The 56,079-nt window shown below is 72.0% G+C and carries 53 protein-coding genes and 2 pseudogenes (2 of these 55 running past the window's edge); 19 read left to right on the forward strand and 36 right to left on the reverse strand.

The window, feature by feature from the left end; genetic code table 11:
* On the forward strand, positions 1-747 hold the 3' portion of the coding sequence (locus ACQP17_RS07190) for a helix-turn-helix domain-containing protein (RefSeq protein ID WP_433855507.1). 156 nt of this gene lie to the left of the window's left edge; the window shows 747 of its 903 coding nt (coding positions 157-903); its start codon lies beyond the left edge, outside the window; its stop codon occupies positions 745-747.
* Entirely contained in the window at positions 747-959 is a 213-nt protein-coding gene (locus tag ACQP17_RS07195) for a DUF397 domain-containing protein (protein ID WP_433855508.1), read from the forward strand. The genes ACQP17_RS07190 and ACQP17_RS07195 overlap by 1 nt, the downstream gene beginning before the upstream one ends.
* Positions 960-1,091: 132 nt before the next feature.
* Here the strand turns inward: ACQP17_RS07195 and ACQP17_RS07200 are convergent.
* Positions 1,092-1,589 (reverse strand): annotated as a pseudogene (locus tag ACQP17_RS07200) (glycine cleavage system protein H).
* Between the two features lie 1,043 nt (positions 1,590-2,632).
* Between ACQP17_RS07200 and ACQP17_RS07205 the strand changes: the two are divergent.
* From ACQP17_RS07205 to ACQP17_RS07215, 3 genes and pseudogenes are all read left to right on the forward strand, one after another.
* Positions 2,633-2,902 (forward strand): helix-turn-helix transcriptional regulator, encoded by a 270-nt coding sequence (locus ACQP17_RS07205; RefSeq protein ID WP_433855509.1) that lies wholly within the window; start codon positions 2,633-2,635, stop codon positions 2,900-2,902.
* Between the two features lie 110 nt (positions 2,903-3,012).
* Positions 3,013-4,296, forward strand: a complete 1,284-nt coding sequence (locus ACQP17_RS07210; protein WP_433855510.1) for a tyrosine-type recombinase/integrase — start codon at positions 3,013-3,015, stop codon at positions 4,294-4,296.
* A gap of 72 nt (positions 4,297-4,368) precedes the next feature.
* Positions 4,369-4,497 (forward strand): annotated as a pseudogene (locus tag ACQP17_RS07215) (3-hydroxyacyl-CoA dehydrogenase family protein); the annotation flags it as partial.
* Positions 4,498-4,930: 433 nt separating this feature from the next.
* Here ACQP17_RS07215 and ACQP17_RS07220 read toward each other — a convergent pair.
* Entirely contained in the window at positions 4,931-5,836 is a 906-nt protein-coding gene (locus ACQP17_RS07220; protein WP_433855511.1) for a LysR family transcriptional regulator, read from the reverse strand.
* A gap of 131 nt (positions 5,837-5,967) precedes the next feature.
* On the opposite strand from ACQP17_RS07220, the gene ACQP17_RS07225 reads away from it, so the two are divergent.
* Positions 5,968-6,792: an inositol monophosphatase family protein gene (locus ACQP17_RS07225; protein WP_433855512.1), complete on the forward strand. Its 825-nt coding sequence runs from the start codon at positions 5,968-5,970 to the stop codon at positions 6,790-6,792.
* A gap of 35 nt (positions 6,793-6,827) precedes the next feature.
* On the forward strand, positions 6,828-7,424 hold the full coding sequence (locus ACQP17_RS07230) for an NADPH-dependent F420 reductase (RefSeq protein ID WP_433855513.1): 597 nt from the start codon (positions 6,828-6,830) through the stop codon (positions 7,422-7,424).
* A gap of 93 nt (positions 7,425-7,517) precedes the next feature.
* On the opposite strand, the gene ACQP17_RS07235 is transcribed toward ACQP17_RS07230, so the two are convergent.
* On the reverse strand, positions 7,518-8,156 hold the full coding sequence (locus ACQP17_RS07235) for a carbonic anhydrase (RefSeq protein ID WP_433855514.1): 639 nt from the start codon (positions 8,154-8,156) through the stop codon (positions 7,518-7,520).
* Between the two features lie 704 nt (positions 8,157-8,860).
* On the opposite strand from ACQP17_RS07235, the gene ACQP17_RS07240 reads away from it, so the two are divergent.
* The gene (locus ACQP17_RS07240; RefSeq protein WP_364877935.1) at positions 8,861-9,118 is read left to right on the forward strand and encodes a hypothetical protein; all 258 of its coding nucleotides are present in this window, start codon (positions 8,861-8,863) and stop codon (positions 9,116-9,118) included.
* Between the two features lie 30 nt (positions 9,119-9,148).
* Here ACQP17_RS07240 and ACQP17_RS07245 read toward each other — a convergent pair whose 3' ends face one another.
* From ACQP17_RS07245 to ACQP17_RS07255, 3 genes are all read right to left on the reverse strand, one after another.
* Positions 9,149-9,679 carry an NUDIX hydrolase gene (locus ACQP17_RS07245; RefSeq protein ID WP_433855515.1) on the reverse strand — a complete coding sequence of 177 codons (531 nt, stop codon included), beginning with the start codon at positions 9,677-9,679 and terminating at the stop codon, positions 9,149-9,151.
* 59 nt (positions 9,680-9,738) lie between these two features.
* Positions 9,739-11,076: a transcriptional regulator gene (locus tag ACQP17_RS07250; protein ID WP_249637328.1), complete on the reverse strand. Its 1,338-nt coding sequence runs from the start codon at positions 11,074-11,076 to the stop codon at positions 9,739-9,741.
* A gap of 124 nt (positions 11,077-11,200) precedes the next feature.
* A complete protein-coding gene (locus ACQP17_RS07255) occupies positions 11,201-11,794 on the reverse strand; it encodes a TetR/AcrR family transcriptional regulator (protein ID WP_433855516.1) in 594 nt (197 codons plus the stop codon).
* 81 nt (positions 11,795-11,875) lie between these two features.
* Between ACQP17_RS07255 and ACQP17_RS07260 the strand changes: the two genes are divergently transcribed.
* Positions 11,876-12,814, forward strand: coding sequence for an oxidoreductase (locus ACQP17_RS07260; protein ID WP_433855517.1), 939 nt, complete (start codon positions 11,876-11,878; stop codon positions 12,812-12,814).
* On the opposite strand, the gene ACQP17_RS07265 is transcribed toward ACQP17_RS07260, so the two are convergent.
* The 8 genes from ACQP17_RS07265 to infC form a co-directional block, all read right to left on the reverse strand.
* Positions 12,789-14,009 (reverse strand): PP2C family protein-serine/threonine phosphatase, encoded by a 1,221-nt coding sequence (locus ACQP17_RS07265; RefSeq protein ID WP_433855518.1) that lies wholly within the window; start codon positions 14,007-14,009, stop codon positions 12,789-12,791. The genes ACQP17_RS07260 and ACQP17_RS07265 overlap by 26 nt on opposite strands.
* 362 nt (positions 14,010-14,371) lie before the next feature.
* Positions 14,372-16,897: a phenylalanine--tRNA ligase subunit beta gene (pheT, locus tag ACQP17_RS07270; RefSeq protein ID WP_433855519.1), complete on the reverse strand. Its 2,526-nt coding sequence runs from the start codon at positions 16,895-16,897 to the stop codon at positions 14,372-14,374.
* Entirely contained in the window at positions 16,897-18,021 is a 1,125-nt protein-coding gene (pheS, locus tag ACQP17_RS07275) for a phenylalanine--tRNA ligase subunit alpha (RefSeq protein WP_189098399.1), read from the reverse strand. Before pheS ends, pheT begins: the two co-directional genes overlap by 1 nt.
* A gap of 231 nt (positions 18,022-18,252) precedes the next feature.
* Positions 18,253-19,413, reverse strand: coding sequence for an ATP-binding protein (locus ACQP17_RS07280; RefSeq protein WP_433855520.1), 1,161 nt, complete (start codon positions 19,411-19,413; stop codon positions 18,253-18,255).
* Positions 19,414-19,495: 82 nt separating this feature from the next.
* On the reverse strand, positions 19,496-20,350 hold the full coding sequence (locus tag ACQP17_RS07285) for a TrmH family RNA methyltransferase (RefSeq protein WP_364877919.1): 855 nt from the start codon (positions 20,348-20,350) through the stop codon (positions 19,496-19,498).
* A 132-nt stretch (positions 20,351-20,482) separates the two neighbouring features.
* Positions 20,483-20,866, reverse strand: coding sequence for a 50S ribosomal protein L20 (gene rplT / locus ACQP17_RS07290; protein ID WP_006607577.1), 384 nt, complete (start codon positions 20,864-20,866; stop codon positions 20,483-20,485).
* A gap of 104 nt (positions 20,867-20,970) precedes the next feature.
* On the reverse strand, positions 20,971-21,165 hold the full coding sequence (gene rpmI, locus ACQP17_RS07295; protein ID WP_127150013.1) for a 50S ribosomal protein L35: 195 nt from the start codon (positions 21,163-21,165) through the stop codon (positions 20,971-20,973).
* Positions 21,166-21,283: 118 nt separating this feature from the next.
* The gene (gene infC / locus ACQP17_RS07300; protein ID WP_433855521.1) at positions 21,284-21,994 is read right to left on the reverse strand and encodes a translation initiation factor IF-3; all 711 of its coding nucleotides are present in this window, start codon (positions 21,992-21,994) and stop codon (positions 21,284-21,286) included.
* A 334-nt stretch (positions 21,995-22,328) separates the two neighbouring features.
* Here infC and ACQP17_RS07305 point away from each other — a divergent pair, with 334 nt between their 5' ends.
* Complete coding sequence (locus tag ACQP17_RS07305; RefSeq protein WP_433855522.1) at positions 22,329-22,709, forward strand: DUF1844 domain-containing protein; 381 nt, start codon at positions 22,329-22,331, stop codon at positions 22,707-22,709.
* A gap of 80 nt (positions 22,710-22,789) precedes the next feature.
* Here the strand turns inward: ACQP17_RS07305 and ACQP17_RS07310 are convergent, their stop codons facing one another.
* From ACQP17_RS07310 to ACQP17_RS07325, 4 genes are all read right to left on the reverse strand, one after another.
* The gene (locus ACQP17_RS07310) at positions 22,790-23,560 is read right to left on the reverse strand and encodes an MIP family channel protein (protein ID WP_364877912.1); all 771 of its coding nucleotides are present in this window, start codon (positions 23,558-23,560) and stop codon (positions 22,790-22,792) included.
* A 117-nt stretch (positions 23,561-23,677) separates the two neighbouring features.
* Positions 23,678-24,409: an SseB family protein gene (locus ACQP17_RS07315; RefSeq protein WP_433855523.1), complete on the reverse strand. Its 732-nt coding sequence runs from the start codon at positions 24,407-24,409 to the stop codon at positions 23,678-23,680.
* A 78-nt stretch (positions 24,410-24,487) separates the two neighbouring features.
* Positions 24,488-25,657 (reverse strand): type VII secretion-associated serine protease mycosin, encoded by a 1,170-nt coding sequence (gene mycP, locus ACQP17_RS07320; RefSeq protein ID WP_433855524.1) that lies wholly within the window; start codon positions 25,655-25,657, stop codon positions 24,488-24,490.
* A complete protein-coding gene (locus tag ACQP17_RS07325) occupies positions 25,654-26,838 on the reverse strand; it encodes a hypothetical protein (RefSeq protein WP_433855525.1) in 1,185 nt (394 codons plus the stop codon). The genes mycP and ACQP17_RS07325 overlap by 4 nt, the downstream gene beginning before the upstream one ends.
* Before the next feature lie 205 nt (positions 26,839-27,043).
* On the opposite strand from ACQP17_RS07325, the gene ACQP17_RS07330 reads away from it, so the two are divergent.
* Positions 27,044-28,342: an amino acid deaminase/aldolase gene (locus ACQP17_RS07330; protein ID WP_433855526.1), complete on the forward strand. Its 1,299-nt coding sequence runs from the start codon at positions 27,044-27,046 to the stop codon at positions 28,340-28,342.
* Between the two features lie 33 nt (positions 28,343-28,375).
* On the opposite strand, the gene ACQP17_RS07335 is transcribed toward ACQP17_RS07330, so the two are convergent.
* The 4 genes from ACQP17_RS07335 to ACQP17_RS07350 form a co-directional block, all read right to left on the reverse strand.
* Positions 28,376-29,644 carry a haloacid dehalogenase-like hydrolase gene (locus ACQP17_RS07335; RefSeq protein WP_433855527.1) on the reverse strand — a complete coding sequence of 423 codons (1,269 nt, stop codon included), beginning with the start codon at positions 29,642-29,644 and terminating at the stop codon, positions 28,376-28,378.
* 115 nt (positions 29,645-29,759) lie between these two features.
* Positions 29,760-30,545 carry a 3-oxoacyl-ACP reductase gene (locus ACQP17_RS07340; RefSeq protein WP_433855528.1) on the reverse strand — a complete coding sequence of 262 codons (786 nt, stop codon included), beginning with the start codon at positions 30,543-30,545 and terminating at the stop codon, positions 29,760-29,762.
* 84 nt (positions 30,546-30,629) lie between these two features.
* Positions 30,630-32,003 carry an aldehyde dehydrogenase family protein gene (locus ACQP17_RS07345; RefSeq protein ID WP_433855529.1) on the reverse strand — a complete coding sequence of 458 codons (1,374 nt, stop codon included), beginning with the start codon at positions 32,001-32,003 and terminating at the stop codon, positions 30,630-30,632.
* A gap of 11 nt (positions 32,004-32,014) precedes the next feature.
* Positions 32,015-33,382, reverse strand: a complete 1,368-nt coding sequence (locus ACQP17_RS07350; protein WP_433855530.1) for a glutamine synthetase family protein — start codon at positions 33,380-33,382, stop codon at positions 32,015-32,017.
* A 73-nt stretch (positions 33,383-33,455) separates the two neighbouring features.
* Between ACQP17_RS07350 and ACQP17_RS07355 the strand changes: the two genes are divergently transcribed.
* The 3 genes from ACQP17_RS07355 to ACQP17_RS07365 all read left to right on the forward strand — a co-directional run bounded on the left by ACQP17_RS07355 (position 33,456) and on the right by ACQP17_RS07365 (position 36,573).
* Positions 33,456-34,187 carry a FadR/GntR family transcriptional regulator gene (locus tag ACQP17_RS07355; RefSeq protein WP_364877894.1) on the forward strand — a complete coding sequence of 244 codons (732 nt, stop codon included), beginning with the start codon at positions 33,456-33,458 and terminating at the stop codon, positions 34,185-34,187.
* 128 nt (positions 34,188-34,315) lie between these two features.
* Positions 34,316-35,782, forward strand: coding sequence for an ethanolamine permease (gene eat / locus ACQP17_RS07360; RefSeq protein ID WP_433855531.1), 1,467 nt, complete (start codon positions 34,316-34,318; stop codon positions 35,780-35,782).
* A 104-nt stretch (positions 35,783-35,886) separates the two neighbouring features.
* Positions 35,887-36,573, forward strand: a complete 687-nt coding sequence (locus ACQP17_RS07365; RefSeq protein ID WP_433855532.1) for a gamma-glutamyl-gamma-aminobutyrate hydrolase family protein — start codon at positions 35,887-35,889, stop codon at positions 36,571-36,573.
* A gap of 31 nt (positions 36,574-36,604) precedes the next feature.
* Here the strand turns inward: ACQP17_RS07365 and ACQP17_RS07370 are convergent, their stop codons facing one another.
* Entirely contained in the window at positions 36,605-37,570 is a 966-nt protein-coding gene (locus ACQP17_RS07370; protein ID WP_433855533.1) for a LysR family transcriptional regulator, read from the reverse strand.
* Between the two features lie 70 nt (positions 37,571-37,640).
* On the opposite strand from ACQP17_RS07370, the gene ACQP17_RS07375 reads away from it, so the two are divergent.
* Positions 37,641-38,831: a TDT family transporter gene (locus ACQP17_RS07375; protein ID WP_433855534.1), complete on the forward strand. Its 1,191-nt coding sequence runs from the start codon at positions 37,641-37,643 to the stop codon at positions 38,829-38,831.
* An 18-nt stretch (positions 38,832-38,849) separates the two neighbouring features.
* On the opposite strand, the gene ACQP17_RS07380 is transcribed toward ACQP17_RS07375, so the two are convergent.
* The 4 genes from ACQP17_RS07380 to ACQP17_RS07395 form a co-directional block, all read right to left on the reverse strand.
* Positions 38,850-39,587 (reverse strand): helical backbone metal receptor, encoded by a 738-nt coding sequence (locus ACQP17_RS07380; RefSeq protein ID WP_433855535.1) that lies wholly within the window; start codon positions 39,585-39,587, stop codon positions 38,850-38,852.
* Between the two features lie 68 nt (positions 39,588-39,655).
* Positions 39,656-40,087 (reverse strand): hypothetical protein, encoded by a 432-nt coding sequence (locus ACQP17_RS07385; RefSeq protein ID WP_433855536.1) that lies wholly within the window; start codon positions 40,085-40,087, stop codon positions 39,656-39,658.
* 311 nt (positions 40,088-40,398) lie between these two features.
* Positions 40,399-42,999, reverse strand: coding sequence for an ABC transporter permease/substrate binding protein (locus tag ACQP17_RS07390; protein WP_433855537.1), 2,601 nt, complete (start codon positions 42,997-42,999; stop codon positions 40,399-40,401).
* Positions 42,992-44,212, reverse strand: coding sequence for a quaternary amine ABC transporter ATP-binding protein (locus ACQP17_RS07395; protein WP_433855538.1), 1,221 nt, complete (start codon positions 44,210-44,212; stop codon positions 42,992-42,994). Before ACQP17_RS07395 ends, ACQP17_RS07390 begins: the two co-directional genes overlap by 8 nt.
* 228 nt (positions 44,213-44,440) lie before the next feature.
* On the opposite strand from ACQP17_RS07395, the gene ACQP17_RS07400 reads away from it, so the two are divergent.
* From ACQP17_RS07400 to ACQP17_RS07415, 4 genes are all read left to right on the forward strand, one after another.
* Positions 44,441-45,355, forward strand: a complete 915-nt coding sequence (locus ACQP17_RS07400) for a 5'-3' exonuclease (RefSeq protein WP_433859843.1) — start codon at positions 44,441-44,443, stop codon at positions 45,353-45,355.
* 48 nt (positions 45,356-45,403) lie between these two features.
* Positions 45,404-46,261, forward strand: coding sequence for a siderophore-interacting protein (locus ACQP17_RS07405; RefSeq protein WP_433855539.1), 858 nt, complete (start codon positions 45,404-45,406; stop codon positions 46,259-46,261).
* Between the two features lie 226 nt (positions 46,262-46,487).
* Positions 46,488-47,126, forward strand: coding sequence for an ArsR/SmtB family transcription factor (locus ACQP17_RS07410; RefSeq protein WP_433855540.1), 639 nt, complete (start codon positions 46,488-46,490; stop codon positions 47,124-47,126).
* Positions 47,127-47,128: 2 nt separating this feature from the next.
* Entirely contained in the window at positions 47,129-47,863 is a 735-nt protein-coding gene (locus ACQP17_RS07415) for an SRPBCC family protein (RefSeq protein WP_433855541.1), read from the forward strand.
* A 101-nt stretch (positions 47,864-47,964) separates the two neighbouring features.
* On the opposite strand, the gene ACQP17_RS07420 is transcribed toward ACQP17_RS07415, so the two are convergent.
* From ACQP17_RS07420 to ACQP17_RS07460, 9 genes are all read right to left on the reverse strand, one after another.
* The gene (locus ACQP17_RS07420) at positions 47,965-50,781 is read right to left on the reverse strand and encodes a DEAD/DEAH box helicase (protein WP_433855542.1); all 2,817 of its coding nucleotides are present in this window, start codon (positions 50,779-50,781) and stop codon (positions 47,965-47,967) included.
* Between the two features lie 230 nt (positions 50,782-51,011).
* Entirely contained in the window at positions 51,012-51,977 is a 966-nt protein-coding gene (tatC, locus tag ACQP17_RS07425) for a twin-arginine translocase subunit TatC (protein ID WP_433855543.1), read from the reverse strand.
* 63 nt (positions 51,978-52,040) lie between these two features.
* Positions 52,041-52,337: a Sec-independent protein translocase subunit TatA gene (tatA, locus tag ACQP17_RS07430; RefSeq protein WP_189101385.1), complete on the reverse strand. Its 297-nt coding sequence runs from the start codon at positions 52,335-52,337 to the stop codon at positions 52,041-52,043.
* Positions 52,338-52,569: 232 nt separating this feature from the next.
* Positions 52,570-52,773 (reverse strand): hypothetical protein, encoded by a 204-nt coding sequence (locus ACQP17_RS07435; protein WP_364877864.1) that lies wholly within the window; start codon positions 52,771-52,773, stop codon positions 52,570-52,572.
* 16 nt (positions 52,774-52,789) lie between these two features.
* Complete coding sequence (locus ACQP17_RS07440; protein ID WP_433855544.1) at positions 52,790-53,050, reverse strand: hypothetical protein; 261 nt, start codon at positions 53,048-53,050, stop codon at positions 52,790-52,792.
* A 40-nt stretch (positions 53,051-53,090) separates the two neighbouring features.
* Positions 53,091-54,041, reverse strand: coding sequence for a helix-turn-helix transcriptional regulator (locus ACQP17_RS07445; RefSeq protein WP_433855545.1), 951 nt, complete (start codon positions 54,039-54,041; stop codon positions 53,091-53,093).
* Between the two features lie 16 nt (positions 54,042-54,057).
* Positions 54,058-55,026, reverse strand: a complete 969-nt coding sequence (locus ACQP17_RS07450) for a helix-turn-helix transcriptional regulator (RefSeq protein WP_433855546.1) — start codon at positions 55,024-55,026, stop codon at positions 54,058-54,060.
* A gap of 139 nt (positions 55,027-55,165) precedes the next feature.
* On the reverse strand, positions 55,166-55,540 hold the full coding sequence (locus tag ACQP17_RS07455; RefSeq protein WP_018087767.1) for an FKBP-type peptidyl-prolyl cis-trans isomerase: 375 nt from the start codon (positions 55,538-55,540) through the stop codon (positions 55,166-55,168).
* 68 nt (positions 55,541-55,608) lie between these two features.
* Positions 55,609-56,079, reverse strand: partial view of an FKBP-type peptidyl-prolyl cis-trans isomerase gene (locus ACQP17_RS07460; protein ID WP_433855547.1) — the 3' end only. It continues 519 nt past the right edge of the window; only the last 471 of its 990 coding nucleotides appear in the window; its start codon lies off the right edge, out of view; it ends in the stop codon at positions 55,609-55,611.

Genomic DNA, 56,079 nt, shown 5'->3' on the forward strand with positions numbered 1-56,079 from the left:
CTGACCCGCCTGGAGACAGCGGACAACGGGATCGTCGAGCCGGCCGACGTGATCGCTCTCTGTCAAATCTACAAGGCGGCGCCCGAGAAGCAGCGAACCCTTACGGGGTACGCCACCGTCACGAAGACCAAGAAGGACTGGTGGCAGTCACCAGATGTCCGTGACGTCATTCCACCTGGCTTCAAGGCGTATCTCGGACTTGAAGCCACAGCTGAGAAGTTGGAGAACTACGAGAGCGAATATATTCCCGGACTCCTCCAGACCGAGGCGTACATTCGGGCCATCCACCAGCGGGCTCACACGGGGCTGCCTGTCGAGCAGATCGATCGGCTCGTGGCCGTGCGCATGACGCGGCAAGAAGCTCTACATCGAAGGGTCAAGCCGCTGGAGTTCACCGCAATCATCAACGAGGCGGTCCTCCGGCGCGTGATCGGGAGTGCCGAAGTGATGAAGGTGCAGCTCCGCCACATCGCGGACCTCGCTGGCTCCAATCCCCACGTCAAGATCCAGGTCGTGCCCTTCGAGATCGGAGCGCATCCAGGCATGAACGGACCGTTCACGGTCCTCAAGTTCGGGATGCCCTCACTCAAGCCGATCGTGTACCTCGAAAACCTCGGCGGCGCGGGTGTCTCGCGCCGGGAGGACGACGTAAAGAAGTACGAGGAAGCGTTCAGCGACCTCCAAGCACTTGCTCCGGGCTACCAGGAGTCCCTGAGCATGATCAACACGGCAAGCAAGGAGTTTTGATGCAAATCCGAGCCGATGACCTGAACGTCGACTGGTTCTCATCGAGCTACAGCAACGATCAGGGCGGCCAGTGTGTTCAGGGAGGGTTGATGGGCGACGGTTCGATGGCCGTCCGCGACTCCAAGAACCCTCACGGCACCGCCTTCGTGTTCCCTGCTGCCGCCTGGTCCCAGTTCATCGACACAGTCAAGCGCGGGGTGTTCGGCGCCTGATCCACCCATGCCTCGTTGAGTCCCCCTCCTCGGTCGTCACGAGGAGGGGGACTCACCTATTTCTACCCTCGGCCGAATATTTCAACTAGGGCCTGTGCGGCCGATCATTCGCCCATCTGCTGGCACCTCTCGCTACATGTTGCACGCATCGAACCCAAACCGTGTCGCGGCCCGGCCGTGTCCCGACTCGCAGGTTGAGGCTAATCCTCGGAAGGGATGAAGGTGTCGTACTCCTTCGCATTCATCAGGCCGTCGGGGGGGCTGGTGCAGGTTCTTGAGGACGATCTCGATCAGCCATCCGTCGCCATACGGCTCGGAGTTGATCAGCTCGGGATCTTCGCTCAGCTGGTCGTTGCGTGCGGTCACCTGGCCAGCCGCCGGCATGCAGACCTCGGTAACCACCTTGACCGATTCCAGAGAGCCGATCGGTTAGCCGGCGTCGAACCGATCGCCGACGTTGGGTTGCTCCACATAGACGAGGTCGCCCAGTTGCTTCTGGGCGTGGTCAGTGATGCCGTCGCGAACCTTGCCGCCGCTCACGGTTTGGACCCATTCGTGGCCCTCGGGCACCTGAGGGCTTCGGGGATGTTCGCCATGAACCGAGGCTGCTACAGCTCGTGCACGAAACATGACAGTTACGGCATGTCGAGGACGGGTGTCGCGTCAGGAGATCCTCCTCAGCTCGTCGACAAGTGCTGCTGCTGAAAGCGAGAAGCCACGCGGTGGACGTGAACACCCCATCAGCGACGGGGCGGGGTCAGGGGAAACGGGCGCGGGGAGCGGGTTGGCCACCACGCGGCCCCTGCACCAGGTGCGGCAGGCGGCCGACCCCGAGCGGTCAGCCGCCTGCCGCCTGCCGCACCGGTCTTGGCGACTGAGCACGCGATCGTGCAGACGGTCCGGATCCAGCGGCACTCCAGCCTCACCAGCAACGAAATCGGCCAACCGCTGCCAAACTTCTCCGGCACCAACCGTTCCACCAGACCCATCGTTCACGGGTGGACGAACCACCACGCCATCAGAAAGGGCGTCTTACCGGAAGCCGTGACGCGGCGACTGTAATCAGTCAGTATCCGGCATTACCGGCACGTCTAATCTTACGCACCTTCCCTTACGGTCCAGCCCTTTTCTGACGGCAGACCATCTACCTCTCACTGTCATTATCGGGTTCCCTGCCCATTCCCCCTCCGCATGGGACATTCCGCCGCACCTGCAGTATCTGCTGCAGGCGCCGCCGAAGTCCAACCGTCTCTGGAGATTTTCTAGAAGATTCACCTCGTGAATAGGAGCTTCGAGGGTCCTACTGCCATCCAAGGCGGCCACCTCGTGAGGGACCACATCGGGCTCCGGTGCATTCAGGTCCCTTTCCAATGAAATCCCAGAAAAGGGAGGGGTGGTGCGGTGCGGGCCGACCCTGGCGCACGGCAGTTCGCCCACGGCAGACATTCACGACTGGAGAGCCAGCAGACTTCATGCCAACGTACAGGTGCCGGCAAAACCTGAGGTCAGGAAGGGAATGATGCAACACCATGGACTGCCGCGCCCGTGAGCAACCCGCACGGCCTAGCTCCCCAAGCACCCCGCTACGCAATACCAGAAATTCCCGGTTTCGCCAAGCACCGACTTCTCCGGATCGTGAGGTGCATCGATTCCTCGGACCGTGGAGAACGCAGATGCACCACCAGAGCACACCCACTCATGAAGCTGCCTTCTTGAACCTGACTAAGGCAGCGGAGTACCTCGGCATCTCACCAAACACCTTGTATGTCTGGCGTCACCGACGGCAGGGACCTCCGAGCTTCCGCATGGGCGGCCGCGTCATGTACAGGATCTCAGCTCTGAACAAGTGGGTCATGGCGCAGGAACAGGAGGATTCTCGTTCAAACGCTGCCCTCAATCCGCTCAGCAAAAAGCCGGTGAAGCGCGGAGTGCGCACTCCTTGATTTCTGGACACGAGCCCGAAGACGGTGCGTCGACTTTTCGGTGCCCCAGCACGCGGCTTCCCACCAGGCAATTCGAGCACAGGTAATTGAGTTCATAGGAGCAGCTTCCCTTGTCGGGGTACATAGAAGACCGCTGGCTCAAGAAGAAGCCCAATAAAGACACCGGTAAGCGGGAGCGGACTTCCCTGTGGGGCCAGGGCAAGCGCTACCGGGTGAAGGGCATCCCGGACGTGCGGGACCGCTCGTTCGACGCCAGCGAGGACGCGAAGCGGTGGCTCGCGAAGGCGCAAACAGACACCACACGTGGCGAATTCGTCGATCCTCGCGACGGGGCCATCCCCCTAGCCGAGTACGTCGAGAAGTTCTGGTGGCCGAGCCGATCGGACGAACCGTCAACCGCTGGCCCCATGCGTAGCAAGATCTGGAACCACATCATGCCGTTCCTCGGCGCAACGGCGCTCCGGGACATCGATGCTGCTGCGCTTCGTGTATGGACAGCTCAGCTCCTGACGCGGGTCGAGGCATCCACGGCCCAGGTGATCTGGACCCACCTCTCGACGATCCTCGATGCCGCCGTCGATGACGGCCGCCTGATCAAGAACCCCTGCAAGGCCTACCGGACAGTCAAGGCGCCCAAGCCTGCGAAGGGGAAGGCCAAGGCATGGTCCAGGCCGACCGTGGAGGCCGTCCGGGCCGGCCTCCAGGAGCGGTACCGCATCGCGGTGGACCTCGGTGTCGGCCTCGGCCTGCGCCAGGGTGAGGCGTTCGGCCTTGACGAGGATGACTTCGACTTCGAAGCAGGTGTCGTACACGTCCGGCGCCAGTTGCGGTGGAACTCCAAGGGGAAGCCGTACTTCTGCCTGCCGAAGGGTCGCAAAACGCGCGAAGTGCCCATCTCCCCCAACCTCGCCGCGCGTGTCCAGAGCCACCTGCGTCGCTTCCCTCCAGTCGACTGCACCCTCCCGTGGCGCAACCCGGAACCGCCGACGTCTGAGCTGGAAGCGCGACAGCGCAAGCCAATCACCGTACGGCTGGTCCTGAGCACCTCACAGGGCAATCGCATCAATTGCGCGACCTGGAACAAGCGAAGCTGGCGGCCCGCACTCGCGGCGGCCGGCGTCGTGAAGACGCTCGGGGAGAAGATCGAGACGTACGGGGGCCGAACCAAACGGGAAGCCGTCTATGAGCTCTCGCGCAAGGACATGTTCCACGTACTCCGACACACCTACGCGAGCACCCAGCTCGAAGCAGGCGAGTCGCTCATTAGCCTGTCGGAATGGCTCGGGCACGCCTCGCCGCAGACGACGCTGGAGCACTACGCTCACTTCATGCCTGGGGCAGGCAGGCGGGGCCTCGCCGTCATGGACGAGTGGTTCGATCAAGATCCACAATAGGTTGTCCCTGAGAAATCCCTGAGTGCCCCAGGCACCCGAAACCGGGCCCGGAAACCGCAGGTCAAGTAGCTAGTCGCCAACATCGCCAACATGTACGAGGAATACAAGGAACCCCTGTACGCCGCTCCCCCACTGCTCGCCCGCATGGTCGACGCGGGCCGCCTGGGGCGGAAGTCGGGGTCGGGGTTCTACGCGTACTAGGGCTTCCGGCGATCCCACCAACTGGCGCTGCCTCGCGGGGAATTCACCTGGGGCAGCGCCAGTGGCAGAACTGCAGGCGGCGGGACTCCCGCAATACCCACCAGCTCCTCAGCCACGCATCACCGCCTTGATGACGTGAGGTCGACCGGACCGACAGGGGGGCCCAACGAGTGGGCCCCACACGCGAGTTCACCGTACGGCCTGGGGAAAAGCGGGCGTTCCGAAGTTCCTCGGGCTTCCCGGCGTCACCCGGTCGTCGTAACGGGAGCGCGGCTACCTGACTCCCGCCCGCCCGCCAGGCTTCGCGACCGAGCCCAGCGCTCGTGTGCGTCCGCCGCCGCGGTCTGGCGAAACCACAGGCCCGCACCACAGTTGCCCGCGGCATGGAGATGGTCGCGTGACTGTACGGGCAGAGACGGCAGGACAGCGTCGGTCACGATGCGCCGCGTAGGGTGAGCGCGCTTCGTGCCAGCCCGCGCAGCCAGGCGTGGGCGTGGTCGCTGTCGTAGCGCTGATGCCACGACAGGTAGACCGGCGCCGAGGGCAGTTCGAGCGGTAGGGGGAGCACGACCAGGCCGAGGTGGGTGACCGCGGAGCGCGTGGTGGCTTCGGGGACGCTGATCAGGAGGTCGGAGCCGCGCGCGAACTCCAGCGCGGCTGCTTCCGTGGGGGCGGTCGCCACCACGCGGCGGGTGAGGCCGAGCCCCGCGAGGGCGTCATCGAGGGCGTTGCTGAGGTTTCCACGGCGCGAGACGGTGAGGTGTTCCGCTCCGGCGTACTGCTGTGCGGTGACGGTTGTGACGCGCGTGAGGGGATGCTCTTTCCTCACCACGGCGACGAGGCGACTCTCGCCCACCTTCTCGGCATGGATGTCCGGTGCGGTCGGACGGTTGGCGTTCGCCTCCAAGTCGACCTCGCCGCGCCGCAGTTCCGGGGTGTCGGTGCTCGACTCCGCGACGAAGCGCAGCCGCACACCCGGTGCCTGTCCGCGCACGGCCGCGAGCAGTGCGGGGCCGCTCAAGGCGATCAGGGAATCGTGCCAGCGGAGGGTGAAGGTGCGCTCCAGTGTCGCCAGATCGAGCTCACGGCTGGGCGCCAGCACCCCCTGGACCTGGTGCAGCAGCTCGTGCACCTGCTTTCGGACCGCGACCGCGTACGGCGTCGGGGTCATCGTGCGGCCGGTGCGCACCAGGATCTGGTCCCCGGTCGTGCGCCGGATCCGGCCCAGGCTCCGGCTCATCGCGGGGGCGGTGACGTGCAGGCGTGCGGCCGCCCCCGCCACGCTGCCCTCCTCCAGCAGCGCGTCGAGCGCGGCGAGCAGGTTCAAATCCAGTTGCATGAGAGTCATGCTACCCGTGTTTTACATGCACTTGAGGTTAATGATGGCGCCTTCTAACCTTCGAGAACGGGCGCAAGAGCGCACGGTTCGCGCCCAGTTGGCCTCATCTGCTGCTCAGACAGGAGACCACCATGTCCCCAACCCTTCAGACCGCTGCCGCCTCCGACTCCGCCTTCGACGCCGCCCTGCTCGCCCAGACCGCGATTGCCGTGCGTACGGCGGGTACGGCACTGCGCGAGCGCTTCGGCGAGGTGGTCCGCCACCGGACCCGCGAAGAGCTGATGCGCGCGCTCGCCGCCAACGACGACACGGTCCTGGACATCCTGCGGCCCCGCCTCATGGACCTGCGCCCGGAGGCCGGCTGGGTGGCGGACGAGCTCGACAGCGGGGCGCTGCCGCCCGGCGAATGGTGGGTCGTGGACCCGGCCGAAGGCAACATCAACCACCTGCACGCCCTGCCGGATTGGGCGGTGACCGCCACCCTCGTGCGCGAGAACCAGCCGGTCCTCACCGTGGTCCACCTGCCGCTGACCGGGGAGACCTATACCGCCCTCACCGGCAAGGGCGCCCACCACGACGGCACGTCGCTGCACGTCTCCCGGACCACGGACCTCGCGCTGAGCATCGTGGCCACCAGCCAGGCCCGGCCGGACGAGGCCGAGAAGGTCGTGCGACGTGTCGGCACCTCGATCACCGCAATGCTCTTCGACGCGCTCACCGTCCGCACGGCCGTGCCCGCAACCCTGCACCTGATGAACGTGGCCGCCGGCCGGATCGACGCCTTCTGGCAGTTCGCCGGCGCCCGGGCGGACCTGCTTCCCGGAGCGCTGGTCGTCACCGAAGCCGGCGGACGGATCTCCGACGCCCAAGGCCGCCCCTGGACCCCGCAGAGCGAGAGCTTCCTGGCCACGGCGCCAGGCATCCACGCCGAGGCCGTCACCACCCTTTCGCGCTGACCGCGCACCACAATTGCACACGGAAGGAACACATCATGACCACCATCGCAGTTCTCGGAAACGGCCGCGTCGGGGGCAACCTTGCCGCAGCCCTCACCCGGGCAGGGCATGAGGTGACGGTGGCGGACCGCACGCCGGGCACCGCCGCCGACGCTGCCCGCAGAGCCAGGATCGTCATCAACGCCACGCCGGGCGCCGGCTCACTGGACCGGCTCGTCGCCCTGCGCCAGGAACTGCGGTCCAAGATCCTCATCGATGTCTCCAACGCCACCGTGGACGGCCCGGACGGACTGCCCGCTGACCTGCTCCACCCCGGCTCCAGCCTCGCCGAGCAGCTCCAAAAGGCTCTCCCCGACACGCGCGTCGTCAAGACGCTCAACACCATGCTCTTCCCGGTGATGACCGCGCCGGCCACGCTCACCCAGCCGCCGACCGCGTTCCTCTCCGGCGAGGACCCGCAGGCCAAGCAGACCGTCCACGAACTCCTCACCGACCTCGGCTGGCGCAAGGAGTGGATCACCGATCTCGGTGGAATCGAGACCGCCCGCGCCACGGAGGCCGCAATACTGTTCGTGCCGCACGTGCTCCGGACCAGCGGGTTCACGCCCTTCGCGATCTCGATCGCCCGCTGAACCGGACACCCGACGCCCCGGACGGGGCTACGCCCAAGACGGGCCCTGCGCGTACCCCGGTGCTCCGCCGCACTGCGCAGCCCACGGTCCTCTCTACCGGCCGGGATCAGTCCTGCTCAAACCGTGCGAGCCGACCAGTTGTGCAGTGCCATCGGCCAAGCGGTAGGACAGGCCGACCACGGCCAGGCGGCCGGCGGCCACTCGGTCGGCCAGGGCGCGGGAGCGTTCCAGCAGCAGGTCCACGGTGTGCCGGACGTGCTCGGTCAGGATCTCTTCGGGCTGCTCGCTTCCGGCGGCGCGGGCCGCCAGCACGCTCGGGGCGACCCGCTCGACGATGTCCCGGACGAACCCGGCCGGCACCCGGCCGCCGTCGATGGCGGTGCGGGCAGCCGCGATGGCCCCGCACTGGTCGTGGCCCAGTACGACGACCAGTGGGCAATCCAGCACGGTCACGCCGTACTCGATGCTTCCCAGCGCCTCGGCACTGGCGACATGGCCGGCGTTGCGCACCACGAACAGATCACCGATCCCCTGATCGAAGATGATCTCGGCGGCCAGGCGGGAGTCGGAGCAACCGAACAGCACTGCGAAGGGATTCTGGGCCGGGGCGGTCTCGGCGCGGCGTGCGGCGTCCTGGTTCGGGTGCTCGGGGGAGCTGACCACGAACCGATGGTTGCCGGCAAGCAGCATCTCGAAGGCGTCATCGGGAGTCGGTGTGGGAGTCTCGCTCATGGTGGGAGGTTACGGTCGACCCACAAGAATCAGCCGGTGCGATCGGCCTCGCGGCGGCACTTTGGTGATTCGGCGTAGTGCGCACCCTGGCGCAGAACTCCCGTGGGTTGCGCTCCCCCGCCCGCGACGCACTGCTGATCGCCCTGGCCGAGGCCGGTGCCGCGGTACCCGGCCGCAGGTGAGACGGAGTGCGCTCGGCGGCCCTCGGCGCCGTTCACGGGGCGGGGCGTGCCGGCGGGCGCGGCCGCCACGGCGGCTAGTCCAACCGCCGGAACCAGGTGCCCGCCCGCCGGGGCGGAGGCCGGGGTCGGGGTCGGGGCCGGGGTCGAGGTCGGGGTCGGGGTCGGGGTCGGGGTTCCAGGCGTACGGAGCCCGTGGGGTGCCCGCCCGCCGCTCGGGGGAAAACCGGCGGGCGGGCCCCGGGCCGGCGGGCGCCCGTCCGCCGGCGTCGGCCCCCGTGGCACCTTGCAGTCAACGCCCCCGCGGGCGCGCAGGGGAGAGTGTGAACGGCCCCGGTAGGGGTGCGCGATTCACACCCCGTACGAACGCTTCGCACCGCCCGTCACCCCGGGTCACTTCACACGGGGTGTGAAGCACGGACCAGCATCTCCTCTCCGCACACGCTCCCGCCCGTCGCCGCAGCGCAGTTGACTGTTCTGTATATGGACAACGAACTCGCGAGACGAAGGAATGAGGAGCGGACCGTGACCGCCCACCCCCGAACCGATCCGGTGATCGCCGACTTAGCCGAGTTGAGACGTCTGCACGACGTCGGCAACGCCCGGGTCGACGGTCAACTCGCGCTGCTGGCGCAGCGCTCGGCGCAGCAGGCGCGGGACGCGGAGGAACTCCAGCTGCGCATCACGCAGCTGGAGAGCACCCGCTGGCCACTGCCCTCCCTCGCCGCACTCACGGGGCTCGCGGCGCTGGCGGTGGCGGTGTGGCAGGCCACGGGCCGGTGACCGCCGGCCACGGTCACCGGCCGGCGGCGGTCAGCCGAGCCGGATGTGATGCAGCATCAGCAGGGCCGCGGCCATGTTGGCGGCCGGCACCTCCCCTCGCGCCACCATGTCGGGCACCAGCTTCAACGACACCCACTCCCGCCGCTCGGACTCGAAACCGTCCTGCGGCGGACCGGTGTACTCGGCGTGGTCGGACCAGTAGATGTGATGCCGCGCATCGGTGAGGCCGTTGGACGGCTCGACGGTGAGGAGGTGGTGGAGGGGTCCCGGGCGCCACCCGGTCTCCTCCTCCATCTCCCGGGCGGCCGCCACCGCGGTGTCCTCGCCGTCCTCGACGACACCGGCGGCCAGCTCCCAGCCCCAGGTGTCGGTGATGAACCGGTGCCGCCACAGCAGCAGCACCTCGTTGGCCTCGTTGACCACCGTGGCGATGGCGACGGGCCGCATCCGGATCAGATAGTGATCCAGGTGACGGCCGTCCGGCAGTTCCACATCGGCCAGATTGACCCGGAACCAGGGGTTCGCATAGACGGGCTTTTCGCTGAGATTGTTCCAACGCACGTAACTGCCACCTTCCGCTGTAGTGCCGGCAAGGTGACACGAGCCCGGGCGGACAATCCCTACAGCGGAACGCGCAGCACCTCGTCGATGAGATCGGCAGCCTCGTCCGTCGCGGAGCTCCCGGTCCTGGCCAGATGCTCGCGCACCGCCCGCAGCCGGTCCCGCAGCCGGTGCGACTCCATGCCCCGAGCCTGCTCCGTCATCTGCGCGGCATCGGCCACGGCCCGGTCCGCGTCGCCTTGGCGCAGCTCGATATGGGTGAGCATGGCCAGCCGGTGGACCCGGCCGCGGTCGTGTGCGGGGGTGTCGACGGCGGCGTCCGCCTGTTCCCGGGCGGCCCGCAGGTCACCCAGGCTCAGCAGCGCCTCCGCCACCTGTACGTTCACCAGGCCGGGCTGGACATAGCCCGTCTCGGCCGGCTCCTGCCCGGGCCGGATGCGCTCCGCGGCCGCCTCCGCACGCCGGATGCACGACAGCGCGCTGGCGCCGTCGCCGAGCCGGGCGTAGGACTTGGCCTGCATCGCGTAGAGGTCCGCGGCGAGCGCCGGGGTGATCTGCGGGCCCGCGGCCCGCAGCGCCGCCTCCGCGAAGGCGACCGCCTGGCGGTATTCCCGTACGAAGAGGGACTGGTTGACCAGCAGCGCGATCACATACGCGCCGAGGCCGCGGTCCCCGCTGGCCTTGGCCAGCCGCAGCGCCTGATGGAAGTAGCGCTGGGCCAGCCCGAGAGCGTCCGAGTCGTACGCGCAGATGCCGGCGACCGCGACCAGTCCGCCGGTCGCCCGGTGGAGCTGACGCCCCGTCGCATCGCTGTAGCTGCCCCGCAGCAGCGGCGCCGCCTCGGAGTTGAGGAATCCCACGATGCGTGCTCTGGTAGCGATACCACCCGCCTTCCGGTACATCGTCTCGTAGTGCGTCCGGGCGGCGCGCAGCATCTCGATGTCGGCCATGCCGACGCGCGTCAGCCCGTCGCGGGACACATCGGAGTCCTCGGGCGGGTTCTCCCACTCCCATACGGGGATGACCGCCGAGGTACCGGTCAGCGCGGGCGCGTCGAGGATGTGCGGCCGCTGCTGTTCGTCGGAGCGCCACAGCGCGGTGGCCCGCTCGACGAAGCCGGAGAGCGGGGTGTCGGCGCTGCGCCGGGCGCCCGGGCCGCTCAGCCCGATGTCGTCCAGCCCGACCGGCCGGTGCAGTCGTTCACCGAGGATCTCGCAGATCAGATCCGGTACCTGCCCGCGCGGCCGCTGGCCCTTCAGCCACCGGGCCACCGCGGTGTGTTCGTACCGCAGCGCCAGTCCGCGGCGGCGGCCGAGCTGGTTGATCCGTGCGGCCAGTCCCGCGTGCGAGATGCCGGCCTCGTCGAGAACCGCGTCGAGCAGGGTGTTGGGCTCCATACCGGCCTCCCGGTGAGCCGGGCCCGCCCACGGACCATCAGCTCATGGCCTTGTCGACTTCACCACTCCGTCAGTCGAGCGTAGTGAAGCGCCCCTCACACGGGGTGTGAAGGGGGCCGGCGCCTCAACTCGGGGCGCTGCCGCGCACCATGTACGCGATGACGGCGTCGAGGCCGGACTCGACCTCGGCGGGGGAGAGCACACTGCTCACCGCGAAGCTGGCGTAGCCGTGCAGGGTGGTGAACACCGGCATCGCGATGCTGTCGACGGGCCCCTGGCGTACCTCACCGCTGCGCTGCCCCGCCGCGACCATCTCCTCTGCCATCGCGCCCAGTTGGTGCGCGGCCGTGATCAGCGCCTCGGACGCCGCCGGGTCGTGCTTGACGGTGTACATGAGGTCGAGCAGCTCGGCGTTGCCGGTGGCGAAGCCCACGTACGCGCGGACCAGCGCGGCGAGCCGGTCGGCGAACGCCTCGCCCGCCGCCTGCCGGGATCCGGTCAGGGCCGCCTCCAGCCGCTCGAAGCCGGCCAGCGCCAGCGCGTCGAGCAGGGCCTGCTTGTCCTTGAAGTGGCGGCTCGGCGCGGCGTGGCTGACGCCGAGGTCGCGGGCGAGTTCCCGCAGGGACAGTGCGCCGGGCCCCTTCTCGCGGAGCGTCTGCTCGGCGCGGGTGAGCAGCGCGGCGCGCAGGTCTCCGTGGTGGTAACGACGAGTGTGCATGTCCGCCATCCTATCCCCCATGTATTCACTGGCTACATTGTTGACATTGACATCATTGTTGGCGTTGCCTACATTGAATCCATGGCTCACACCCCGCGATGGAACGCAACCCACCTCCCCGACCAGACCGGCCGCACCGCCGTGGTGACCGGCGCCAACAGTGGTCTCGGCCTCGCCACCGTCGACGCCCTCGCCCGGGCCGGCGCCCATGTCGTGCTCGCCGTACGGGACCCCCGGCGCGGCGAGACCGCGGCCGACACCGTGCGGGGCGCCCGCGGCAGCGTCGAGGTCCGCCGGCTCGACCTGGCCGACCTGGCCTCCGTGCGCGCCTTCGCCGCCGGCTGGAAGGGCCCGCTCGATCTGCTGATCAACAACGCCGGCGTCATGAACATCCCGGAGTCGCGCACCAAGGACGGCTTCGAGAGGCAGTTCGGCACCAACCACCTCGGCCACTTCGCCCTGACCAACCTGCTGCTGCCGCACGTCACCGACCGCGTGGTGACCGTGTCGTCCGGCGCCCACCGACTGCCGGGCAACCACATCCACTTCGACAACCTGAACCTCACCGGCGCCTACCGCCCCATCACCGCCTACAGCCAGTCCAAGCTGGCCAATCTGCTGTTCACCCTGGAGCTGCAACGGCGCCTCGCCGCTGCGGGCTCCACCGTGCGTGCCCTGGCCGCCCACCCGGGCTGGGCCGCCACCAACCTCCAGGGCGCCGACGCCAGCGCGCTGCGGCGGCTGGTGATGCGGGTGGGCAACCGCGTGGTCGCCCAGGACAACCGGGCCGGCGCGCTGCCCACGCTCTACGCCGCCACCCAGGACCTGCCCGGCGCCTCCTACCTCGGCCCCGACGGGCTCGGCGAGATGCGCGGCGCGCCGACCATGGTCGGCAGGACGGCCGCGGCCAGCGACGCCGTCACCGCCGGCCGCCTGTGGCAGGCGTCCGAGGAGCTGACCGGCGTCGCCTTCCCGTCGCTGGAGGGCCTGGAGGTCAGCGCGGAAGCCGCCCGTCCGTAGGGGTGGTGGTGCCGGTCGCCCCGGCCGGCACCCGCACCCGGTCGTTGCTCAGCATCACCAGTGCCACGTCGTCGGTCAGGCGCCCGCCCGCATGCCGCAGCAGCGCCGCCCGCACCTCCCCGACGACCCCCGCCGGCGAGAGCCCGCACGGTGTCGCGGCCGCCTCGACGCCGCGGCGCAGCGCCTGCGCCAGCGGGAAGAACTCCCCGGCCGTATCCCGTGCGTCGGCCGCCCCGTCGGTGTGCAGGAACAGCCCCTCGCCGGGCCGCAGCCGCCCGCACCGCACCGCGGTCAGCTCCTCGGGCAGCGGAAACAGCCCCAGCGGCGGCATCGGCTCGGTCCGCGCGAGCGGGGCGACCTCCTGGCAGCCGACGCGATAGGGCCACGGATGCCCGCAGTTCAGCGCCGTGACCGAGCCGTCCCGGGCCACCTCCACCAGCAGCAGCGTCACGAACTCCTCGGCGAGCCACCCGGCCGGCTCCCCGCCGCCCGCCTGCCGCCCGTCCCCCGCCCGCTCCCGCAGATGCCGCTGGTGCGACCGCTCCAACCGCCGCAGCACCCCGTCGAGTTCGGGCTCGTCGTGCGCCCCTTCGCGGAAGCCGCCGAGCATCGCGGCGACCGTGCTGATCGCCTCCAGTCCGTGTCCGCGCACATCCCCGATCACCGCGCGCACGCCGTGCCGGGTCCCCACGACCTCGTAGAGATCACCGCCGACCTCGGCGCCCTCGCTCGCCGAGAGGTGGTGGGCCGCCAGCAGCAGCCCGTCGATCCGGCGCGGCAGCGGCCGCAGCACCACCCGCTGGGCGGCGACGGCGACCTCCCGGGCGCGCGCCAGGTCCCGTAACAGCCGCAGCCGCCGGCCGGCCGTCAGATAGCTGGCACCGATCACCGCGAGGATCGCCCCGCAGGTCGTCACGCGGGTGGCCGGCCCGGCCCCGGACGCCACCGGGCCGAACGGCACCAGCGCGAGCAGTGCGCACACCCCGCCCATCAGGACGCACTTGCGGCGGCCGGTGCCCGCGCAGGCGATGGCCGGCGCGGCGGCGAGGAGCGACAGCGACTGGCCGCCGGTCGGGCGGCACAGCTCCCAGACCACCACGCCGAGCACCCACAGACCGGGCAGGACGAAGACGACGGCACGCCGGGCGCGTGCCGCCCCGGCGCGTACGCCGCTTCGCGCCCAGGTTCGGATCATGCCGATGGTCCCCCTCGCCGGTGGTCCCCCTGGCAGGCGTTGAGCGGGTCGGTGCGACCCGCCGCCGCGGTCACGCGGGCCGCCCGGACCCGACCGATTCTGGCGACGTTCCGTGTTCCTTTGGGGACAATGTGTGCATGTTCACCCGATGGGGTGATGGTGTACGGATCCGATGGTCTCCCCAGGGTTCCGTGCCCCGCAGCCACCGCCCCACGGACGCCTTCCGCACCTCCACCCGGCCCCACAGGCCTCGCGGAATCCCACCCGTCACACAGCACAAAGGCCGGGGGCGCAGACGGTCATACCGTCTGCGCCCCCGGCCTTCAGCACGCCGTTGCGGCGATCGCGGGCAGCGCCCACGCTCAGCCGCGCAGCACCGCCCCGGTCCGCTCCACGGCCGTCGCGACCGCGGCGTCACGGGCCGTGGAGGCCTCCTCCGCGGTCAGCGTCCGGTCGGCGGCGCGGAAGCGCAGCGCGTAGGCCAGCGACTTCTTGCCCTCGCCGAGCTGCTCGCCGGTGAAGACGTCGAACAGCCGCAGCGACTCCAGCAGCTCGCCCGCACCGTCGCGCAGCGCGCTCTCGACCTCCGCCGCGGGGACGGTGTCCTCGACCACCAGCGCGACGTCCTGGGTCGCGACCGGGAAGGCCGAGATCTTCGGGGCGCGCAACGCTCCGGCACCGGCCCGCTCCAGGCGGTCCAGGTCGATCTCCATCGCGCAGGTGCGCTCCGGCAGGGCCAGCGTCTTGATGACCCGCGGGTGCAGCTCACCGGCGTTGCCGACGAGGACCTCCTCGCCCTCGACGAGGGCGAGCAGCGCCGCACAGCGGCCCGGGTGGAACGGCGCGTGCTGGTCCTGACGGATGATCAGCTCGACCCCGGCCTCCCGTGCGACCGTACGGCCCGCCTCGATGGCGTCCGCCCAGATCGCGGGGCGTGCGCCGCCCCACCAGCCGGCCTGCTCGCGGCCCCCGGCGAGGACCACGGCGGCGCGCCGCGGCTGCTGGGGCAGCGAGACGTCCAGCGAGGCGATCTCGTCATCGGTCGGCCGGCGGTCGACGACCAGCCGGGTGGCCGGCTTCTCGTCACCGGTCGCCCGGAAGACCGGGCCGGTCTCGAAGAGCGCCAGGTCGTGCGAGCCGCGGCCGTGGTTGCGGCGCAGCGCGTTCAGCAGGCCCGGGATGAGCGTGGTGCGGAGGTCGGGCTCCTCGTCGGAGAGCGGGTTGACGAGGGTGACCGCCGCGCGCCGCGGGTCGTCCTGCTCGATGCCGAGCTGGTCGAGCACGTGCGAGCCGGTGAACGGGTAGTTCAGCGCCTCGACGTAGCCCGCACCGGCCAGCGCCCGGCCGACCCGGCGGTGCAGCCGCTGACGCTCGGTCAGCCCGCGGCCGGCCGGCGGCTTCGGGAGGGTGGAGGGCAGGTTCTCGTAGCCCTCCAGCCGGATGACCTCTTCGGCCAGGTCGTTGGGGTCGCCGAGGTCCGGCCGCCAGGAGGGCACCGTGACGACCAGCTCGTCCTGGCCGTAGACGTCGCAGCCGACCTGCTGGAGGCGGCGGACGACGGTCTCCCGGCCGTAGGCGACGCCGGCGACCTTGTCCGGGTGGTCGGCGGAGACGGTGATCGTACGCGGCCCGCGGGGCGTGACGATCTCCGTGACGCCTTCCTCCGCGGTGCCGCCCGCGAGCAGCACCAGCAGATCGACGGCGCGCTGGGCCGCGGCGGACGCGGCCTCCGGGTCGACGCCGCGCTCGAAGCGCTTGGCGGCCTCCGAGGACAGCTTGTGCCGGCGGGCCGTACGCGCGATGGAGAGCGCGTCGAAGTGCGCGGCCTCGATCACGACATCGGTGGTGCCGCGCATCCGGCCGGTGCCGGGGTCGGCGACCGCGGCGGCGATCTCGGTGTTCGCACCGCCCATGACACCGGCGAGCCCGATGGGGCCGCGGTTGTCGGTGATGACCAGGTCCGCCGCGTCCAGCACCCGCTTGGTGCCGTCCAGGGTGGTCAGCCGCTCGCCCGGGGTCGCCCGCCGGACGCCGATCGGGCCGGCCACCGTGGTCCGGTCGTAGGCGTGCAGCGGCTGGCCGAGCTCCAGCATCACGTAGTTGGTGACGTCGACCGCCAGCGAGACCGGGCGCATCCCGGCCTTCTGGAGCCGGCGCTGCATCCACAGCGGGGTGCGCGCCTCGGGCTCCAGGCCGGCGACCGTCCGGGCGGTGAAGCGGTCGCAGCCCAGCGGGTCGGAGACCTGGACGGGGTAGCCGCCGGCGTTCGGCGGCGGGACGTCGAGCAGCGCCGGGTCGCGCAGCGGCAGGCCGTAGGCGGTGGCGGTCTCGCGGGCGACACCGCGCATCGACAGGCAGTAGCCGCGGTCCGGGGTGACGGCGATGTCCAGCACCTCGTCGACGAGCTCCAGCAGCTCGATGGCGTCGCTGCCGACCTCGTACTCGGGCGGCAGCACGATGATGCCGTGCGCCCCGTCGTCGCCCATGCCCAGCTCGTCGCCGGAGCAGATCATGCCGTGCGAGGTCTTGCCGTACGTCTTCCGCGCGGCGATCTTGAAGTCGCCGGGCAGCACGGCGCCGGGCAGCACGACCACGACCTTGTCGCCGACGGCGAAGTTCCGCGCGCCGCAGACGATTTCCTGGGGCTCGCCGGTGCCGTTGGCCTGACCGACGTCGACCGTGCAGAAGCGGATCGGCTTCTTGAAGCCCTCCAGCTCCTCGATGGTCAGCACCTGGCCGACGACGAGCGGACCCTCCAGGCCCTCGCCGAGGCGCTCGACGGTCTCGACCTCCAGGCCGACGGCGATGAGCTTGGCCTGTACGTCACGGCCGGTCTCCGTCGCCGGCAGGTCGACGTACTCCCGCAGCCAAGAAAGCGGGACCCGCATCAGATCTCCATCCCGAACGGCCGGGTGAACCGGACGTCGCCTTCGAACATGTCACGCATGTCTTCCACGTTGTGCCGGAACATCAGCATCCGGTCGATGCCGAACCCGAAGGCGAAGCCGCTGTACTTCTCGGGGTCGACGCCGCAGGCGATGAGCACCTTGGGGTTGACCATGCCGCAGCCGCCCAGCTCGATCCAGCCCTCGCTGGAGCAGGTGCGGCAGGGGCGGTCGGGGTTGCCCACGGACTCGCCACGGCAGACGTAGCAGACCATGTCCATCTCGGCGGACGGCTCGGTGAACGGGAAGTAGTTCGGCCGCAGCCGGGTCTTCATGTCCGGACCGAACAGCGCCCGGACCATGTGGTCGAGGGTGCCCTTGAGGTCCGCCATGGTCAGGCCCTCGTCGACGGCGAGCAGCTCGATCTGGTGGAAGACCGGGGAGTGCGTGGCGTCCAGCTCGTCGGTGCGGTAGACCCGCCCCGGGCAGACGACGTACACCGGCGGCTCGCGGTCGACGAGCGTGCGGGCCTGCACCGGCGAGGTGTGGGTGCGCAGCACGACGCCGGACTCGTCACCCTCGGTGCCCGCACCCTGGACGAAAAAGGTGTCCTGCATCTGGCGCGCCGGGTGGTCGGGCACGAAGTTCAGGGCGTCGAAGTTGAACCACTCCGCCTCGACCTCGGGACCCTCGGCGACCTCGTAGCCCATGGCCACGAAGACGTCCGCGACCCGCTCCATGAACGTGGTCAGCGGGTGCCGGGCGCCGGCCGGGACGCGGTCGTAGGGCAGCGTGACGTCCACGGCCTCCTCGACCAGGACGCGCGCGTCGCGCTCCGCCTCCAGCTCCTCCTGGCGGGCCTTGAGCGCCTGGTTCACCCGGCCGCGGGCCTGGCCCACGCGCTTGCCGGCGTCCGCCTTGGCGTGCGGGGGCAGGGCGCCGATCTCGCGGTTGGCGAGGGCGAGCGGCGAGCGGTCGCCGGTGTGCGCGACCTTCACCTCACGCAGCGCCTCCAGGTCGCCCGCGGCGGCGACGGCGGCCAGCGCCTCGTCCAGCCGGGCGGCGATCTCTTCCGGTTTCAGGGCTTCGACCTCGACAGGGTCGTACGACTTATTGGGTGCGGACATCTCTTCCCGTGCTTCCGGTGGACTGGCTTGGCTTGGCTCGCGTCGCCTCGGCTCCTCGATCACAAAGGTCGACTGCCGAGCCCGCGTGTGCCCGCGATGCCTGTGCGCCAAAGGTGCCAAAGGTCAAGTCTAAGGGGGACGGGCCACGCGACGGGCCCAGCCCCTGCGGGGCACCCTCCCACCCGTCGCCCACCACGGCCCTTCGCGGGACGCTACGCGGCCTTTCCCCGTTCACGCCATGAAGGCGGGGGTCGCGACGGGCAGGCTGAACCGGAACTGTGCGCCGCCGGCCGGAGCCCGGCCGACCGTGATCGTGCCGCCGTGGGCCTCGACGATGCCCTTGACGATATAGAGGCCCAGGCCCGTGCCGCCGCGCTTGCTACCCCGCCAGAAACGGGTGAAGACGCGGCTCATCGACTCCTCGGGGATGCCGGGGCCCTCATCGCTCACGGTGACGCTCGTCCCCTCCGCGCTGGTCGCATCCGATACCGGTCCGACCTCGATGGTGACGGTTCCCTCGCCGTGGCGCACCGCATTTTCCAGGAGGTTGCCCAGGACCTGGTCGACCTTGTCCGGGTCCGCCCACAGATCGGGCAGCGGCTCCAGCATCCGGATCAGGAAGCGGTCGGGGCGCTGGCCGGCGGTGGTCTGCGCCTGGACGTGCCGGCGGACCGCGGCGCTCATGTCGACCCGCTGGCGGCGCACCTCCAGCCGCCCGGAATCGATCCGGGAGATGTCCAGCAGCTCGGCGATCAGCCGGGTGACGCGGTTGGCGTCGGCGTCCACCGTCTCCAGCATCAGCCGCTTCTGGTCGTCGGTGAAGCGCTCCCACTTCTGCAGGAGGGTGGCGGTGAACCCCTTGACGGAGGTCAGCGGCGAGCGCAGCTCATGGGCGACGGTGGCGATCAGCTCGGCGTGGCTCAGCTCCGTGCGCCGCCGCGCCTCGGTGCCGCGCAGCGCGACCACCAGCCGCTGGACGGGGCCGGTCGGTACGTTGCGGACATAGCGGGCGGAGACCAGCACCTCGCGGCCGCCGAGCAGCAGATTGCGCTCCGGCTGGCCGCGGCGGATGGCCAGCCCGCCGTAGGGGTCGGTGAGCCGCCACCAGCGGCGGCCCTCGATGTCCTGGAGCGGCAGGGCGTGTTCGAGGCTGCGGCCGAGCGCCGCGCCCGGGGCGATGCCGGTGATCCTGGCCGCCGCGGCGTTGAAGCAGACGACCCGGCCCGCCGCGTCGGCGACCACCAGGCCGTCGGGCAGATCGTCGGGGTCCATCCCGAGACCGGCCCCCAGGGCGTCCGCGCCGCCGGCCGTGGCGGGCGACGGCGCGCGCTCCGGTCCGCCGGACGGTCTGCCGTCAGCGGTGGCTGTGGTGCCGGAAGTCCTCACACTCATCCCCGTTACCCCCTTCGGGCCCCCGGGCACGCAAGCCTACTAGCTCACACCCCACCTGCCACGAGGATCCGGGGTACGCCCCTCAGCCGGGTGACACCGCCCGGCAGCCGCCGGTGCCGCGCTGCGCGCGGGCGGAGGCGTAGAGGCAGACCGCCGCGGCCGTCGCGAGGTTGAGGCTCTCGGCCCTGCCGTGGATCGGGACCCGCACGACGGCGTCGGCCAGCGCCCGGGTCTCCTCCGGCAGCCCCCAGGCCTCGTTGCCGAAGACCCAGGCGGAGGGCCCGCCCATGGAGCCGGTGTCGAGTTCGGCGTCCAGGTCGCGGTCGCCCGCCCCGTCGGCGGCGAGGATCCGCACCCCGGCACCGCGCAGTCCGTCCATCACCCGCTCGACGGGGACGCCCACCGCGACCGGCAGATGGAAGAGCGAACCGACCGACGCCCGCACCGATTTGGGGTTGTACAGGTCCACCGAGGCGTCGGTGAGCACCACCGCGTCCGCGCCGGCGGCGTCCGCACAGCGCAGCACGGTGCCGGCGTTGCCGGGGTCGCGGACATTGGCGAGCACCGCGACCAGCTGCGGGCGGGCGGCGAGGATCTCCTCGAACGGCGAGTCGAGGAAGTGGCAGACGCCGAGCAGGCCCTGCGGGGTGACGGTCTGCGAGATGTCGGCGACGGTCCGGTCGTCGGCGAAGTGCACCCGCACCCCGGCGGCGCGCGCCGCCTCGACGATCTCGGTGTGCCGCTCGGCGGCCTCGACGGTCGCGAACAGCTCGATCAGGGTGGGCACCCCGTCCCTGCGGTGCGCGATGGCCTCCCGTACGGCCTGCGGCCCCTCGGCGATGAACCGGCATTCCTTGCCGCGGAAGGCGCGGCGGGCCAGCCGCCGGGCGGCGGTGACACGCGGGGAACGCGGGGAGATCAGCTCGGGGGTGCCCATGGGCGGCGGCTCGCTTCTGTGGTTCGGTGCGGGTGGGGACCGTGGCGCGGGGGGGGCGCGCGCCGGCTCCGGAAAAGCGGCGGACCCGCAGGCCGGGGCCTGCGGGTCCGCTCAACGTCGTCAGGCTGAAGTTCAGGCAGCCTTCGGGGCGTTGACGTCGCTCGGAAGCGCCTTCTGGGCGACCTCGACGAGCGCGGCGAACGCGTTGGCGTCCGTCACCGCGAGGTCGGCCAGGATCTTGCGGTCCACTTCGATGTTGGCGGCCTTCAGACCCTGGATGAAGCGGTTGTAGGTCATGCCGTTGGCGCGGGCAGCGGCGTTGATGCGCTGGATCCACAGCTGACGGAAGTCGCCCTTGCGCTTCTTGCGGTCGTTGTAGTTGTAGACGAGGGAGTGGGTGACCTGCTCCTTCGCCTTGCGGTACAGGCGCGAGCGCTGACCGCGGTAGCCGCTGGCCTGCTCGAGGATCGCCCGGCGCTTCTTGTGGGCGTTGACTGCCCGCTTGACGCGTGCCACTTGTTAACTCCTTGTAGCGGGGCCGTGGTTGTCGTCACACGGCCCGGTTCGATTGAGTCCCGGTCCGAGTCGCGCGCCCCCTCGTGTCAGTGGGGCGCGGCGACTCACTTGCCGAGAAGCTTCTTGATCTTCGCGGCGTCGCCCGGGGCCATCTCGGCGTTGCCGGAAAGGCGACGCGTCACGCGGGACGACTTGTGCTCGAGCAGGTGGCGCTTGCCGGCGCGCTCACGCAGCACCTTGCCGGAGCCGGTGATCTTGAAGCGCTTGCTGGCACCGCTGTGCGTCTTGTTCTTCGGCATGCGCCGTTCTCTCCTCGTCAGTGGCGCCCCCGCAGGCACTGACAAGCGGGAGCGTCAGATGTATCGATTGATGTCCGGGGCGGGGCCTCGGCGGCTGCCGGGACTCATGCCTCGGGGATCACGCCTGGGCGTGCTCCTCGGCGGGCTCCTCGGCGGGCTCCTCCACGGACTGGTCCGCGGCGGCTCCACCCTGGCGCTCCGCCTTGCGGGCGGCCTGCGCCTCTCGGGCCTCGGCCATCGCCTCGGTCTTCTTCTTGTGCGGACCGAGAACCATGATCATGTTTCGGCCGTCCTGCTTCGGATTCGACTCGATGAAGCCGAGGTCCTCCACGTCGGACGCGAGCCGCTGCAGCAGCCGGAAGCCCAGCTCGGGGCGGGACTGCTCGCGACCACGGAACATGATCGTGATCTTGACCTTGTCACCCTGCTTGAGGAACCGGACGACGTGACCCTTTTTGGTGTCGTAGTCGTGCGGGTCGATCTTCGGCCGGAGCTTCATCTCCTTGATGACCGTGTGCGCCTGGTTCTTGCGCGCCTCACGGGCCTTCATGGCCGACTCGTACTTGAACTTCCCGTAGTCCATGAGCTTGCAGACGGGCGGGCGAGCGTTCGCCGCCACCTCGACCAGGTCGAGGTCGTACTCCTGAGCAAGCTCAAGGGCCTTGGCAAGCGGAACAATCCCGACCTGCTCGCCGCTGGGACCGACAAGTCGCACTTCGGGAACGCGAATCCGGTCGTTGATGCGGGGCTCGGCGCTGATGGATCCTCCTCGGTAGCACCACGCGACGGCCTGGCGGACTGCCGCGTAACGTCTTTTCGGTGTGACCAACCGCGCGGTACATGAAAAATGCCCCGGACGGGACACAGGCGGGGCTCCACATAGATCTGGAGCACCGCCGCGAAGTCTCCGCGGGGCGCAGCCGGACCGTTGACCCGCCAGCCGAAAGAGCCGGTCGGGTGGGAGATCGGAGCCTCCACTTGTGGGCCGGTCACATACGTGTCCGGCCGGTCGGAACACCAGAATACACGAGTCAAGAGGTGGCACCCACTCCTGTGCGGTGACCACGGGGCTCTCGCACGCGCGAGGGCGGTCCCGCACGCGGGGCCCGGGCGCGTCGGCCATAGGCTGGAGGCGTCCCCTCAGCAGGAAGAAGACCCGAGACATGAGTGACCAGACCCCGCAGCGGCCCGACGACCCGAACCCGGCGAGCCCCGACTTCGACGCCATGACCCGAGACATCGCGGAGGTGCCGGCGGTCGAGGTGATCACCACGGTCGCGGTGCACCTGATGAGTTCGGCGGCGGTCAATCTCGGGCTGGCCGAGGAGGGCGCGGCGCACAAGGACCTGGACGAGGCGCGCAAGCTCATCCAGGCGCTGGCCGGGCTGGTCACCGCCAGCGCCACCGAGATCGGCTCGTACCACGCGGCGCCCCTGCGGGACGGGCTGAAGTCGCTGCAGCTGGCGTTCCGCGAGGCCTCGGTCGTGCCGGACGAGCCTGGCCAGGGCCCCGGGGAGAAGTACACCGGCCCCGTGTACGGCTAGGACACGGCGAGAGCGCACACGAAGGGCCCCGGCCGGGACACGGCCGGGGCCCTTCGTACGCGGAGAGCGGGCGGCGGCCCTCAGACGGGCTCGCCGGGCTCCGTCGGGGCGCCGTGCGGCATCGCCTCGTCGGCGATGAGGAAGGGCTCGTGTGCCGGGTGGGTGACCTGGTGGACCGCCGCCGCGATGGCGCCGCCGATCAGTGGCGCGACGATGAACAGCCACAGCTGGGTGATGGCCGCGCCGCCCGCGAAGAGCGCCGGGCCGATGGAGCGCGCCGGATTCACGGACGTGCCGTCGAGCGGGATGCCGATGAGGTGGACGGTGGCCAGCGTCAGGCCGATCGCCAGGCCGCCGAAGCCGATCACCGCCACCTTGTGGGTGACCGCCAGCCACACGTAGACGAGCAGGAAGGTCATCACCATCTCGGCGACGAACGCGCCGCCGAGGTTGAGGTGCACCGCCGAGCGGTCACCCCAGCCGTTGGTGCCGAAGGACGCGTGGGTCTGCAGGCCCGGGACCTGCTTGGCGACCAGGAAGAGCAGGGCCGCGCCGACGATGCCGCCGACGACCTGGGCGATCCAGTACTCGGCGGCCGTGCGCAGCGTGATCCGGCGGGCCAGCAGCATGCCCAGGGTCACCGCCGGGTTGAGGTGGCTGCCCGAGATCGGGCCGAGCGCATAGGCCAGCGCCAGCATGGTGAAGCCGAAGGCCAGGGCGATGCCGAAGGTGCCGATGTACTCACCCGCCAGCACCGCCGAGCCGACGGCGAAGAACACCAGGAGCAGGGTGCCGAGGAACTCGGATACGACCGGGCGGGTCAAGACCGTCGAGATCTCCGTTTTCTCCATGGGGGCTCTCCTCGCGTGGATCTTGAGCTCTCCTCCGCATTGTGCGGCCCTGGAGACGAACCCGCCCGTCGGCGGACCGGGGTCCGGCGACGGGCGACGGGCCCCGGCGGTGGGGTGTCAGCGCCGGAAGAGCGGCTGCTCGTCGCCGGGGGCGCCGGGCGGCAGCAGGGCCAGATCCAGTCCGCGCACGAGCCGGGCGCGCAGCACCTCGTCGGCGGCGACCGCCCGGGCCAGCCGCTGGGCGGACCCGGCCGGGTCCGCGTCGGGGGCGAGGCCGAGGGCGAGGGTGGCGTCGGTCTCCGCGGACGGCACGAGACGGGCCAGCAGCACCGCCGGCTCGGCGTCGAGCAGGGCGCGCAGGGCGTCGGTGACGGCCGGGTCGGCGAGCGGGTCGGCGCTGGTACGGCCCTCGGCGAGCGCGCGCAGGGCGGGGCCGGTGAGCTGGTAGGTGACCGGTCCTGCCAGGTCGATGACGACGGTGTCGGCCTGCTCGTGGGAGGCGGCCAGCAGTGCCTGCGGGAGCGGGACGGCGACGGGGCGGGCGTCGGGGCGCCAGCGCCGGAGGGTGTCCATGGAGGTGAAGGCGGGCAGGGCCCGGCGGCCGTCGGGGGCCTGGAGGGTGGGGACGGCCATGTCGCTGGTCTTCTCGCGGCGCAGGCCGTCGGGGCCGGTCTCCGTCTCGCCGAGCACGGCCACCACCGGGACCAGGACGCGCGCCCCGGCGAGCGCCGCCAAGAGTTCCGGCTCGGCACCGCGGTCGCGTGCGTAGGCCGCCAGGGCCGCGGTCAGTGCCGGGTCGGCGCTGCCGTCGTCGTCGCCGAATCCGGGGTCGGGGATGTTCTTCTGCACCCCGTGAGCGTATCGGCCGGGGGTGCGGGGTCCGCGGGGCGGGCCGGTGGGTCCGGGGCGGCGCGGGGCGGGTGCCGGTCAGGTCCGGGTGCGGCGGCCGCGCCAGAGGACGACGGCGGTCGCGACGAGGGCCAGCCCGGCGGCGCCGGCGGCCCAGGGGAGCCGGTTGACCGGGGTGTCCGCGGCCGCGGCGGCGGTGGGGCCGGGGCCGAAGTAGCGGTTGCCGTAGGCGGCGGGCGAGGGCTTTTGCGGGGTGGGCTTCATGCCGTCCGCGGCCTCGATCGCGGCGGCGGGGTCGATCAGGCCGGCGCCGTAGTCGTCGTCCCGGCCGCCCTCGGGGCTGTCCTGGGCGGTGGAGGTGAGCAGCCGGCGGATCTGGGCCGGGCTCAGGTCGGGGTGGGCGGAGCGGATCAGGGCGATGGCGCCGGAGACGAAGGCGGCCGCGGGGCTGGTGCCCCAGCCCGAGAGGTAGCCGCTCCCGGCGTCGGCCATGACGATGTCGAAGCCGGGGGCGCTGACCGTGGCGTACCAGTGGCGGGTGGAGAAGCGGGCGCGTGCGCCCACATGGGTGACGGCGGTGGCCGCGATGACGCCCGGGTAAGCGGCCGGGTAGGAGACGTGGTTGCCCTTCTGGCCGCCGTTGCCCGCCGAGGCGACGACGGGGATGCCCTTGCCGAGGGCGTACTGGATCGCGGCGTCCTCGCGGGGCTCGGGGTGCGCGGACTCGCTGTCGTCGCCCAGGGACATGTTGATCACGTCGGCGCCGTGGTCGGCGGCCCAGCGGATGCCGTCGGCGAGCGCCCCCGCCTTCTGGGCGCGGGCCCGTTCGCGCTGTGGGTCGTCGTCCTCCAGGATCACCCGGACCGGCAGGATCCTGGCCTCCGGGGCGAGCCCGAGCACGCCGTCCTGGCGGCCGGGCCCGTGGCCGTGCCCCGCGATGATGCTGGCCATGCCGGTGCCGTGCTGGGCCCAGGCGGAGTCCCCTGGCCCGGCGCCGAAGCCGACCAGGTCCTGTTCGGGCAGCACCTGGCCGTCGAGGTCGGGGTGGTTGGCGTCCACGCCGGTGTCCAGGACGGCGACGGTGACGCCCTTGCCCTTGGTGGTGCGCCAGGCCTGCTGGGCGTGGACGGCCTGCAGGGCCCACTCCTGGGCGCGCAGGGCGTCGGCCCGGGCGGGAACGGCGGGCAGTACCGCGAGCGCCGCGCAGGCCAGGGCGACGGCGGCGGCGCGCGGCGCGGTCCGGGTCACGAGGAGGCCTCCGTGGTCCGCGGGGAGCTGCCGGCCGCCTTGCGGAAGTCCGCCCCGATGCGGTCCGCCAGGCCCTTGGCGTCGTGTCCCAGGCCCGATTCGGCCGGGGTGGTGGTGGCGCCGGGGCGGGTGGCGGCCTCGGCGGGCTGCGGCTCGGTGAACGTGCGGCCGTCGGCGAAGCCCGAGACGGCGTAGACCACGACCGGGATGTCGGTGAGCACCCGGACGGTCCAGCTGACCCGCTGGGCGCGGCCGAAGTCCTGGGCCGGGGTGTTGCGGGCGGCGTACGGCAGCGGCATCAGATCGGTGCGGGTGCCCAGATTCCCGGTGCTGAAGCGGGTGTTGAGGGCCGCCATCCCGGGCTGGTCGGCCTTGGTGACCTGCGCCCCGACGGTGATGACGCTGCTGCGGGTGGCGTCGACGTAGGTGGCGCGCAGCAGGCGGACGCAGCCCGCGCGGGCGAGCGCCACGGCGAGCCGGGGGTCGTAGGCGCCGGCGCAGCCGCCGTCGGGGGCCACCGCGATCCGGCTCCAGGTCCGGTCGGCGCCGCCGGGGCCGGCGCCGAAGCCGTTGACGGTGCGCGGGAAGAGGGTGTCCACGGGGGTGCGGTGCCAGACGTCGCGGCCCTTGGCGAAGGTGGCCGCGGCGTCGGGGGTGGCGCCGGCGGCCTCGTCGCTGAGCCAACTGCCCGCCGCCGCGCCGCCGATGAGGCCGACGCCGAGGACGAGGCAGGCCGCGGCGGCCAGTGCCCGGGCGCCGGGGCGGGACGGCGCGGGACGGCGCGCGGGCCCTCCGGGGGCGGCTGCCTGCGGGGGCGGGGCGGACCACGGGGGCCGGGGCGGGCGCGCGGGGGCGCCGGGGGCCGTTCGCGCGGTGGCCGGGGCGGGTTCGCCGGGGGCCGGCGGGGCGCCGCGGCCGCTCCACAGGTCCTGGCTGTGGGCCAGATGGAAGGCGGCGGTGTCGCGGAAGGCGTCGGGGCGGGCGGCGGACCGCGGCGGGGCGGCGGGGGCCGGCACGCCGGGCGCACGGTCCGGTCGGGGCGGCAGCGGGGCACCGGCGGCGGGTGGTGGGGCGGTGGGGCGCGGGGGAACGGAAGGGGCGCCGGTGGCGGGTCGCCGGGGTGGCTGCGGGGGCGGCGGCGGGATGCGTCGCGCGTCGGCGAATTCGGCGTCGGTGCTCACCCGCGCTCCCCCTTGCACCGCTGGCTGCCACACCCCGATCCGGAATCGGGGCACGGTGGTTCGTATCCGGACAACACGCCGCTGACCTGGCGGTTGCGGTGTCGAGTCACTCTAAGGGCTGGCGGTGTCCGTGCTCCAACCCCTGTCCGGTCTGTGGCCAACTCTCCCCCTACCCAGCGGTAGGCGGTCATGGCAGGCTGCGGCCATGTCACCGCAGAGCGCCGACGCACCGGGCGACGCAGACCTCCCCCCGGCCCCCGGCCCCTCCCCCGCCCCCGGCTCCCCCCGCGCGCAGGCTCCCGCCCGCGCGCCGCGGACCCCCTTCGACCGGGCGACCGCGCACCTCGACGCCCCGCTGGCCGTCGTCGACCTGCGGGCCTTCGACGCCAACGCCGCGGACCTGGTGCGCCGTTCGAAGGGCAAGCCGATCCGGGTGGCGAGCAAGTCGGTGCGCTGCCGGGCGCTGCTGGAGCGGGTGCTGGCGCGCGAGGGCTTCGCGGGGATCATGAGCTTCACGCTGGCCGAGTCGTTGTGGCTGGCCCGCTCGGGCTTCCGCGACGTCCTGCTGGCCTATCCGACGGCGGACCGGGCGGGCCTGGCCGAGCTGACCGCCGATCCCGAACTGGCGGCCGCGGTCACGGTGATGGCCGACGACCCCGCGCAGCTGGACCTGATCGACGCGGCCCGTCCGGACGGCGGGCGCGGCGGCGCGCGGGTGCGGGTGTGCCTGGAGCTGGACACCTCCTTCCGGCTGCTGGGCGGTGCGGTCCGGGTCGGCGCGCGGCGCTCCCCGCTGCGCACGCCGGACCAACTGGCCGCGCTGGCCCGCGCGGTGGTGCGCCGCCCCGGCTTCGAGCTGGTGGGGCTGATGGCGTACGAGGGGCATCTGGCGGGGGTGGGCGACGACGTCGCCGGCAAGCCGGTGTTCTCGCGGACGGTGCGGGTGATGCAGGCGGCGGCGCGCAAGGAGCTGGCGCGGCGGCGCTGGGAGGCGGTGCGGGCGGTGCGGGCGGTGGCGCCGCGGCTGGAGTTCGTCAACGGCGGCGGGACCGGCAGTGTGCAGCACACCGCGGCGGAGGCGGCGGTCACCGAGATCGCGGCCGGTTCGGGGCTGTACGTCCCGCGGCTGTTCGACAACTTCCGTTCGTTCAGCGGGCGTCCGGCGGCGCTGTTCGCCCAGCCGGTGGTGCGCCGCCCGGGCCCCGGGGTGGTGACGGTGCTGGGCGGCGGCTATCCGGCGTCGGGGGTGGCGGGCGCGGACCGGCTGCCGGTGCCGTATCTGCCGGCCGGGCTGCGCTACGACCCGCAGGAGGGCCCCGGGGAGGTGCAGACCCCGCTGCTGGGGGCGGCCGCCGACGGGCTGGAGATCGGCGACAAGGTGTGGTTCCGGCACGCGAAGGCCGGTGAGCTGTGCGAGCGGTTCACCGCGCTGCACCTGATCGACGGGGACCGGGTGGTGGACACGGTGCCGACGTACCGCGGGGAGGGCCGCACCTTCCTCTGAGCGGCGCGACCCTCCCCGGTGAGCGGTGTGTGCTCAGTACACCGTGTCCTTCTGGTCCGGGATCACCGAGCCGTCGGGGCGGTGGGCCGGGGCGAGGGTGCCGTCCGGCCGGGTGTACCCCTCGCTCGCGCACGGGTAGGGGTCGGCCTGCTTCTTCTTCGGCGCGATGAACATCGGGTTGACCAGCCAGCGGTGGTCGCCGTTGTCGTAGGCCCGGCACATCAGCTCGGCCTTGTTGCGGTTGATCGCCAGGTGCCCGGAGGTGGCGTCGCCGACGAACGTCACGTCGGTCTCGGCATCGCCCGCCGCGAAGGCGGGGCGGTGCGCCGGGTCCTGCTGCTGCCAGGCCTTGGCGCCCTTGACGTGGTAGATCTCCTGGTTGATCCAGCAGCGCTTGCCGTCCATGTACGTCAGGACCTCGCCGTGGGTGTCCTTGACGTCGCCGCAGCCCTGGACGCCGGTGGTGAGCCGGCCGTCGCGGACGAGGTTGCGGATGCCGATGGTGTGCGCGCGGTCGATGCCCACGCCGGGCGCCCAGGCGCGGACCAGCGGCTCGGCCGAGGCGGAGACGATGTAGACGTCGAAGTCGGCCTTCTTGAGGGTGCGGATGAGGTCGCGCTGCTGCGCGTAGTAGCGGACGTACCCCTCCATCGTGTGCGTGCCGACCTTCTGCTCGGTACCGACCGGCGCGGCGAGGTTCTGGGCGCGGGCCGCGCGGGCGTACTCGGTCAGCTTCGCGGGGCTGTGGCCGGCGAACAGCTGGGTGATCCAGACGTACGAGGGCACCGTGCGGCGGTGGTTCCACTCGCCGGCGAACGCGGTCTTGCCCGTGGAGGTCTTCTCGTCCTGGTAGATGTCGAGGATCTCGTCGGTGCAGCCGGTGTCGGTCGAGGTCGGCAGCGGGTGGCCGGCCGGCACGGAGGTGCCGCAGGCCTTGGTGAGCGCGCGGGCGGCGTCCTCGGTCAGCCACTTGTTGGTGGCCTTCCAGCTGGCGGGGCGCAGCATCTTGTCGTGCCGCAGCATCCAGGCCAGCGTGGCGTCGGAGATGTCGTTCTTGACGACGGTGTTGTCCCAGTCGAAGGTCGCGACCGGCTTGGCGCCGCCGGCTCCGGAACAGCTGCCGCGCTCGTTGATCATCTTCTGGAGCTTGGCCTGGTTGTCCCCGTACCAGCCCTTGGAGACGTGCAGGGTGGGGCACTTGCGGGGTGCCGGGCCGGCCATGGCCGTCTGGGCGGCCGCGACGCCGCCTCCCACCACCACGAGGGCGGTAACGCCTGCGAGCCAGCGACGCTTATTGAGCATGGAACGCACTCTCTCCTGTCGAACGAAGATCCGAAGGGGGACGCTAGCGCATGGTGGCCGGGCATCGTGAGACGTCCGGCCACCAAGACACTGACGCGAGGTGAACAGCGGGTGGTCACACCGGGGTGACGTACGCGCCCGCGATCCCTCCGTCGACCAGGAATTCGGCGGCGTTGACGAACGAGGAGTCGTCGCTGGCGAGGAAGGCGACCGCGGAGGCGATCTCCTCGGGCTCGGCGAACCGGCCCACCGGGACGTGCACCAGACGGCGCGCGGCGCGCTCGGGGTCCTTGGCGAACAGCTCCTTGAGCAGCGGGGTGTTCACCGGTCCCGGGCACAGGGCGTTGACCCGGATGCCCTCGCGGGCGAACTGCACGCCCAGTTCACGGGACATGGACAGCACGCCGCCCTTGGAGGCCGTGTAGCTGATCTGGGAGGTGGCGGCGCCCATGACGGCCACGAAGGAGGCGGTGTTGATGATGGACCCCTTGCCCTGGCGCTGCATGTAGGGCAGGGCGTGCTTGCAGCAGAGGTAGACCGAGGTGAGGTTGACCTCCTGCACGCGCTTCCAGGCGTCCAGGCCGGTGGTGAGGATCGAGTCGTCGTCGGGCGGGGAGATCCCGGCGTTGTTGAAGGCGATGTCCACCGAGCCGTAGGTGTCGAAGGCGGTCCTGTAGAGCGCCTCGACCTGGTCGGAGTCGGTCACATCGACCTGGACGAAGGTGCCGCCGACCTCCTCGGCGGCGGCCTTGCCGGCCACCTCGTCGATGTCGGCGCAGACGATGTGGGCGCCTTCGGAGGCCAGCCGGCGGGCGGTGGCCAGGCCGATGCCGCTGCCGGCTCCGGTGATCACGGCGGTACGCCCGACGAGGCGGCGGCACACTGCGGTCTGGTCGGTCACTTCGGGGGCCTTTCTCTGGGGGTGGCGGGGAACGCTGCCGGGCTCGCGCCCGGACGGCTGGGGTCCGGGGCGGGCCCCGGGGTGTCAGCCCTCGGTGCTGAGGAAGATGTTCTTGGTCTCGGTGAAGGCGGCCAGCGCGTCCGGGCCGAGTTCCCGGCCGAGACCGGACTGCTTGAACCCGCCGAAGGGGGTCCAGTAGCGGACGGCGCTGTGGGAGTTGACGGAGAGGTTGCCGGCCGCGACGCCGCGCGAGACCCGCAGGGCGCGGCCGACGTCACGGGTCCACAGCGAGCCGGCCAGGCCGTAGTCACCGGCGTTGGCGAGCCGGACCGCGTCGGCCTCGTCGTCGAAGGGCAGGACCACGGCGACCGGGCCGAAGATCTCCTCGACGGCCGTACGGTCCTCGGGGCGCCCCTCCAGGACGGTGGCCGGGTACCAGAAGCCCTTGCCCGCGGGCGCCTCGCCGCGGATGGCGGCCGGGGCGTCCTCGGCGACGTAGGACCGCACCCGCTCGCGCTGGGCGGCGGAGATCAGCGGGCCCATCTGCGTGTCCGGGTCCGCCGGGTCGCCGACGGTGAACGCCTTGACGGCGGGCTCCAGCAGCTCCATGAAGCGGTCGTAGACGGAGCGCTGGACGAGGATGCGGCTGCGGGCGCAGCAGTCCTGGCCGGTGTTGTCGAGGAAGGAGCCGGGGGCGGCGGCCGCGGCGGCCTCCAGGTCGGCGTCGGCGAAGACGATGTTGGGGCTCTTGCCGCCGAGTTCCAGGGTGAGCCGCTTGGTCTGCGCCGCGCAGCGGGCGGCGATCTGCCGGCCGGTGGCGGTGGAGCCGGTGAAGACGACCTTGGCGACGCCCGGGTGCTCGACCAGCGCGGTGCCGGTGACCGGTCCCTCGCCGGGCAGGACCTGGAAGAGGCCCTCGGGCAGGCCGGCCTCCAGAGCGAGTTTCGCGAGCTCGATCGCGGTGAGCGGGGTGGTCTCGGCGGGCTTGAGGAGGACCGCGTTGCCGGCCGCGAGCGCGGGGGCGGCGCCCCAGGCGGCGATCGGCATCGGGAAGTTCCAGGGCGCGATGACGGCGACCACGCCGAGCGGCTCCTGGACGGTGATGTTCAGGCCGCCGGCGACCGGGATCTGGGTGCCGTTGAGGCGCTCCACTCCCCCGGCCGCGTAGTGCAGCAGGTCGCGGACGTTGCCCGCCTCCCACCGGGCGTTGCCCAGGGGGTGGCCGGCCTCCTTCAGTTCGAGCGCGGCGAGCGGCTCGATGTGGGCGTCGACGACCTCGGCGAAGCGGCGCAGCAGCCGGGCCCGGTCGCCGGGTGCCACCGCGGCCCAGGCCTGCTGGGCGGCGGCGGCCCGCCGGACCGCGGCGTCGACCTCGTCGGGGGAGGTGGTGGGCACGGTGGCCACCAGCTCCTCGGTCGCGGGGTTGAGAATCGTCAGCTCGTGCAGACCATCGGACACGTGCGGGTTCCTTACATGCGCTCGAAGGAGCGGAAGCGCTCCCAGTCCGTGACGGCCGCGTCGTAGGTGTTCTGCTCGACGCGGGCCATGTGGCGGTAGTGGTCGACGACCTCGTCGCCGAAGGCCTCCCGGGCGATCGGGCTGTGCTCCCACAGCTCGGCGGCCTCGCGGAGGGTGGTGGGGACGTGGGCGGCGTCGCCGTTGTAGGCATTGCCGGTGGTCGCCTCGGGGAGTTCCAGCTCGTGCTCGATGCCGTACAGGCCCGCCGCGACCATGCCGGCGACCGCGAGGTAGGGGTTCACGTCGCCGCCGGGCAGCCGGTTCTCCAGCCGGTGGGCGCGGCCGTGGCCGACCACGCGCAGGGCGCAGGTGCGGTTGTCGGGGCCCCAGGCGACGGCGGTGGGCGCGAAGGAGCCGGGGCGGAAGCGCTTGTAGGAGTTGATGTTGGGCGCGTAGAAGAGCGTGAAGTCACGCATCGCGGCGACCTGGCCCGCCAGGAAGTGCTGCATGGTCTTCGACATGCCGTACGGGCCGTCGTCGTCGGCCAGCACCGGCCGGCCGTCCTCGTCCTGCAGCGAGAGGTGGATATGGCAGGAGTTGCCCTCGCGCTCGTCGTACTTCGCCATGAAGGTGAGCGACATGCCCTCCTGGGCGGCGATCTCCTTGGCGCCGGTCTTGTAGATGCTGTGCTGGTCGCAGGTGGTGAGCGCCTCGTCGTAGACGAACACGATCTCGTGCTGGCCGAGGTTGCACTCGCCCTTGGCGGACTCGACCGTCATCCCGGCCGCGCCCATCTCGTTGCGGATCCGGCGCAGGACGGGCTCGACGCGGCCGGTGCCGAGGACGGAGTAGTCGCCGTTCCACTGGTTGGCGGGGTTCATCTCGCGGTAGCCGCGGGACCAGGCGTCCTCGTAGGAGTCCTTGAAGAGCATGAACTCCAGCTCCGTGCCGGCGTAGGCGCTCCAGCCCCGCTCGGCGAGCCGGTCGAGCTGGCGGCGCAGGATCTGCCGGGGCGAGGCGACCACCGGGGAGCGGTCGTGCCAGGCGAGGTCGGCGGTGATCAGGGCGGTGCCGGCGTTCCAGGGGGTGCGGCGCAGGGTGGCGGGGTCGCCGTGCATGGCGAAGTCGCCGTAGCCGCGCTCCCACGAGGACATTTCGTAGCCCTCGACCGTGTTGAGGTCGACGTCGACGGCCAGGAGGTAGTTGCAGCCCTCCGTGCCGTGGTCGAGGACCGTGTCGAGGAAATATCGGGCCGCGAACCGCTTGCCCTGGAGCCTGCCTTGCATATCGGTGAAGGCGAGGACGACAGTGTCGATCTCCCCGGCGTCGACGAGGACCCTGAGTTCCTCGACGGAGAGTGGGGGCGTGCGTTCTGCCACGGTGTTGCCTCCTGTCACTGCATCCGGAGGTCATAAGGTAGGCACACGAACCATTGATTGGGAAGGGGTGGCGATGGACGGTGCGGACGACCGGCTGGCACCCGTGCTGCGGCCGGTGCGGGCGGGCAATGGTTTCGAGGAGGCCCTGGAGCAGATACTCCAGATCGTCCGGCTCGGTCTGGTGCCCCAGGGCGAACGGCTGCCCGCCGAGCGGGAACTGGCGGAGCGGCTGCAGATCAGCCGGGTCACCCTGCGCGAGGTGCTCAAGGTCCTGCAGGACGAGGGCCTGGTGGAGAGCCGGCGCGGGCGCTACGGCGGCACCTTCGTCCGGGTGCGGACCGAGAATCCCGGCGAGGCCGAGCTGCGGCGCCGGATCGCGAAGGCCGACGTCGAGGACACCCTGCGCTTCCGGGAGGTGCTGGAGGTCGGCGCGGCCGGGCTGTGCGCCGCCCACGGACTGTCCGACGTGCAGCGCGACCGGCTGCGGGCGGCGCTCGCGGCGACCCAGGAGGCCCCGCTGTCCGACTACCGCCGGCGCGACACCCTGCTGCACCTGACGCTCGCCGAGCTGTCCGGCTCCTCGTCGCTGGCGGCGCAGTACGCGGCGGTGCGGGCGCGGGTGAACGACCTGCTGGACTGCATCCCGCTGCTGGTGCGCAATCTGGAACACTCCCAGGCCCAGCACGGCGCGCTGGTCGACGCGGTCCTGGAGGGCGACGCGGACGGCGCCCGTGAGGTGATGCGCGAGCACTGCTGCGGGACCGCGGCGCTGCTGCGCGGCTTCCTGACGGCCCCGGCACCCTGAGCGCCCGCCCCGCCGTGAGGGCGCGTTCACCATTCTTTTACGCACAGGTCTTGCGCTCCCGCGGCCCGGCAGCAAAGGTATGCGGCTAAACCTTTGCTCGGTTTCCCTCGTCGAGGCAGGAGCGGCTCATGGCCGACAGCACGGAATCGCAGACCGCACCCCCGGCGGGCCCGGGCGGCGCATCGCCCGACGAGACCTATCTGGAGCGGCGGACCCTGCGGCGCGGCAGCGCCGGCCCGCTGCTGCTCACGGGCCTGGGAGTCGCCTATGTCGTCTCCGGCGACTTCTCGGGCTGGAACAACGGCCTGGCTCAGGGCGGCTTCGGCGGCCTGGCCATCGCCGCCGTCCTGATGGGCCTGATGTACACCTGTCTGGTCTTCGCGCTGGCCGAGCTGGCCTCGATCCTGCCGACCGCGGGCGGCGGCTACGGCTTCGCCCGGCGCGCCCTGGGTACCTGGGGCGGCTTTCTGACCGGCACCGCGATCCTGATCGAATACGTCCTGGCACCGGCCGCGATCTCCCTCTTCATCGGTGACTACGTCGAGTCGCTCGGCCTGTTCGGGCTGCACTCCAGCTGGCCCGTCTATCTCGCCTGCTTCGTGATCTTCATCGGGATCCACCTGTGGGGCGTGGGCGAGGCGCTGCGCTTCAGCCTGATCGTCACCGCCATCGCGGTCGCCGCGATCGTCGTCTTCGCCATCGCCGCGCTGACCGACTTCCATGTGGACACCCTCAACGACATCCCGGTCAAGGCCGGCGCCTTCGGGGCCAACTCCTGGCTGCCGTTCGGCATTCTGGGGATCTGGGCGGCGTTCCCGTTCGGCATGTGGTTCTTCCTCGGCGTCGAGGGCGTCCCGCTGGCCGCCGAGGAGACCAAGGACCCGGCCCGCTCGCTGCCGCGGGCGATGGCCGCCGCGATGGGCATCCTGCTGCTGCTCGCGCTGATCACCTTTGTCGCCGCGACCGGGGCGCGCGGCTCGGCGGCGATCCAGTCGGTGGGCGATCCGCTGGTGCAGGCGCTGCAGCCGCACGGCAAGCCGACCACCGTGAGCCGGATCGTCAACTACGCGGGCCTGGCGGGCCTGGTGGCGTCCTTCTTCTCGCTGATCTTCGCCGGCTCGCGGCAGCTGTTCGCCCTCTCCCGGGCCGGCTACCTGCCCCGCTTCCTGTCCCTGACCAGCCGCCGCAAGGCCCCCTACCTCGGCCTGCTGGTGCCCGGCGCGCTGGGCTTCGGGCTGGCCGCGGCCACCGGCGACGGCGCGCGGATGCTCAATGTCGCGGTCTTCGGCGCCACCATCTCCTACGCGCTGATGGCGCTCTCGCACCTCGTGCTGCGCCGCCGCGAGCCCGGCCTGCACCGCCCCTACCGCACCCCCGGCGGCATGCTGACCTCGTCCGTCGCCCTCGTCCTGGCCTGCTCGGCGCTGGTGGCGACGTTCCTGGTCGACAAGGACGCGGCGTTCATCGCCCTCGGCGTGTACGTGGTGGCGCTGGCCTACTTCGCCTTCTACTCCCGGCACCGGCTGGTGGCCTCCGCGCCCGAGGAGGAGTTCGCCGCACTGGCCGCCGCGGAGGCCGAACTCGAACGCGCCTGACCGCCCCACCGGGCACCGCGACGGCCGGCCGGGACCTCCCCGGCCGGCCCCGCCGCTCGTGCACCGCCCCGCTCCCGCCCCATCCCCACGGAGGACCGCACCCCATGTCCCAGCCCCTCATCGGCATCAGCACCTACCAGGAGGACGCCCGGTGGGGGGTGTGGTCGCTGCCCGCCGCGCTGGTGCCCGCCGGATACCCGAAGCTGGTGCAGCGCTCGGGCGGGCTGGCCGCGCTGCTGCCGCCGGGCGATCCGGCCACCGCCGCCGCGGCCGTCGCCCGCCTGGACGGACTGGTCATCGCCGGCGGCGCCGATGTGCAGCCGGCCCGCTACGGCGCGGAGCCGCACCCCAGGACCGGGCCGCCCGCCCTGGACCGGGACGCCTGGGAACTGGCCCTGATCGAGGCCGCGCTGGCGGGCGGGGTACCGCTGCTGGGCATCTGCCGCGGCCTCCAGCTGCTGAACGTGGCGCTGGGCGGGACCCTCGTCCAGCACCTCGACGGCCATGCCGGCGCCCCCGGGGTCTTCGACCGGCACGACATCAAGCCGGTCCCCGGAACGCTGCTGGGCCGCACGCTGCCCGAGCCGGTCGCCGTACCGACCTACCACCACCAGGCCGTGGACCGGCTCGGCCGCGGGCTGCTCGCCTCGGCCTACGCGGAGGACGGCACCATCGAGGCGCTGGAGCTGCCCGACGCGCCCGGCTTCACGCTGGCGGTGCAGTGGCACCCGGAGGCCGGCGAGGACACCCGGGTGATGGAAGCCCTGGTGGCGGCGGCCGCGGAACGCTGATCCGCGCCGGGGCGCCCCCGCGCGCGGCCGCTCAGGCCGTCGCGCGGGTCAGCCCCAGCAACTGACGGGCGGGGCCCACCGGGAGCTGGCCGGCCGGCCACACGGCCCGCAGCTCCCGGCCCAGCCGCAGCCCGCCCACCGGAATCTCCACCAGCCGGCGCGCCGTCAGCTCCTCGCCGACGGCGAGTTCGCTCAGGACGGACGGCGCCGCCTCGCTCACCACCGCCGCCTTCACCGCGGTGGTCGAGGCGAGTTCGAGGAGCGGCGCGGCCAGGCCGCCGTGGCGGGCCAGCGCCGCGTCCAGCACCGCGCGGGTCCCCGAGCCGCGCTCGCGCAGGATCAGCGGGGTGGCGGCGAGTTCGGCGGCGGTCAGCTCCGTACGCCGCCGGGCCCAGGGGTGGGACGGCGCGGCCACCACGAGGAGCCGGTCGTGCCCGATCACCGTCCCGTCCAGCCCCGCAGGCACCTCCAGCCCCTCCACGAAGCCGAGGTCGGCCGCACCCGCCAGCAGCCGTTCGGCGACCGCGCGGGAGTTGCCGGCGAGCAGCGAGACGGCGGTCCCGGGGCGCTGGGCGCGCAGCGCGATCAGCCACCCCGGCAGCAGATACTCCGCGATCGTCATGCTGGCCGCGACCCGCAGCCGCGAATCACGCCGCCCGCGCAGGGCCTGGGCGCCCGCGTCGAACGCCTCGGCGGCCTCGACCACCCGCCGGGCCCAGTCCGTCACCAGCGCCCCGGCGTCCGTCAACCGGGAGCCGCGCGGCGAGCGTTCGACCAGCCCGACCCCCAACTGCCGTTCCATGGACCGGATGCGGCTGCTCGCGGCGGGCTGGCTGATGCCCTGCGCACGGGCGGCCCGGCCCAGACTGCCGAGCCGGGCGACGGCGAGCAGCAGCTCCAGCGCGCCGAGATCCGGTACCCGGTGCGCCAGCGGCACGGCCGGCTCGTCCTCGTCGGACCTCACATGGCCACGCTCTGCTCCGCGCTCCCTGCTCATAACCCCAGCTTATGCCCTCATAGACACGATGCCCCTGGTGACGGCCGCCCCGGGCGGCAATCCTGAAGACATGGCACCCCTCGCGCACGCACCTTCCCGTACCACCACCGGACCCGCGGCCCCCGACTCCGGCACCGCCGACTCCGCAGTCCCCGGCCCCCAACGCCCCGGCCCCGCACGCTCGGTCCGCCATCTCGGGCCCAACTGGTACGCCGCCGTCATGGGGACGGCGATCGTCGCCAACGCCGGCGCGGTCCTGCCGTTCACCGCCGGTGCGCCCCGGATCGCCTGCCAGGCCGTCTGGGCGCTGTCGGCGCTGATGCTGCTGGCCGTGCTGGCCGCCCGGGTGGTGCACTGGGCCCGCCACGGCGACCAGGCGCGCCGCCATCTGCTGGACCCGGCGGTCGCCCCGTTCCACGGCTGTACGGCGATGGCGCTGCTGGCCGTCGGTGCCGGCTCGCTGGCCGTGGGGCAGGAGGTCATCGGCCGGCCCGCGGCCCTCGCCGCCGACGCCGTCCTGTGGAGCGCGGGTACCCTCCTCGGCCTCGCGGCAGCCGTCGCGGTCCCGTATCTGATGGTGACCCGGCACCGCATCGACCCCGGCAGCGCCTCCCCCGTCTGGCTGCTGCCGCTGGTCGCCCCCATGGTCTCGGCGGCGACCGGCCCGGCCCTGGTCCCGCATCTGCCGGCCGGGCCGTGGCAGCAGACCCTGCTGTTCGCCTGCTACGCACTGTTCGGCATGTCCCTGCTGGCCACGCTGCTGGTGCTGCCGCTCGTGGTGTCCCGGCTGATCCACCACGGCCCGCTGCCGCTCGCCCTGACCCCCACCCTGTTCCTCGTCCTGGGTCCGCTGGGCCAGTCCACCACCGCGGTCACCAACCTGGCCCACCTCGCGCCGGGCGTCGTGAGCGCGCCCCTGGCGCACGCCATGGCCGCCTTCGCGGTGCTCTACGGCGTCCCGGTGATGGGCTTCGCGCTGCTCTGGCTGGTGCTCGCGACGGCGATGGTGGTCCGCGCGCTTCGCCACGGCATGGGCTTCTCGATGACCTGGTGGGGGTTCACCTTCCCCCTGGGGACCTGCGTCACGGGGGCGGCGGGCCTGGCCGCACGGACCGGCCTCGGCGCCTTCGACGGGCTCGCGGCGGTCCTCTACGCCCTGCTCGTGACCGCGGTCGCGGTGGCCTTCACCCGCACCGCGCTCGGCCTGGCCCGCGGCGGCCTGCTCGCGCCGCCCCGGCCGGTCGCCTCGCAGGTCCCGTAGCAGCCGCCGCCCGGACGGTCAGCGCGCCGCGGCCAGCGCCTCGGCCAGCACCGCCGGCGCCTCCCCCAGCGACGGCCCGTACCAGGTCAGATGCCGCCCGCTGACCAGCGCGGCGGGCAGCGCGGGAAACGCCTCGGGGCCGTCGTCGGCGGAGAAGCGGTACGGCTCGTCGGGCAGCACGACGAGGTCGGCGCCGGCGGTGCGGAGGTCCTCCAGCCCGATCCGGGGGTAGCGCTCGGCGTGGTCCGCGTAGCGGTGGCGCACCCCGAGCCGGGCGAGCAGGTCACCGGCGAAGGTGTCCCGGCCCAGCACCATCCACGGCCGGCGCCAGACGGGCACCACGGCCGTGCGCCGCGCGGCCGGGGCGGGCAGCTCGCGCCAGGCGTCCTCGGCGTCCGCCAGCCACCCGGGCCGGGACAGCCCGCAGCCGTCCACCAGCACCCGGGTCAGCTCGCGCCAGGCCTGGTCCAGCGTCCGCACCTCGGTGACCAGGACCGGGGTCCCGGCGGCGCGCAGGGCGGCCAGATCCTGCGGACGGTTCTCCTCCTCGTTGGCGAGGACCAGTGTGGGCGCCAGCGCGGCGATCGCGGCCAGGTCGGGATTCTTGGTGCCGCCGATGCGGGCGGCGCCGAGCCCTGCGGGGTGGCTGCACCAGTCGGTGACGCCGACCAGCAGCTCGGGCGCCGAGGCGGCCACCGCCTCGGTGAGGGAGGGCACCAGGGACACCACGCGCCGGGGGGATCGAGGACCGGTCATCCGCCCACGGTACCCGCCCGCCACCGGACCGGCCGGGGCACGCCGCCCGCCGGCCAACTCGTCTCCGTTCAGCCCCTGTTGGCGGTGCGGCGCAGCCAGTAGGCCGCGCCCCCGGCCAGGGCGAACAGCGCCAGGCCGCCGGCCGCCTGACCGGCGTCGACCCCGTCCACCCGGCCGTCGCGCACGGTGACGGTCTCGGTGAACCGCACCCCGCCCGGCCCGCATTCGACGGTGACCGGGTAGCGGCCCGGGGCCGTCCCCGCGGCGACCTCGGCCTCGGCGGCCATCCCGCGCCGCCCCGGCCGCAGCACCAGCGACCCGAACAACGGCGAGGAAGCCCGCGCCGCGGCGGCCGCGGCACACCGGCTGCCGTCGCTGACGTGCACCCGCTGCCCGGCCACCATGGGGTCCGGCTCCACGCGGGCCCAGGCGGCGGGCGCGGCGAGCCCCAGGACGGCGGCGCCGAGCAGGGCGGCAGCGGCGGCGTGCGCAGGCGTCACGATCCTCTCCTCCGGCGTCCGCGACCGCTGCGGCCGTGGTCGGACCACGGCGACCGCCTGGGAATTACCGTCATACACCCGAGCGAATCACCCGCCCCGTTCCGCCGCGCAGCACATACGGCCGGTCGGGTGAGCCCCGCGGAGTTCCGGCCGGGCCGGCCCGTGGGCGGTCCGCACCGCCGGCCGCCGAACGGGTCACCCGGCCCGGCCCGCCCATGCGAGAGGCCCCGCCGCCGGCCGCTGCCGGGGACGGGGCCCACCGCACCACGAGGTGCGGGACGGCCGCGGCGTGCCGGGCACGCCGCACCCGCCTACTTCACCGGCGCCATCTTGTCGACGATGCCCGGATGGTCACCGATCCACTTCTCGACGCCCTTGTTCTCGTTGCCCTTGCCGGCGTCCTGGATGTCCTTCTCCAGGCTGCCGAGCTGTTCGGCGTCCATCTTCCAGTTCTTCAGCCAGCCGGCGAACTCCGGGAACTTCTTCGGGAAGCTCTTGTTGCCGAGCGTCTTGATCTGGTTGTTGGCGCCCCAGGTGCCCTTGGGGTCCGCGAGCTTGGTGAGCTTGTACTTGCTGTAGGCCCAGTGCGGCGACCACAGCACCACCGCGATGGGCTCCTTCTTGCGGTACGCCCGGTCCAGCTCGGTCAGCATCGCGCTGGTGCCGGCCGAGGTGACGTCGAAGCCCTGCAGGCCGTACGCCGGGGCGACGGTGTCCTTGAGGCGCTTCATCTCGCCGGTACCGGGCTCGATCCCGATGATCTTGCCGCCGAACTCGTCCTTGTGCTTGCGCAGATCATCCAGGGTCTTGACGCCCTTGACGTAGGACGGGACCGCGATCTCCAGCGAGGTCTTGTCGTACCAGGCCCCGATGTCGACGAGATCCTTCTTGTACTTGTCCCAGTACTGTTTCTGCGCGACCGGCAGCCAGCCGTCGGTCTCCACATCGATCTGGCCCGTGGACAGCCCGGTCCACATCGGCCCGACGTCGAGATTGCGGATGTTCGGCTTGTAGCCGCGCTTCTCCAGGATGTTCTTCCACAGGTACGTGGTCGCGATGCCCTCGTCCCACGCGGGGTAGCCGATGTTCGGCGCCTTGCCCGCGTCCTTGCCCTTGGCGTAGGAGGCGTCGGCGGACGGCGCGACCTTGTCGACCAGGCCGGGGTTCTTCTTGAGCCAGGTGCGCACGCCGTCCTGCTCATGGCCCTCACCGGCGCTCTTGATGTCGCCCTCGAGGCTAGTGAGCTGCTTCTCGTCCAGATGGAAGTTCTTCATCCACTTGGCGACCTGGGGCTCGTCCTTGGCGAAGCCCTTGCGGCCCAGCATGTGCAGGCTGTCCCCGGAGCCGAAGGAACCCTTGGGGTCCTTGAGCTTGGTGAGCTTGTACTTGTCGTACGCCCAGTGCGGCGACCACAGCGTGACGGCGATCGGCTTCTTGGCGCGCACCGAGCGGTCCAGCTCACTGAGCATCGAGGCGGTGCTGGACTCCTGGACCTTGTACTCGCCACCCAGGCCGTAGTCCTTGAGGACCTTGTCCTTGAGGATCTTCATCTCGCCGGCGCCCGGCTCGATACCGGTGATCTTGCCGCCGAACTCGCCGGCCTTGCCCTTGAGATCGTCGAGGGACTTGATGTCCTTCATGTACGACGGAACCGCGATCTCCAGCGAGGTCTTGTCGTACCAGGCCCCCAGATCCTCCAGCTTGTCCTTGTACTTCTTCCAGTACGAGGCGTGGGTGGTCGGCAGCCAGGCGTTGGTCTGGACGTCGATGTCCCCGCGGGCCTGCCCGGCGAACAGCGGGCCGGCCTCCAGGGCCTGGACCTTGGGCTTGTAGCCCCGCTGCTCCAGGATCTCCTTCCACAGGTACGTGGTGGCCTTGCCCTCGTCCCAGTTGACGTAGCCCAGGCTGATCGGCCGGCCGTTGCCGCCGCCGGAGCCGGCGCCCGCCTTGTCGAAGTAGCTCATCCCGCCGGCGCACAGCGCGAGGACGACCACGCCGACCATCGCCACGGAGGTGGCGGGCCGCCAGTGCAGGAACTTCCACCCGCCCAGCGCCGCCTGCGCCTTGGCCAGCGCACGGCGGCCGAGCGGGGAGACCCGCTCGTTGAGCGCGCCGGTCATCCGGTCCAGGTACATGGCGAGAATGACGACCGCGAGTCCGGCCTCGGCGCCCAGCGCCACATCGACCGAGCTGATCGCGTTGTAGACGGACGCGCCCAGACCGCCGCCGCCGACCATGCCGGCGATGACGACCATGGACAGCGCCAGCATGATGACCTGGTTGATACCGGCCATGATCGTGGGCAGCGCCAGCGGCAGCTGCACCCGGAAGAGCGTGCGCCGCGGGGGCGTGCCGAACGCCTCGGCCGCCTCGACCAGTTCCGCGTCGACCTGCCGGATGCCGAGTTCGGTCATCCGGACCGCGGGCGGCATGGAGAAGACGATGGTGGCGACGATGCCGGGCACCACACCGAGGCCGAAGAAGAGGATGCCGGGGATGAGGTAGACCATCGCCGGCATCGTCTGCATCAAGTCCAGGACCGGGCGCAGCGCCCCGCCGACGACCCGGCTGCGGGCCGCCCAGATACCGAGCGGCACGGCGACCACGACGGTGATCAGGCAGGCCACCAGCACCAGCGAGAGCGACTCGATGGTCGGGCCCCACTGCTCGACCGACTCGATCAGCGCGAAGCCGAGGAAGGTGAGGACGGCGGCCGGCAGCCCGCGCAGCCACCAGGCGAGCACCGCGAGGATGCCGGCCAGCAGCAGCGGTTCGGGCCCGGACAGGACCGTGTGAATGCCGTCGTAGAGGCCGTTCAGCACCTTCGTGATGAGGGTGAACAGCCAGTCCAGGTTGTCGCGGAGCCAGTTGACGGCGTCCTCGGCCCAGCTGCCTATCGGGATCCTAGGCACCGGTGATCACCTTGTCCTCGGGCTCGTCGTCCCCGTCGGCGGCCGCGGAGTGCTCCGCCGGGTCCTGGACGGGCTGCTTGCCCGGCCGCGCCGCCGGGGCGGACGCGGCCGGGCCCTGGGCGGGGACGCCGGCGGCCGGCTCCCGCTCCGCGGACTCGCCGAGGACGGCGAGCAGCCGCTCGGCCGGTACGGCGCCGGCCAGCTCGCCGTGCTCATCGGTCACGGCGACCGGCACGGTGCTGGTCGAGCAGGGGGCGAACAGCTCGGCGAGCGGGGTGTCGACACCGACCGTCGCGGGGGCCGCGGCACGGAACTCCGCGGCGGTGGCGAGCGTCCGGCCGTCGGGGGCGGTGGCGCCGAGTACGGTGCCGACCTCGGCCATCACCGCGCCGGCGGTGAGCACCCGGCTGCGGTCGACGTCCTGGATGAAGGACGCGACGTAGTCGTTGGCGGGCCGCAGGAGGATGTCCTCGGCACTGCCGATCTGGACGATCCGGCCGTCGCGCATCACCGCGATCCGGTCGCCGAGGCGCATCGCCTCGTTGAGGTCGTGGGTGATGAAGACGATGGTCTTCTTGAGGCTCTTCTGCAGTTCCAGGAGCTGGTCCTGCATGTCCCGCCGGATCAGCGGGTCGAGGGCGCTGAAGGACTCGTCCATCAGCAGCAGATCGGCGTCGGTGGCCAGCGCCCGGGCCAGGCCCACGCGCTGCTGCATCCCGCCGGACAGCTCGTCCGGCCAGGACTTCTCCCAGCCCTTGAGCCCGGTGAGCTCCAGCGCCTCGGTGGCGCGCCGGGTGCGCTCGGCGCGGGGTATGCCCTGCACCTCCAGGCCGTAGGCGGCGTTCTCCAGCACGCTGCGGTGCGGGAAGAGCGCGAAGTGCTGGAAGACCATGGAGATCTTCTCGGAGCGGACCGCGCGCAGTTCCTTGTCGCTGAGCGAGGTGAGGTCCTGGCCGTCGATCCGCACGGTGCCCGCGGTGGGCTCCAGCAGTCCGTTGAGGGTGCGCAGCAGCGTGGACTTCCCGGATCCGGACAGGCCCATGACGACGAAGATCTGGCCCTCGTCCACCTCGATCGAGGCGTCGATCACGGCCGCGGTGGTGCCTTCGTCGCGCAGTTCCCCGCGGCCGGCACCGGCCTGGAGCCTGCGGACCGCTTCCTCGGGTCTTCTGCCGAACACCTTGTACAGATGCTCGGCTTGCAGCCTGGCCACATATGCCTCTCTTGTCGCACGAGAAACGACCTGTCTCCCCCATCGACAGGTCGTGGAGCGACAACGGGGTCGGCCCGCTTTGCCCGGTGGAATGCCTGCATCCGTGACCGGACAGCTCCGCGTGCGCGCCTGCCCGCCTTTATCTGTCCTAAACACGACGGTGGTTTAGATCACATCGCTGCGACGTATGGGGCATACGGCATCATGCGGGGTGTGACTCGACGCCTGATGCTTCTCGACACCGCCTCGCTCTACTTCCGCGCCTACTTCGGGGTACCGGAATCAGTCAAAGCACCGGACGGCACTCCCGTGAACGCCGTGCGAGGACTGCTGGACTTCATCGCCCGGCTCGTCCAGGACCACCACCCCGACGATCTGGTGGCGTGCATGGACTTCGACTGGCGCCCGCAGTGGCGGGTCGACCTGATCCCCTCGTACAAGGCGCACCGGGTCGCCGAGGAGGCCCCGGCCGGGTCCGCGGAGCCCGACGAGGAGGAGGTCCCCGACACCCTCTCGCCGCAGGTCCCGGTCATCGAGGAGGTCCTGGACGCCCTGGGCATCGCCCGCGTCGGCGCGGCCGGCTACGAGGCCGACGACGTCATCGGCACCCTGACCGCGCAGGCCAGGGGGCCGGTGGACATCGTCACCGGCGACCGCGACCTCTTCCAGCTCGTCGACGACCGGCGCGGTATCCGCATCCTGTATCCGCTCAAGGGCGTCGGCACCCTCCAGCTCACCGACGAGGCGCTGCTGCGCGAGAAGTACGGCGTCGACGGCCCCGGCTACGCCGATCTGGCGCTGCTGCGCGGCGACCCCAGCGACGGCCTGCCGGGCGTGCCCGGCATCGGCGAGAAGACCGCCGCCAAGCTGCTGGCCACCTACGGCGACCTGGCGGGCATCATGGCCGCCGCAGCCGACCCCGCCTCAAAGGTGACCCCCGCCCAGCGCACCCGGCTGACGGAGGCCCGCCCATACCTGGCGGTCGCCCCGAAGGTCGTGCAGGTGGCCACCGACGTGCCCGTCCCCGCCGTCGACCACGCCCTGCCCGCCGAACCGGCCGACCCCGAGCGGCTGGAGGCGCTGGCCGCGCGGTGGGGCCTGGGCGGGGCGCTCCATCGGCTGCTCCTCACGCTCCAGCGGTGAACTGTTAGGTTAGGTAGACCTAACAACGTCAGATCAGGGGAGATTGCCGTGGCTGCAGAGCGTCCGTCCCGCCAGAAGCCCGTCGTGCACCACGCCCGGGTGCTGCGCACGGAGCAGCTGACCCCGCACATGGTCCGCGTGGTCCTGGGCGGGGTGGGGCCGGCGGAGTTCACGGCCGGCGAGTTCTCCGACCACTACATCAAGCTGCTGTTCCCGGTGCCCGGCGTGGAGTACCCCGAGCCGTTCGACATCGCCCGGATCCGTGCCGAGTTCCCGCGCAACCGGTGGCCCCGGACGCGTACGTACACCGTGCGCGCCTGGGACGCCGACAGCGGTGAACTCACCGTGGACTTCGTGGTGCACGGCGACGAGGGCCTGGCCGGGCCCTGGGCGGCCGCGGCCCGGCCGGGCGACGAGATCCGCTTCCTCGGCCCCGGCGGCGCCTACGTCCCGGAGGCCGGCGCCGACTGGCACCTGCTGGCGGGCGACGAGAGCGCCCTGCCGGCCATCGCGGCCTCCCTCGACCGGATGCCCGCGGGGGTGCCGGTGCATGTCTTCCTGGAGGTGGCCGACGCCCGGGAGCGCCAGGACCTGCCGGCCCCGGAGGGCGCCCGGATCCACTGGCTGTACCGCGACGACGCCCCCGTGGGGCGCGAACTGGTCGCGGCGGTCCGGGCACTGGAGTTCCCGGCCGGCCGGGTCCAGGCGTTCGTGCACGGCGAGGCCGGCTTCGTGAAGGAGCTGCGCCGGCTGCTGCGCGTCGAGCGGGAGATCCCCCGCGAGGCGCTGTCCGTCTCCGGCTACTGGCGGGCCGGCCACGACGAGGACGGCTGGCAGGCCTCCAAGCGCGAGTGGAACCAGCGCGTCGAGGCCGAGCAGGAGTCCCCGGCGGCGACCGCTTCCTGACCCCCGGGGCGAGCGCCCCGCCACGCCGGGACCCCGCACGGACGAGGCCCCCTGCATGCCGAAGGGCCCGGAGCGACACACCGCTCCGGGCCCTTCGACATGCCCGCACCCCGCCGCGACCGCCGCCCCGCCGCCCCGCCGCCCCGCCGCCGCACACTGCCGCACCGGACACTCCGACAGCTTTCCCCTCCTTGACAAGAACATTTGTCGGTCGCATTCTGGTGGGGTGATCGATGTAGCAGTGATCGACGATCCGGCCGCCGCCGGGGTCTCGCTGGATCCGGTGCGGGCCCGCCTGCTGGCCGTGCTCGCCGAGCCCGGTTCGGCGACGACGCTGGCAGCGCAGGTCGGCCTGTCCCGGCAGAAGGTCAACTACCACCTGCGGGCCCTGGAGCGGCACGGCCTGATCGAGCTGGTCGAGGAGCGCCGCAAGGGCAATGTGACGGAGCGGATCGTGCGGGCCACGGCCGCGTCCTATGTGATCTCGCCCGCCGCGCTGGCATCCGTCGCGCCCGACCCCGGCCGGGCGCCGGACCAGCTCTCCGCCCGCTGGCTGCTGGCCCTCGCGGCCCGGCTGGTGCGCGAGGTGGGCGAACTCCTCACCCGCTCGGCCAAGGCGCGCCGGCGGCTGGCGACCTTCGCCGTCGACGGGGAGATCCGCTTCGCCTCGGCCGCCGACCGGGCCGCCTTCGCCGAGGAGCTCGGCGCGTCCGTGAACCACCTCGTCGCCAAGTACCACGACGAGAAGGCCGCCGGCGGGCGCCCGCACCGGCTGATCGTCGCCCTCCACCCCAGCCTCACCCGTGCCGCCGACGAGTCCGCCCCGGACCCGGCGCACGGGCCCACCGCACCGACCGAGGAGTAGCCATGCCCAGAGAGTTCGAGATCCGCCGCGAGATCGTGCTGCCGGCCGCCCCCGAGGACGTCTTCGCGGCCGTCACCAGCGGTACGGGGGCGTGGATGTTCCCCAAGGAGAAGGTCGCCGCCGTCGGGGGCAGCGGTGCGGACGACGACGCGGTCACCGTCTGGGAGCCGCCGCACCGCTTCGAGGTCCGGATGGACGGCGAGGACGGCTGGTTCAACGCGCTGGAGTACGTCATCGAGGCCCGCGACGGCGGCACCGCCGTGCTGCGGTACGTGCACAGCGGCGTCATGAGCGAGGAGAACTGGGACGGTCAGTACGACGGCGCCCGTCTGCACACCGACTTCTACCTGCACACCCTCGGGCAGTACCTGCGGTACTTCACCGGCCGCCCGGCCGCCTTCGCCGATGTCCAGGGACCGGCGGCCTCCCGCACGCCCGACGGCTTCGGGACGCTGCTGCGGGCGCTCGGCGTCACCGCCACGACGGCGGTGGACGACCGGCTGCGCCTCGAACTGCCGGGCACCGCACCGCTGGACGCGGTCGTCGACTACCGCACCGAGCACTTCCTCGGGCTGCGCACCGACGGCGGGCTGTACCGCTTCTTCGGCCGCAACGCCTTCGGGGCGCCGGTCGGCCTCACGCTCCACCTCTTCGACGGCGACACCGACGCCGAGAAGGCCGGCCGGGCCTGGCAGAACTGGCTGGACGGGCTGTACCCGGCGGACGCCACCGGCTGACCACCCGTCACGCACACGGCGCCGCGCCCCCCCGTGCAGGGGGACGCGCCCCCCCGTGCAGGGGGACGCGGCGCCGTGAACGGACCCGGAGGGCCGTACGCTCAGCCGACCGACGAATAGGCCACCACGCCGCGCAGCACCCCGTCCATGGCGCGGCGGGCCGTGCGCGAGACCGTGCCCTCGGGCGGGGCCGCCGCGGCGATCTGCCCCAGCACGTCGAGCAGCTGCTTGCACCAGCGGACGAAGTCGCCGGCGGGCATCTCCGCCTCACGGAGCACCTCGTCGAGCGCGAAGCCGGAGGCCCAGCGGTACGCGGCCCAGGCGAAGCCCAGATCGGGTTCGCGCTGGCCGACGCCCTCGGCCTGGTTGATCCGGTGGTCCTCCTCCAGGGCGTCGAGTCGGCCCCAGATGCGGACCATCTCGCCCAGGGCGTCCCGCGCCTTGCCGGCCGGCAGCTTGGGTGCCACCGCGTCGTCGGCCTGGCGCGCCTCGTACACCAGCGCCGAGGCGCAGGCCGCCAGCTCCGCCGGGCCCAGCCCTTCCCAGACGCCCTCGCGCAGACACTCGCTCGCCAGCAGGTCCAGTTCGCCGTAGAGCCGGGCCAGCCGTCGGCCCTCGTCGGTGACGCTGTCCCCTTCGAGGTAGTCCAGCTCGGTGAGCAGGGCGCAGATCCGGTCGAAGGTGCGGGCGATGGTGTTCGTCCGACCCTCGATACGGCGCTCCAACTGGCGGGTGTCGCACAGCAGTCGGTGATAGCGCTCCGCCCAGCGGGCGTGGTCCTCGCGCTCGTCGCAGCCGTGGCAGGGGTGCGCGCGCAGGGCCGTCCGCAGCCGGGAGATCTCCCGGTCGTCGGCCGCCACCGAGCGGGGCTTGCGGTGCCGCGACGGGACGAGATGGCCGGCCTTGGTGCGCAGCGCGGACGCCAGATCGCGGCGCGACTGCGGACTGCGGGCGTTGAACGACTTGGGGATGCGCATCCGGTCCAGCGCCTCGACCGGCACCGGGAAGTCGATCGAGGCCAGCCGCTTGACCTGCCGCTCGGCGGTCAGCACCAGCGGCCGCGGACCGTCCTGCGCGTCGAAGCCGCGGTGGCCGTTCGTCCGCCCCGAGGGCATCCCGGGGTCGAGCACCAGGGCCAGGCCCGCGAACTTGCCGGTCGGCACATGGATGACGTCACCGGGCTTGAGCTTCTCCAGTGCCGCCGCGGCCGCCACCCGCCGCTGGGCCGCGCCCTGCCGGGCCAGCTCGGTCTCACGGTCCTTCAGCTCCCGCCGCAGCCGGGAGTACTCCTCGAAGTCGCCGAGGTGACAGGTCATCGAGCCGCGGTAGCCCGTGAGCCCCTCCTCGTTCTTCTGCACCTGCCGCGAGATCCCGACCACCGACTTGTCGGCCTGGAACTGCGCGAAGGACATCTCCAGCAGCTCTCGCGAACGGTGCCGGCCGAACTGCGAGACGAGATTGACCGCCATGTTGTACGACGGCTTGAAGGAGGACCGCAGCGGATAGGTACGCGTCCCGGCGAGCCCGGCGACGGCCCCCGGATCCATGCCGCGCTGCCACAGCACGACCGCATGGCCCTCGATGTCGATGCCGCGGCGCCCGGCCCGGCCGGTCAGCTGGGTGTACTCGCCGGGGGTGATGTCGGCGTGCTGCTCGCCGTTCCACTTCACCAGCTTCTCCAACACCACCGACCGCGCGGGCATGTTGATGCCCAGCGCCAGCGTTTCGGTGGCGAAGACGGCCTTGACCAGGCCCTTGACGAACAGCTCCTCGACGACCTCCTTGAACGTCGGCAGCATGCCGGCGTGATGCGCCGCGATGCCCCGCTCCAGGGCCTCCAGCCACTCGAAGTAGCCCAGCACATGGAGGTCGTCGTCCGCGATCCCGGCCGTCCGTGCCTCGACTATGCGGCGGACCTCCGCACGGCCCTCCTGGTCGTTGAGCCGCAGGCCCGAATACAGGCACTGCTGGACGGCGGCCTCGCAGCCGGCACGGCTGAAGATGAAGGTGATGGCGGGCAGCAGGCCCTCGTTGTCGAGGCGGTCGATGACCTCGGGACGGCTCGGCGTCCAGATCCGCGACCGCTGGCGCCGCTCGCGCTCGCGGTCCGCCTCGCGCAGGGTGCGGCCCCGGCGCTTGTCCCGGCCGAACGTCGGCCGGGAGTTCTCCATCCGCGCCAGCCGCTCCAGATCCGGGTTGACCGCGCGGCGGCTGCCGCTCTGCCCCTCCCGCTCCTCGAACAGGTCGTAGATGCGGCGGCCCGCGAGGACGTGCTGCCACAGCGGGACCGGACGGTGCTCGGAGACGATCACCTCGGTGTCCCCGCGGACGGTGTCCAGCCAGTCGCCGAACTCCTCGGCGTTGGAGACCGTCGCCGACAGCGACACCAGGGTCACCGAGTCGGGGAGATGGATGATCACCTCCTCCCAGACGGCGCCCCGGAAGCGGTCGGAGAGGTAGTGCACCTCGTCCATCACCACATAGCCGAGGCCGGTCAGCGAGCGGGAGCCGGCGTAGAGCATGTTGCGCAGCACCTCGGTGGTCATCACGACCACCGGGGCTTCGGAGTTGACGCTGTTGTCGCCGGTCAGCAGACCGACCTTGTCGGCGCCGTAACGCTTGACCAGATCCTGGAACTTCTGGTTGGACAGCGCCTTGATGGGTGTGGTGTAGAAGCATTTGCGGCCCTGCTCCAGGGCCAGGTGGACGGCGAATTCGCCGACGATCGTCTTGCCGGATCCAGTGGGGGCCGCGACCAGCACGCCCTTGCCGGCCTCCAGGGCCTCGCACGCCTCGATCTGGAACGGATCCAGGCCGAAGTCGTACATCTCTCGGAAAGGGGCGAGTGCGGTGGCCTGCTCGGCCGCCCGGAGCTTGGCGGCGGCATAGCGCTCAGCAGGGGACATGTCCTCGGTCATCGTGTCCACGAGCCTACCGGCCACCTCTGACAACGACCCGATCTTTATGGCCTCCCTTTACCGGGCGAGCCCGCGGCGCCTGTGCGCCGGCCGCGATCCGCCGGGCCGCACCGGAACGCCGGCGGCCCCCGTACGCACCGCGCACGGGGGCCGCCGGGGGCCGGCCCGACTCACACCGGGTAACGGCCCTTCACACCAGGTCACTGAAGGTCGCGACCGGTCACCTCGGGTCAGGTCACGTCGTCGTAGCCGCCGGGCCGCCGCGGCCCGTCGTCGGAGCGGTCGCCGCCGGCCTGTTCGGGCAGCATCCGCCCGGAGGCGACCGGCTCGGCCTCCCCCAGCGCGGACGGCGTCAGATCCAGCTCCGAGGCCTCGTCGTCGTCCAGTCCGGCGTCCGGGTTGCCCAGCTTGCGGCGGCGGTCGTTGAACAGACAGATGCCGGCGGCACCGAAGTACAGCACCACGATCGGCGCGGCCAGCAGACTCATGGTCAGCGGGTCACCGGTCGGGGTGGCGATGGCCGAGAAGATCGTGATGCCCAGCACCATGAACCGCCACCAGCTCATGATCCGGCGGCCCGTCACCACACCGCCGAAGTTGAGCAGCACCAGGAGCAGCGGCAGTTCGAAGGCGAGGCCGAAGACCACGACCATGCGCGTGACGATGTCGAAGAACTCGTCGGCCGGGAAGAGGTTGGCCCAGTCGTCGGGGGTCAGTCCGACCAGGGCGCCCGCGGTGGTCGGCAGCACCGCGTAGGCGAGGTAGGCGCCGCCGAGGAAGAGCGGGACGCCGGCGCCGACGAAGCTCAGCGCGTACTTCTTCTCGTGCCGGTGCAGGCCCGGCGCGAGGAAGGCCCAGAGCTGGTAGAGCCAGATCGGGCTGGCGCCGACGACACCGACCGTGAGGGACAGCTTGAGCAGAATGGTGAAGGGCGCCAGCAGACCGTTGGCGGTGACCTCCGCACAGGGGTGGCTGCGCGGTCCGGTGGTCGCGGTGCCGCTGGGGCAACCGACGGCGTCGATCACCGGCCCCGTGATGAAGTGGGCGATCGCGTCGTACTGCCACATCGCCACCGCGGTGATCACGCAGACGGCGAGCACCGACTTCAGCAGCCGGTTGCGCAGCTCACGCAGATGCGCGGCAAGGGGCATCCGCCCCTCGGGGTCCTTCTCCTGCTTGCGGGCAGACTTGGGCAACCCACGTCCTCGTCTCGTGCATCAGCCCTTGCCGGCCGGACCGGCCGACGGGATCGGTTCGGGTCAGCTCTGCTTGGTGGTGTGCTGCGGCTCGGCCACGGGGCGCGAGCTGTTCACATCACCGGGAGCCGCCTGGATCGTACGAGGGGCCTGCTGGGCACCGTCGGAGGCCTCGGAGGAACCGGCACCGGCACCGCCCTCGGTCTCGCCCTCCTTCTTCATGGCCTTGGCCTCGCTCTTGAGGATGCGGGCCGACTTGCCGAGCGAACGCGCCATGTCCGGAAGCTTCTTCGCGCCGAACAGCAGCACGATCACGACGAGGATCAGAATGATCTCGGAGGGCCTCAGGTTGCTGAGCATGTGCGACTACCTTCTCGCCGGGGCGGCGTCTGCTGTGGTGCCTGCCGATAGGGTCGGACTGGCGTCCTGGTGCTCACTCGATCGTAACGTTCGGTGGTGAACGCCGGGCAATGCCCGTGCGTCGTCCCGATTGCCTCGACCGCCGCTCTGTACGCACCGCGAATCAGCGTACCCCTCCGGCCGCCGGGGCAGCAGGGCGCCGCCGCTCCCGGCGACGTCCCGCGTCCCGCGGTCAGTCCCGGCCGGCCCCGGACACCCGGGAGGCGAGCGGCGTCGCCGCCCGCTCCAGGTCCTCGGCGGCCCGCTGGATCCGCTCGGAGGACGCCCCGACCTGACGGGCCAGCCGCCGCACCTCGGCGAAGACGCGGACGGCCAGGACGCCGAGCACGGCGATCCCGGCGAAGCCGAGGGCGATTGCGATCATGGGCCAGAGCATGCGGCGAGCCTACCGGTCAGCCCGTGTGCAGCCGCAGCGTGCGTACCCCGCCGCCGGTGAGCAGCTCGATGATCCGCTCGCCGGCCGGCTTGCGCACCGCGTGCCGGCAGTCGGGGCAGGTGAAGGAGTAGAAGGTGGTGCGGCTGCTGGCGCCGATCGCCAGCCGGAAGGAGTCGGAGGCCAGCTCGAAGCGGCCGCGGCAGTCCGGACAGGCGGCCTTGAAGAGCACCGGGGCGGCCAGGCCCGCCAGGCCGGCGGCCGTCTTGGGCATCGTCATCCCTCGCTGCCTCCTGCTTCGTCCCGCGGCGGTGCGGGGCTCACTCGCCGTACGCCGCGAGCGCCTGGTCGGCGGCCTGCCGAGCGCTGTCCGCGAGGGCCTGCGGCGCCACGATGCGGCCGTCCCGCCCCAGCCGCAGCGCCAGCCGCCGCAGCGAGGCCGGGTCGGGGGTGCGCAGGGTGATCCGCAGACCGCCGTCGGCGAGCTCCTCGGCGCTGTCGTGCGGGTAGTACTCGGCGACCCAGCGGCCGCCGGGCCCGACCTCGATGCAGACCTCGGGGTCCTCGGCCGCGGGCTGCACCAGGCCCTCCGACAGATCGCGCAGCTCGACCGGCGGCGGGTCGGCCGGCGCGTCCAGCAGCTTGATCTCGGCGACCCGGTCGAGCCGGAAGGTGCGGCGGGCTTCCGAGAGCCGGCACCAGGCCTCCATATAGGTGTGCCCGACGGCGAACAGCCGGATCGGGTCGACCTCGCGCTCGGTCAGCTCGTCACGCGCCGGTGAATAGTAGCGCAGCCACAGCCGGCGCCGCTCGGCGATGGCGCGGTCGACGTCGGCGAAGACGCCGCCCTCGGACTCGAAGGTCACCGAGAGCCGGGAGCTGGCGCCGGCCGCCTCACCGGCCGCCGCCTCCAGCTTGGCGGTGGCGCGCAGCAGCGCCTGGCGGTCGCCCTCGCGCAGTCCGGGCAGGGTGGCCACCGCCCGGGCCGCGACCAGCAGCGCGGTCGCCTCGTCGGCGGCCAGCCGCAGCGGCTCGGCGACGTCGTCGGGGTTGTGCCACCAGATGCGGTCGCCGTCGGTGTCGATGTCCAGGAGGTCGCCGCCGCGGAAGCTCGTCCCGCACATCGGCAGGACGTCGAGGTCGGCGATCAGCTCGTCCTCGGTGATGCCGAAGGCCCGGGCGACGTCCCCGACGCGGGCGCCGGGGCGCTCGCGCAGATAGGTCACCAGGGACAGCATCCGGCGGGTCTGGTCGATCGCGTTCGTCGCCATGGGTCTCGTATCCCTCTCAGCCCTTGGCCACGGCACGCAGCCGGTCGATGACCTCGGCGCGCAGTTCCGCGGGTTCCAGTACGACCACGTCGGGCCCGAACTCCACCAGCCAGGCGTCGAGTCCGTGGCCGCTTGGGATCTCCAGCTCGTCCCAGCCGTCGCCCAGCGCGTGGACGGTGAGCGCCCGGGCGCGCAGCGGATAGCCGTGCTCGGCACGGAGCTTGATGCGGGCGGTGCCGGTGGCGGTCTCCCCCGCCCAGCTCTCGACGGTCTCGCGGACGGTGACGTGATCGGGCACCGGAGCGGTGAACTTCCCTTGCCGGGAACGGACCTTGCCGGTGATGCGGGAGAGCCGGAAGACCCGCTCCGCCGCGCGCTCGCGGTCCCAGCCGGCGACGTACCAATGGCCCCGCCAGCACTCCAGGATCCAGGGTTCGACCTGCCGCTGCTCGGGGTGGGCCGCGGTGGACTTGCGGTAGTCGAAGACGACCGGCCGGCGGTCGCGGCAGGCCAGCATCAGCGGCTCGAACGCCGCCTCGTGGGCGGGGATCCGCGGCTCCAGCGCGCTGTGCGGCTGTCCGGCGTCGAGGTCCGCGCCCTCGCCGGCCAGCGGCATCCCGGCCGCCCGCAACTTCTGCAGCGCGCCGGAGGCGGCACCGGCCAGCCGGGCCTGCTGCCAGATCTTCGCGGCGAGCCCGAGGGCGGCGGCCTCCTCGGCGTCCAGCGTGATCGGGGGCAGGCGGTTGCTGTCGCGCCGGGCGAGGTAGCCGATGTCGCCGTCGATGCCCTCGACGGTCTCGATGACCAGTCCGAGTTCCCGCAGATCGTCCTTGTCCCGCTCGAACATGCGGTTGAACGAGTCGTCGTTGCCGGCCTCGATGTAGGCCTCGATGGACGACCTGAGCTCACGCTTGGTCAGCGGGCGTCGCGTCCCCAGCAGGCACAGCGCCAGGTTCATCAGCCGCTCGGCCTTGGCAATGGCCATCGACGCCCTTTCTCGTTGAACTCCCGATCGTTGACCGTACCGCTCGGCGTCGTCAGGGCAAAAGCCGAGGGCCCGTGCCATCGCGGCACGGGCCCTGGGATGCGTCAGCCGTGGCCCCTAGGGGCGGCCGGCAGTGGTCTCAGACCGAGACCAGGTCGCAGACGAAGATCAGCGTCTCGCCCGGGGCGATCCGGCCGCCGCCGGCGCCGCGGTCGCCGTAGGCGAGGTGCGCGGGGATGGTCAGCCGGCGGCGGCCGCCGACCTTCATGCCCTGCACGCCCTGGTCCCAGCCGGCGATGACCTGGCCGGCGCCCAGCTGGAACTGCAGCGGCTTGCCGCGGTTCCAGCTCGCGTCGAACTCCTCGCCGGTGCTGAAGGACACGCCGACGTAGTGGACGGAGACGGTGTCCCCGGCCTTGGCGACCGGCCCGTCGCCCTCCGTCAGGTCCACGATCTCGAGCTCGGTGGGAGCCGGGCCCTCAGGAAAGTCGATCTCGGGCTTGTCGATGCTCACGGATGTGCTCCTACTTACGAATCTTTACGATTACCGGGCCAGTCTTGCAGATCTTGCCGGTGCCGCTGTCAGACCGTGCCGACGATGTCGACCGAGAAGACCAGGGTGTTCTTGTCCAGCCCGCTCTGCGGGTTGCCGCCGTAGGCCAGCTTCGGCGGGATCACGATCTCGACCCGGTCACCGACGTGCTTGCCCACCAGTGCCTTGTCCCAGCCCGGGACGACCTGGCCGGCACCGATCTGGAACGCGGTCGCGCCACCGTGGTCCCAGGAGGAGTCGAACTTCTTGCCGTCCTCCCACTTCACACCGGTGTACTGCGCGATCAGGCCCTGGCCGGCCTTCACCTCGGGCCCCTTGCCCTTGATCAGGACCTGCTGCTTGAGGTCCTTGGGCGCCTTCTCCCCCTTGGGCACGGTGATCTTCGCGGCCTTCGCGCCCTCGGCCGTCACCTCGGGCATCCCGCTCTCCGGAGCCGCCTGCTCGCCCTCGGCCTTCGCCTTCTTGTCGACCTTCTTGGCGCCGACGACATCGAGGACCCA

The sequence above is a fragment of the Streptomyces kronopolitis genome (assembly GCF_050953795.1).
GTDB lineage: Bacteria > Actinomycetota > Actinomycetes > Streptomycetales > Streptomycetaceae > Streptomyces > Streptomyces kronopolitis_A.

Excerpts from the sequence above, each read along its gene's own strand:
- ACQP17_RS07415 (WP_433855541.1), top strand. The coding sequence starts at position 47,129 with ATGCCCAGAGAGTTCGAGATCCGCCGCGAGATCGTGCTGCCGGCCGCC.
- ACQP17_RS07330 (WP_433855526.1), top strand. The coding sequence starts at position 27,044 with ATGTCACCGCAGAGCGCCGACGCACCGGGCGACGCAGACCTCCCCCCG.
- ACQP17_RS07445 (WP_433855545.1), bottom strand. The coding sequence starts at position 54,041 with ATGGCGACGAACGCGATCGACCAGACCCGCCGGATGCTGTCCCTGGTG.
- rpmI (WP_127150013.1), bottom strand. The coding sequence starts at position 21,165 with ATGCCGAAGAACAAGACGCACAGCGGTGCCAGCAAGCGCTTCAAGATC.
- ACQP17_RS07285 (WP_364877919.1), bottom strand. The coding sequence starts at position 20,350 with ATGGGCACCCCCGAGCTGATCTCCCCGCGTTCCCCGCGTGTCACCGCC.
- ACQP17_RS07365 (WP_433855532.1), top strand. The coding sequence starts at position 35,887 with ATGTCCCAGCCCCTCATCGGCATCAGCACCTACCAGGAGGACGCCCGG.
- ACQP17_RS07305 (WP_433855522.1), top strand. The coding sequence starts at position 22,329 with ATGAGTGACCAGACCCCGCAGCGGCCCGACGACCCGAACCCGGCGAGC.
- ACQP17_RS07335 (WP_433855527.1), bottom strand. The coding sequence starts at position 29,644 with ATGCTCAATAAGCGTCGCTGGCTCGCAGGCGTTACCGCCCTCGTGGTG.
- ACQP17_RS07250 (WP_249637328.1), bottom strand. The coding sequence starts at position 11,076 with ATGGAGCCCAACACCCTGCTCGACGCGGTTCTCGACGAGGCCGGCATC.
- ACQP17_RS07255 (WP_433855516.1), bottom strand. The coding sequence starts at position 11,794 with ATGCACACTCGTCGTTACCACCACGGAGACCTGCGCGCCGCGCTGCTC.
- ACQP17_RS07205 (WP_433855509.1), top strand. The coding sequence starts at position 2,633 with ATGCACCACCAGAGCACACCCACTCATGAAGCTGCCTTCTTGAACCTG.
- ACQP17_RS07400 (WP_433859843.1), top strand. The coding sequence starts at position 44,441 with ATGCTTCTCGACACCGCCTCGCTCTACTTCCGCGCCTACTTCGGGGTA.
- ACQP17_RS07265 (WP_433855518.1), bottom strand. The coding sequence starts at position 14,009 with ATGATCCGAACCTGGGCGCGAAGCGGCGTACGCGCCGGGGCGGCACGC.
- ACQP17_RS07195 (WP_433855508.1), top strand. The coding sequence starts at position 747 with ATGCAAATCCGAGCCGATGACCTGAACGTCGACTGGTTCTCATCGAGC.
- ACQP17_RS07310 (WP_364877912.1), bottom strand. The coding sequence starts at position 23,560 with ATGGAGAAAACGGAGATCTCGACGGTCTTGACCCGCCCGGTCGTATCC.
- ACQP17_RS07440 (WP_433855544.1), bottom strand. The coding sequence starts at position 53,050 with ATGACGATGCCCAAGACGGCCGCCGGCCTGGCGGGCCTGGCCGCCCCG.
- ACQP17_RS07435 (WP_364877864.1), bottom strand. The coding sequence starts at position 52,773 with ATGCTCTGGCCCATGATCGCAATCGCCCTCGGCTTCGCCGGGATCGCC.
- ACQP17_RS07380 (WP_433855535.1), bottom strand. The coding sequence starts at position 39,587 with ATGACCGGTCCTCGATCCCCCCGGCGCGTGGTGTCCCTGGTGCCCTCC.
- ACQP17_RS07220 (WP_433855511.1), bottom strand. The coding sequence starts at position 5,836 with ATGCAACTGGATTTGAACCTGCTCGCCGCGCTCGACGCGCTGCTGGAG.
- ACQP17_RS07450 (WP_433855546.1), bottom strand. The coding sequence starts at position 55,026 with ATGGCCATTGCCAAGGCCGAGCGGCTGATGAACCTGGCGCTGTGCCTG.
- ACQP17_RS07260 (WP_433855517.1), top strand. The coding sequence starts at position 11,876 with ATGGCTCACACCCCGCGATGGAACGCAACCCACCTCCCCGACCAGACC.
- ACQP17_RS07235 (WP_433855514.1), bottom strand. The coding sequence starts at position 8,156 with ATGAGCGAGACTCCCACACCGACTCCCGATGACGCCTTCGAGATGCTG.
- eat (WP_433855531.1), top strand. The coding sequence starts at position 34,316 with ATGGCCGACAGCACGGAATCGCAGACCGCACCCCCGGCGGGCCCGGGC.
- pheT (WP_433855519.1), bottom strand. The coding sequence starts at position 16,897 with ATGCGGGTCCCGCTTTCTTGGCTGCGGGAGTACGTCGACCTGCCGGCG.
- ACQP17_RS07230 (WP_433855513.1), top strand. The coding sequence starts at position 6,828 with ATGACCACCATCGCAGTTCTCGGAAACGGCCGCGTCGGGGGCAACCTT.
- tatA (WP_189101385.1), bottom strand. The coding sequence starts at position 52,337 with ATGCTCAGCAACCTGAGGCCCTCCGAGATCATTCTGATCCTCGTCGTG.
- ACQP17_RS07420 (WP_433855542.1), bottom strand. The coding sequence starts at position 50,781 with ATGACCGAGGACATGTCCCCTGCTGAGCGCTATGCCGCCGCCAAGCTC.
- ACQP17_RS07375 (WP_433855534.1), top strand. The coding sequence starts at position 37,641 with ATGGCACCCCTCGCGCACGCACCTTCCCGTACCACCACCGGACCCGCG.
- ACQP17_RS07370 (WP_433855533.1), bottom strand. The coding sequence starts at position 37,570 with ATGAGCAGGGAGCGCGGAGCAGAGCGTGGCCATGTGAGGTCCGACGAG.
- ACQP17_RS07355 (WP_364877894.1), top strand. The coding sequence starts at position 33,456 with ATGGACGGTGCGGACGACCGGCTGGCACCCGTGCTGCGGCCGGTGCGG.
- ACQP17_RS07225 (WP_433855512.1), top strand. The coding sequence starts at position 5,968 with ATGTCCCCAACCCTTCAGACCGCTGCCGCCTCCGACTCCGCCTTCGAC.
- ACQP17_RS07280 (WP_433855520.1), bottom strand. The coding sequence starts at position 19,413 with ATGAGTGTGAGGACTTCCGGCACCACAGCCACCGCTGACGGCAGACCG.
- pheS (WP_189098399.1), bottom strand. The coding sequence starts at position 18,021 with ATGTCCGCACCCAATAAGTCGTACGACCCTGTCGAGGTCGAAGCCCTG.